This is a genomic window from Streptomyces odontomachi, assembly GCF_024435355.1.
In the GTDB taxonomy this organism is placed as follows: Bacteria; Actinomycetota; Actinomycetes; order Streptomycetales; family Streptomycetaceae; genus Streptomyces; species Streptomyces odontomachi.
Genome location: NZ_JAMJWG010000014.1, coordinates 229,744 through 285,317, shown reverse-complemented (window position 1 = coordinate 285,317; position 55,574 = coordinate 229,744). Strand labels below are relative to the sequence as shown.

Here is a 55,574-nt window from a genome sequence, read left to right as displayed (position 1 = left end):
GCTCCGCGAGCGTCATGAGCCACTGGCCTTTCGCACCGTCGAATCCCCGCGCCGGGCCCTGAACTGCCCGGCTTTCGCATCTGTGTTGTCTCCGCGCACAGTCGGCCGCAAACGGCGTAGTGCGCAAACAGCCCGGGTATCACCAAAACGGGGCAGGGGATGGCACGTCAACTGCCCGGGGTGAGGGAGGAGTTGGGGAGTATGACGTGCTGGTACGAGGGGCCGCTGGTCGCCTTTGACACGGAGACCACGGGCGTGGACGTCGAGACCGATCGGATCGTGTCGGCGGCGGTGGTGGTGCAGGACGCGCCGAGCAGCAGACCACGGGTGACGCGCTGGTTGGTGAACCCGGGGGTGCCGGTCCCGGAAGCGGCCACGGCGGTGCACGGCCTGACTCAGAATCATCTTGAACGGTACGGGCGTTGGCCCGCGCCGGTGATGGACGAGATAGCCAAGGAGCTGGCCGCGCACAGCGCCGCTGACCGCCCCTTGGTGGTGATGAACGCACCGTTCGACTTGACGTTGCTCGACCGGGAGCTGCGCCGCCATCGCGCGGCGTCGCTGAGCCGGTACATGGGTGACGCGCCGCTGTGCGTGCTCGATCCTCGGGTGCTGGACAAGCATCTGGACCGCTACCGCAAGGGCCGCCGCACGCTCGTGGATCTGTGCGCGCAGTACGAGGTGGAGCTGTCGGAGGCGCATGACGCGGCCGCTGACGCGCTCGCCGCGATGGCGGTGGTACGGGCGGTGGGTGCCCGTTTCACGGCCCGCCTTGAGCGCCTGTCGCCTGCGGAGCTGCACACCCTCCAGACGTTGTGGCATGCGGCCCAGGCCCGTGGTCTACAAGCATGGTTCGCCCACAGCGGCTCCCCCGAGGTCGTCGACACCTCCTGGCCCCTGCGCCCCGTCCTCCGCACAGCCGCATGACGCCGAGAAAGGCATCGGCCAAAGACATCAGCCGCAGACCCGACGCCTGCAACGGCCCCCTGCCCGCCCCCCTGCCCACGCATAACGCTCGAACCATCCGAACCCACGCATAGCCCCCGGCCCACCTCACCCACGAATGGGGGGTGCGGGTGGCGAAGCCCCCGCCCAGCGCGGCGAAGCCGCGCAAAAAAGGAAGGGAGTGCATGTCCGCGCTTTCTGCGGACACGCACTCCCAACTCCCGCATGGGCGATACTGGGTTCGAACCAGTGGCCTCTTCGGTGTGAACGAAGCGCTCTCCCACTGAGCTAATCGCCCGGGAACGCAGTGAACAATACAGCTCCGGGCACGGTTGATTCAAACCGCTTCCAGGTGGGTCAGCAGCCCGCGCCGCCCGCTGCGCATCATGAGCGCGTGGTTGAGCAGGAACGCGGAGCGGCCTGGCATCGCGAGGCGGCGCATGAGGGGTTTGGTCACGTCGACTTCCTGCTCGTACAGGGCGCAGGTGCCGGCGCCGTGCGGTGTGGCCCGCACGGTCCAGCGTGCCCATCCGTCGAGGTCTCCGCTCATGCCGATCTCCAGGATCCCGGTTTCCGGTTCGCGCCGTCTCTCGCGGGCGGTGACGACGAGGTCGTAGGGGAGGACTGAGCGGAAGCGGGCGATGACGGTGCGGTCGTCGAGGGGGGTCACGTCGCGGACCTGGCGCCACCAGCGGGGGTATTCCTCGGCGCGTTCCAGCACGGCGTACGCGCTCGCGGCCGGTACCGGTAGATCCCATACGCTGCGGAAGCGGAAGTGGCACCAGTCCATGGACCCAGTGTGCCGGGCGCCGGGCAGGGGCGGGTACGGATTCGGCAGCGGTGTCCGGGCCGAGTCCGGCACGGATCTGAGTACGGCGTGAGTACGCGTACTCATGCCGGCTTCGCCGAAGGTCAGCATGCTCCACGGGCATGGCACACATCCCGCCACCGGCCGAGGAACTGCGGATCGTCGACCACGAGTTGCAGCAGTTGGAGTCGCGCAGGGCCGTGTTGCTGGCCCGCCGGGCGTGGCTGGTCCACGTCCTGGGCGGGGCAGCCCGGCCCGCCGGCCACGGCCCCGTGACACCCCCGGGTCCGGCGGCAGGAGCGCAGGTGTGGCCGCCGGGTCAGGCGGCCACGGTGCCGACCGTGCCGGCGAGTACCGCTGCGAACCCGCCGACCGCCGCGTACACGCATCCGGGGCTGTTCCCGCCTCCTGCCGTGCCGCCCACCGTGCTCGCCCCTCCCCCGGCGTTCGCGCCCGGCGGTCGTGCGGGACGCCCTGACGCGTCGCCGCCGAAGGTGCAGAACGTGTTGTTGGTGCTCGGCGGCGTGCTGCTGGTCATCGCGGCGATCGCGTTCACCGTGGTCAGCTGGGGACGGCTGGGCATCGTGGGGCGTTCCGTGGTGCTCGGCGCGGTGACGGCGGCGGCGCTGGGCGCTGCGGCACCGTTGCTGGGCCGGGGGCTGCGTTCGACTGCGGAGGCGGTGGCGGGGCTCGGCCTGGCGTTGACGGTGCTCGACGCCTACGCCCTGCACGAGGCCGCGTTCGCCGACGTGGACGGCGTCGGTTGGACGGCGGGGGCGGCGGCGGTACTGGCCGCGGGCTGGGCGGGGTACGGGTCCGGTTTCCGGGTGCTGCGGCTGCCGCCGGCCGCAGCGGTGGCCGCGGCCCAACTGCCGTTGCTGTGCTGGGCCGATGCGGCGGGCGCGGGGGTCCGTACGGTCACGGCGGTGTTGTTGGTGACTGCGGGGGGTGACGTCGCGCTGGCGCTACGCCGCGGAATGCCGCCGTCGCCTCGCCGGGAGCGGGAGCGGCTGGTACGGCTCGTGGCGGCCGTCGCCGCGTGCGCCGCGGGCGGTTGCGCGCTGGTGCTCGCGGCCTGGCTCTCCTGGCAGGCCGCGGCACCGTACGACGCGCTGCGCGCCGGCGCGCTGTTGGCGCTCGGTGCCGTGCTCGTCCTGTCCACCGCCGTGCGCCTGCCGCGCCCCGAGCTGTCCTCTGCTGCCGCACTGGCCGGCGGTGTGCTGGTGGTCGCGGCGGTCGGCGGCCAGCTGCGGGCCCTCCTGCCGGACGCATGGACGGTGCCGGGCTATCTGGCGTGTTCGGTGGCGTTGCCGGTGGTCGTGCGGGCCTACGGAGCGGGTGTGGCGGAGCCGGTGCGGCGCGGGCTCACCCGGGCCGGGGTGGCCGTGCAGGGCCTGTGCGTGCTGTGGGCGCTTCCGGTGGCGGTCGCCGCGCTGCTGGGCCCGGTGCATCTGGTGGCCGATGTCTGGGCCGGGGCGCCGGCTGACGCGCGCATCGCCATGACTCCGGATTCCTCCGCCTCGGTCGCCACCTGGCTGGTCCCGCATCCGGCGGTGGCCACGCTGGTGCTGGCCGTGGCCGCCGTGGGTCTTGCGGGGGTGGCGCGCGCGCCGCGGAGCCTCGGCGTCCCGTTGTCCACAGCGGCCTGCTCGGCGCTGGGGCTCGCCTGGGGCGCCGTGCTGTCCCTGCCGTTCGCCTTCGCGCTGCCCTATCACGTGGCGCTGGTGATTCCGCTGCTGGTGACCGCGGCCATGCTCGCGGTGGTCAGCGGTGTGCTGGTCAGCGGCGGAGGCGGTGACCGGGTCCCGCTCGCGGCGGAGCTGTCCGTGGTGCGCACGGCGGCGCTGCTCGCCTTGCTGGCGTCGGTCAGCGTGGCGTGTCTCGCGCTTGCTTCGACGCCGGCCACGCTGGTCGTCCTGTCCGTGTTGACCCTGCTGTTCGCGGCGGTCTGCATGGTGCCGGGGCGCCGGGCCGCGTGGTACGGGGACCCGTCGGCGGCGGGTGCCGCCATGGCGTACGCCACCGCCCTGGTCGTCGCGGCGGGCGCTGCCCTGGAGCTGCCTGCGCACCACACGGCGCTGCTCGTGCTGGTGGTCCCGACGGCCGCGGCACTGCTGGCCGCGGGTCTGGGCCGGCATGTGCTCACGGTCCCCATCGAGTGCGGCGGGCTGGCCGCCGGTCTTGTCGCCCTCGCCCTGGCGCTGGGGGACGGGCCGACGTTGGCGCTGGTGCTGGCGCTCGGCGGGGTGATCGCGGCCGGTACGGCGGTGCGGGAGGAGCGGCGCCGCACGGCGGGAGCCCTGGCGACGGTGCTGTTCGTGCTGGCGACGCTGGTGCGGCTGGCGCTGTGGAAGGTGAACTGGCCCGAGGCGTACTCGCTGCCGGTGACGGTGCCGGCCTTGTGGGTGGGCGCGGTGCGTCGACGGCGCGACGCGACGGCTTCCTCATGGGCCGCCTACGGTCCCGGGCTGGGCGTGACGCTGCTGCCGAGCCTGGTCGCCGCGTGGGCGGATCCGGACTGGGTCCGGCCGCTGCTGCTCGGTGGGGCGGCGCTGCTGCTGACGCTGGCAGGTGCCCGGCTGCGTCTTCAGGCCCCGCTGGTCCTGGGTGCCGCCGTGCTGGCGGTGGACGCCGTGCACGAACTCGCCCCGTTCGTGGTGCAGGTGGCAGGTGCCCTGCCCCGGTGGTTGCCGCCGGCCCTGATCGGCCTGGGGCTGCTCGCCGTGGGCGCCACGTACGAGCGACGACTCAAGGATGTGCGCCGGGCGCGCGAGGCCCTGGGCAGGATGCGCTAGAGGCGCCCTGCTCCCGGGTGTGCCGCAGGGCACGGGACCGCCCGTTCGGGGCGGTGGGGAGAATTCCGCGACAATGCACTGTTAATCACCGCGACCGGTGTCCGGTGAACGGTTCGCGTCGGGTGGCAAAGGCGCCCAGAATGTGCCGCACAGAAACTAAATGCGCTGCGCGGCGAAATCACAGCACGCCACGCCGCGCACGGATTACCCTCCGCTCACCCTCGCCCGCCGTAGTGCCGTCAGATTACGTAGCCCGAACGGCCCCCGCCGCTATACACCAAAAAGCGGAACACTTCCCCCCGGACGAGTGTCACCCCAACGCCACACACATAACCGGTTCCCATCGCACGCCCGTCACTCCTCGTCGCCAAAGGTCATCGCCAGTCAACCGCACAGGCCGGGACACACCAATCCAGAGACCCCGCAGGCCGGCACTCCAATCCAACGGCGCCCACGCCAGGGGGGTGAGGGGGCAAAGCCCCCACAGGGGGTGCGGGTGGCGAAGCCCCCGCCCAGCGCGGCGAAGCCGCGCAAAAAAAGAAGGGAGTGCATGCCCGCGCTTTCTGCGGACACGCACTCCCAACTCCCGCATGGGCGATACTGGGTTCGAACCAGTGGCCTCTTCGGTGTGAACGAAGCGCTCTCCCACTGAGCTAATCGCCCGGGTGCATGGAGAACATTACCCCATGTCAGCGGCTGCTCGTGACCAGCGGGCCGCGGCGGGATCGGGGACGGCTCGCGCGCCGCGGCGGCGTCAGCGCTGGATGCGCCAGGGCGGCTGCCAGCCGAACCTCCACAGGTAGCCGATGATGAGAACGATCACGATGGCCACGCCGATGCTGGTCAGGATGAGGTTCCGCCGGCGGACCCGGGGATCGAGGGCGCGCTGGGCCGCCTCGGCGACCTTGCGTTTGGTCCAGCGGAGCACCAGCTGCGCCCAGACGAACTCGGTGGCCCAGATCGCCAGGCCGGCGAAGATCACCAGCCAGCCGGGGCCGGGCAGGGGCAGCAGGAGCACGCCGAGTCCCACCACGGCGAGCCCGACGAGGAAGACGCCCACCTGCCAGCCGCGGTGCAGGGCCGGGCTGGATTTGATGAACTCCGGCGCCTTCGAGCCGAGGCCCCGATCCCGCGGCTCTTCCGAGACGGTGGCACCGCCGCCCCCGAATCCGTCACTCCCCGTATTCATACGACCAAACTCTACCCGACGGAATCCAGTCACCGGAATGGACGCCACCGGTAAACAAAACTCCGCCGTCCGAGCTACCTAAAGACACCCAAAACCCTCAAGGGGGTTTACAACGGCACCGTAGGTGGCATGTCGATTTCGCCGACGTGCGAATCCCCGAGCGCACACTGAGCGAAAGGCCTTGGCGCTTATGAACACCACGGTCAGCTGCGAGCTGCACCTGCGCCTCGTTGTGTCGAGCGAGTCCTCACTGCCTGTTCCCGCAGGACTGCGGTATGACACGGCCGATCCGTATGCCGTGCACGCCACCTTCCACACCGGAGCCGAGGAGACCGTCGAGTGGGTGTTCGCCCGCGACCTCCTCGCGGAGGGCCTGCACAGGCCCACCGGCACGGGCGACGTCCGTGTCTGGCCGTCCCGCAGCCACGGCCAGGGCGTCGTCTGCATCGCCCTGAGCTCTCCCGAGGGGGAAGCGCTGCTCGAGGCCCCGGCGCGGGCCCTGGAGTCCTTCCTGAAGCGGACGGACGCCGCGGTGCCACCGGGCACCGAGCACCGCCACTTCGACCTCGATACGGAGCTCTCGCACATCCTGGCGGAAAGCTAGGCCGCAGGGAGCGAGAGACCACCACCTGGCGCCGTCCGACTCGGGGAGACGGCGCCCCCGCATCCGATCTGACACGATCTGCCACGATCAGCGACACAGCAACCGCATACGGCACACATCGGCGCCGTCCCGCACCTCACGGGACGGCGCCGTTGACGCGTCCACACGGCAGAGTCCATGCGCCGCTCCCGCGCCCACGGCAGTCTTTGAGCGCCGCCGGCCCACCACCACCCGCGGGCCGCTAGCATCGGCACGCATCGGCGGGTTCAGACCCGGTCTCGACGCCAGGGAGCAAATCGTGCTGATCACCCACGACACCCGGTGCGCCCTCGACGCCGTGGTCGACCTGGTGAACTCCGCACCCGAGGTGAGCGCGGCCGAGGGTCTCCCGGATGTGGCGGCGCTGGGGGGCTTCGTGCGCCAGCACAACCTCAGCGACGTGAGCCGGCTGTCGGAGGACGATCTGGCGGCGGTGCGCGCCCTGCGGACCGGTTTCACCGAGGTCTTCGCTGCGCCCGACGCGTCGTCCGCCGCCGCGCTGATCAACGAACTGGTGGCCGCCGCGGGCACCACGCCCCAGCTCACCGACCATGACGACTTCGGTTGGCATGTGCACTACTTCGCACCAGGCGCCTCCGTCGCCGACCACCTGGCCGCCGACGGCGGGATGGCGCTGGCGTTCTTCGTGGTCACCGGCGAGCGCGAGCGGCTGCGCCGCTGCGAGGCGCCCGACTGCCGGCACGCCTTCGTGGATCTGTCCCGGAACCGTTCGCGCCGGTACTGCGACAGCCGCACCTGCGGCAACCGTCTGCACGTCGCTGCCTACCGTGCCCGCCGCAAGGAGGCCACGGCGGTGACCGGCGCGACGCCGACCGGTTCGGCGCGCGGCGACCAGGTCCCGTCGGAGGGATGAGGACCGCCGCCCACGTTGACGTGCCGAGGTGGACGGCCGGACCGAGTCGGGTGGGCTGGGATCGTGGTGAGTGCCCGGCACGGGCGCTGGTGCCGGCCGGGCGGGGACGTGACGGGGGCGCAGGGCTCAGGCTCGGCGCCAAGGGGTCGAGGGGTCCGGCAGGCGTCTCGGGGACGCTCCGGCGGGTGGGGTCACAGCAGTAACAGGTCGTGCAGCGACGCCATCAGCAAGAGGCAGCCGATCACCGCCAGGAAGATCATCAATGGTGGCTGGGAAAGGGCGAAAAGACAGCCGCGCCGTTCCTCGGTGACCGGGGCAGTGTCGCTTTGTGTGGTGGTGTCGAACATCTCGCCGCGATGATGACGCAGGCCCGGACCCGTTGGCGATCAACACGACCGAAATGCGCAGTAGTTCGCCGGATTCCGTGACGTGTGATTGATCTTGCTGACGGAGCGTGCTGACGCGTATCCGCAACGGGTGCCGCAAGCCGCACCATCCTCGCACGCAAGTTCACGGAGCGTGACGCTCTGGAGGCGACGACGCTGGAAGCCCTCGGCGGCTCAGCTGCCGTCGGGCGTGCCACGGTCGCCGTCTGCCGCTGTCGCCGTCCGCAGATGCCGCGCTTCAGATGCCGCGCTTCGGGTGCCGCGCTTCAGGTGCGGTGCTTCAGATGCCGTGCTTTTTCAGAATGGCCTCGATATCGCTGAAGTCCTCGCCACCGCCCGTGGAGCCGCCCCGGGTGGGCTGCGCCTGGGAGCGGCCGGGACGGCGTGCGGACGGGTCCAGCGAGGGCGCGGAGGAGGTGGGCGCGACGGCCTCGCGCTGTGCCGTCGCGGCGGCCGCCCGGCGTTCCTTGCGGGTGCCGCCCCGGCGACGCTCGACGGTGCGCGTGGTCATGAACAGCAGCCAGGCCACACCGAGGACGCCGAAGCCCGCCCAGGCGACCGGGCTGAACGCCGTGTTGACCGCCCACTTGACGGCGCCGGTCATGACCAGGCCGACGGGCACCAGGGCGTAGGCGGCGATCCGCGCGGCCGCGAGGAAGCGCTTGCGATAGGCGGTGACCGCGGCGATGCCCAGGCCTGCCGCGGACACGGCGGAACAGACGGTCTCGGCAATCATCCGGTCCTCCAGGCATGCACGCAGGAAAGGCGCCGTTCTTCCCCGCCGTCTTCCCTTGAAGATCCTCCGGGAAGCCTCCGCGGACCTCCCTCGGGTTTACTTCCATCCTGCACCGGACGGCACCGTCCAGGCCACGGCCCGGGCGGACCTCAGGGACATCTCGGGGTCGCGGCTCCTCCTTGGGACCAGCCCCCGGTGTGGCTCCGCCGTCCTCGCCGAGGAAGCGCGGGGTGGCACGGGCGGCCGGCCGCGGCCGCGGAAACTGGAAGACTGGGCCCATGAACGACTCCGCGACCTCCCCTTCCACCGACCGTCCCGTCCTGGACGTCTGGTGTGAGCTCCAGTGCCCGGACTGCCGCAGCGCCCTCGACGACCTGCACGCGCTGCGCGAGCGCTACGGGGACCGTCTCGAGCTGCGGCTACGGCACTTCCCCCTGCCGAAGCACAAGCACGCCTTCGCCGCCGCACAGGCCGCCGAGGAGGCCATGGCCCAGGGGCAGGGCTGGCCGTACGTCGAGGCGGTGCTCGGCCGGGTCGCGGAGTTGGACCGCAAGGGCGAGCCCTTCCTCGTGGAGGTGGCGCGCGGGCTCGGGCTCGACGCGGAGGAGCTCGACACCGCCCTGGTCGACGGCCGGCACATCCTGGCCGTCGACGCCGACCAGGCGGAGGGCCAGGCCATCGGCGTGACCGGCACCCCCACCTACGTGATCGGCGGACAGCGGCTGGACGGCGGCAAGAGCCAGGACGGTCTGCGGACCCGCATCGAGGAGATCGCGGACGGGCTGCTCCGCGACGCTTGAACCCCGGCAGCACGCCCGGACCCCGGCAGCACACCCATCGGCCTCGTCCCGGAAACCCGCGCGAGCGCCCGGCTCCAGGTGCCTGAACGCATGACCCGCACCCGCACCCGCAGCCGCCCCTGAACCGCCCCTAAACGAGCGTCTTGGACATGTGGTGGATGATCGGCCGGTAGTCCAGCGACGCGTACAGGCGCAGGGCCGTGGTGTTGCGACTGAACACATGCAGGCCGATGCGGTCCCGACCGGCTTCCTCGGCGTTGCGCTCCGCCAGGTGCATGAGCGTGCGGCCATGCCCTTTGCTGCGGTGCTCCTCGGCCACGTCCACGCTCATCACCCAGGCGTCCGCCTTGCGCAGCCCCAGCCACAGGGTGCCCACCGCCACGTCATCGTGCTCCAGGACATGCAGGACATGGTCCTTGGTGGTGCGCCCCTGGGGCAGGCTGCGGGCGTAGTCGCGGTCCGCCTTGGTGTACGCCTCGGCGGCCGGGACACCGCTCTCGATCCAGCTGCGCGCGTAGTCCTCCCTGCCGACCGCGCGCCAGGACTCGAATTCCGCCTGCGTCATGGGCCTGCTCGCACTGCCCTGCGGCAGGGGCACAAGTGCGCCGATCAACTTGTCCATGGCACGGCTGCGTTCGACGTAGCCGAGCGCCGTGGCGAGCCGGAGCGCGTGGTCCGAGCCGGCCGGCACCGGAGCCTGGAGCCGGGTGCAGCCCCACGCCCGGGCCACCTCCTCCGCGGCGAGCGCCGCGACCGCGCCACGCCCCCGCCCGCGGTCGGCCGGCTCGATGTGCAACTCCTCCACGACGGCCACGGACGGGCCGAAGTCACGGTGGGTGGCAAGGTGCACCGCGCCCACGGGGCGCCCGTTCACACACACCTCGTAACGGCGCGACGAGCCGCCGTCTTCAGAGCGCTGAAGCGGCTCGCTGGGCCGCAGGGTGGTGGTCATCACAGGAGTTCTACCCCGATGCACCCCTCACGTCATCCGGGTTTCGACACGCCGCCGGGCTCACGGGTCGAGGTCGCCCGCCGCCCGCTCCTCGAAGACCCGCATCGCCTTCGCGGTGACCGGCCCGGGCGCACCGGGCAGCGTCCGGCCGTCGACCCGGTGCACGGCCTGGATGTCCCGCAACGAGGACGTCAGGAAGATCTCGTCGGCCCGCTCCAGCACGTCCATCGGCAGGTCCGTCTCCCGCGCGCCGGTCCAGTCGATGGTCAGCGCGCGGGTGATGCCGGCGAGACATCCGGAGGACAGCGGCGGGGTGTGGATCTCCCCGTCGAGGACCACGAACACGTTGGTGCCGGTGCCTTCGCACAGGCGGCTGACCGTGTTGGCGAACACCGCCTCGGTGGCGTCCTGTTCGTGGGCGCGCGCGAGGGCCCTGACGTTCTCCCCGTACGAGGTGGTCTTCAGGCCGGTCAGGGCGCCCCGCTCGTTACGGGTCCAGGGCACGGTGATCACCGCGGTGGAGTCAGGGCGCCGGGTGACGGGCGACGCCGCCACGACGAGGGTGGTGCCCTGGTCCCCGCGCGCCGAGCCGAGCGGCGACGGGCCTCCGGTGAGGGTGATCCGCAGCAGCCCCAGCGGTGCCGGGTTGGCCGCCACGACGGCCAGGCAGGCACGCCGCACCTCGTCCCGGTCCGGCTCGGGCAGTCCGAGGCCGCGTGCCGAGCGGACCAGCCGGTCGATGTGACGGGTCAGGGCGAACGGCCGACCGTCGACGGACTTCACCGTCTCGAAGACGCCGTCACCGACGACCAGCCCATGATCGAACACGGAGATACGGGCGGACTCGGCGTCCCGGAGCGCGCCATCGAGCCAGATCTTCACGGAAAGGTCCCTTCCCTCAGGGCGTGCCCGCCTGCGGTCGCACGCCACCGGTTCCACTGTCCCGCCGTCCACCCCTCCCCTGCCACTGCTGGCACAGGGGCAGTCCTCGGCCGCTCCAGCCGCTCCCCCGCCCTCGTCCGCCCAGAGGTCCGCCCAGAGCTCTGCACTTCCGCGGTCAGTGAGCGTGCCGGCTTGCGTCCCCTGGACCACATCGACCGTACACAGGCGCGATGACCCCCTGCGGACGCGTACGGACCGTAGCCACATCCGCACAGGAGAGACGCACAGGAGAGACGCACAAGAGGGACCGCGTGGGCCCTCTGCCGACCGCCACCGGCCCTGGGGCGCCCGCGCCGCGAAGCCGTCCGGTCGGGCGACTCCGAGGCGAGGACGACGCCCGGTCGCGAGTCCGGTAACGGGCGGTGGAACGGCCCTGAACGCGCCGCGGGCCGGGCGCAACGCAGCACGCTGCGTAAACGTGTTTTTGTGCTGGCCGGGGAATCCGCTAGAGTTCACCACGTCGCCGGGACGCGCAAGCGGACCGAAACGGCATGCGGACGTAGCTCAGTTGGTAGAGCGCAACCTTGCCAAGGTTGAGGTCGCGAGTTCGAGCCTCGTCGTCCGCTCGGAGGGTGAAGCGGTCCTGCGGGACTGTGACATCCCTGGTGGAGTGGCCGAGAGGCGAGGCAACGGCCTGCAAAGCCGTCTACACGGGTTCAAATCCCGTCTCCACCTCCAAGGACGATTAGCTCAGCGGGAGAGCGCTTCCCTGACACGGAAGAGGCCACTGGTTCAATCCCAGTATCGTCCACTGGAGCCACTGATCCTCAGGGGTTCCCTGCGCGCGATTAGCTCAGCGGGAGAGCGCTTCCCTGACACGGAAGAGGTCACTGGTTCAATCCCAGTATCGCGCACACGACCGGGGCGGCTTCCATGTGACCGCGGTTTGCCTGGACGATTAGCTCAGCGGGAGAGCGCTTCCCTGACACGGAAGAGGCCACTGGTTCAATCCCAGTATCGTCCACGAGGGCGAGGGCGGGTGTGTCCGCGGAAAGCGCGGACACACCCGCCCTCGTCGTTTTTGCTCGGCTTTGCCTCGCGTGGCGGGGGCTTCGCCACCCGCACCCCCTTCCCCGGCGGCGGCCACACCGATCACCGTGCGGAAGTCGGGCATGGAACAGGCATGGACATGGCAGCGATCGTCCGTTGCACTGGAACGCGCACGGGCCCCGGCAGCCAGTTCCTGCCGGGGCCCGTGTGCGTGCGGATGCTCAGGACGAGAAGAGCAGGCGGCCCAGGCCCCTGTTGTGGTGACCGTGATGGCCATGGTGGCCGTGGTGCCCCCACGCCGGCGCCGGTGCCGCCGGATAGGCCTGGGGCGGCGGGGCCGGGGCCCACTGCGACTCCAGGCGGGTCAGGGCCTCCAGCTCGCCGTAGTCCAGGAAGATGCCGCGGCATCCACTGCACTGCTCGATCTGGACGCCGTTGCGGTTGTACGTGTTCATCGGTGCGTGGCACTTGGGACAGTGCATGCCCGGCTCAACTCCTCGCGATATGGCTTGGTTTCACCGGACCGCCGCCCGGCTTTGGTCGATTGAACCCTACTTGGCGGAGCCCCGCCCTCCTTCCCCAGGAAGCGCCGCCGAACGCGCCGGCACGGGCATCTCCGGCGCCCGGCCCGCAGCCGGCTCGTCCCCCGCGACGGGGACGTCCGCCATGCGGTCGCAAGCATCGACGAGGGCCTGTTCCGCCTCGTCCAGGGACCGTCGTGCGGCCACCGCCTTGGCGATCGACAGGGCCGCCACCTGCACGCACAGCGCGCGGGCCGGCACGTCGAGCGCCGCCCAGCAGTCGCCCTCCGCCGGGACCGCGGGGCCGCCCGCCGCGCGGTAGGCCGCCAGGAACCGGCCCCACTCCTCGGGCCCCAGCTCACCACACGCGAACAATGCGGCGGGCCTGGCCAGATCCCAAGCCGGCACGCCGATCCCCAGGTCGTCCACGTCGATGAGCCGCCACGACGCCCCGCTGTCGGCACAGCGCACCAGCTGGCCCAGATGGAGATCACCGTGGCAGAGCATGCCCCCCGGTGGCATGGCGGCCTCCGCACGCGCCCAGCCGGGCAGCGCCGCCCAGGCCCGCAGCACCGGGACCGCACCAGGGTGCTCGCCAGCGGCCCGTAGCCGGGCGATCGCCCGGGCGGCCTTGATCGGGCCGCGCATCGGCGGGAGAGGACCCGGCAGCACGGCCGTGTCCACCCGGTGCAGGAGGGCGAGGAGCGTTCCGGCGGCCTCCCAAGGCGCCTCCTCGGGTGCTGCGCCGGGATCCAGCGGCACACCGTACGGCCAGAGCGTGACCGGCCGGTCGAGCGCGGCGGAGGCGTCCCGGCTCGGCGACACCAACGGCGCCAACAGGATGCCCGCCAGCACCGGGTGGGCGGCAACCGCGACCCTTAGGGCGAGCTGCGCACGGTCCGTGCCGACGGTATGCGCCTTGGCCACCACGTCGCCGTGGCGGACGACGACCGCGTCACCGCGGTCGGCGAGCACCGTGCCGGCTTCCGGGCATGCGCAAGGTGCGTCAGCGGAAGCGAGGGGGTGCGCGGCGACGCGGGCCTGCGCCCTCAGCGCAGGCAATGGATCGGTGGTCACCAGTCCCCCTGTCGGTCGTGCGACGAAGCCACGCGCGGTGAGCGTACGTGGCGGCGAGCGGCCCCGACGTGCGAGCCGTCGGCGGAGCCGGCGGTCACCACGGCGTACGTCCCTGGCTGGCCCGCTGACAGGGCCGGCTTCCCGGCGTCATGGGATCCCCGGGGCGGCATTGGACACCCGCCACCGTCGGATCCTCGGCAAAGCACCCCCGAACGGCCCGATCGCGTCCGTGGACAAGGCTGCCCGCGCAGCTCCCCAGCTGCGCGGGCAGTTGTGCCGTCCGCCGCACCCCCGTCCCCACGGGGTTCAAGGCCGGATGTCCCCGCCCGGACCGCTCTCCCGGGCCTGGAGCGCCGATCAACGCCCCAGCATCTCGCCCACGGACGACGCCTGTAGGACCACTGCGTCCCAGCCGCCGAAGGCGACCACGAGCAGGGCCGCCAGGGGAAGCACCATGACCGTCGCCACCAGCGGGTGACGCCTGCCGGACGGGCCGGCGCCGGACGCGGATGTGGCACCGCGCCCCCGCGCGCGGATCATGGTCCGCGCCGCCGTGTCCGCCATGGTCGCTCTCCTGGCCGTGTTCTTGTACGGATCTTCCTCGGTCGTTCGGCAGCCCGTGCCCTGCGGCGCGGACGGCTGGTTGTCGTGGCGGCGGATGCTGACCTCGGGGGACGAGTACTGCACCCGCCGCTTGGCGTTAAATCTAGGTCTGCGGCGGCCCCGGGACGTCATGCCCTCGTACCGCTTGCCTGGCCTCCCGGAGGAGGATCGAACACGATTCGCGTACTCCCCTGGGTGGAGACCAAGACCTCCGTCTCCGGGTCTTCCCTGAAGGGATGTCACCGAGGGCCAGGGCAGGACGTCGCGGGCCCGCTGACGGTCGCCGGGCGTGGTCCGGTAGCTGGTCCAGAGGTGATGTCGATCACCGTGGATGGCGTCGAACACGCCCCGGAACGGCCCGACGCCGTCCACGCCAGGACCCCGCACGCCCGCGCACGGGGGTGTCGTACACCTGCACGCGCCAGCGGCGAGCCTCCAACGTGTGTTCCGTTCACGCCGGTTGGAGCAGGGGCGTGAGGGGCGCGTCGGAGGGCGCACAATTGGGAATGGCGCGTGGGCGGTGGCAATCGGTGTTGTGGGGAGGGCGCGGCCTCTGCGCGCACCCGGTGGTGGAATCGTAAGCTGTGGCACGTCAGACGGACCGGCAGCGGGGATGAAGATGGCGATGATGCGGCTCCGGCGCGAGGACCCGCGAGTCGTCGGCTCGTTCAGGCTCCATCGGCGGCTGGGCGCGGGCGGGATGGGCGTGGTCTATCTGGGCTCCGACCGCCGTGGGCAGCGGGTCGCACTGAAGGTGATCCGGCCGGACCTGGCCGAGGACCAGGAGTTCCGATCACGCTTCGCCCGCGAGGTGTCGGCGGCCCGGCGCATCCGCGGCGGCTGCACGGCCCGCCTGGTGGCCGCTGACCTGGACGCCGACCGGCCGTGGTTCGCGACGCAGTACGTGCCCGGGCCCTCGTTGCACGACAAGGTCGCCGAAGACGGCCCGTTGGCGGCCGCCGACGTGGCCGCGGTGGGCGCGGCACTCTCGGAGGGCCTCGTCGCGGTGCACGAGGCCGGCGTCGTGCACCGGGACCTGAAGCCGTCGAACATCCTGCTGTCCCCGAAGGGGCCACGGATCATCGACTTCGGCATCGCCTGGGCGACCGGCGCCAGCACGCTCACCCACGTCGGCACCGCGGTCGGCTCGCCCGGCTTCCTCGCCCCCGAACAGGTACGCGGCGCCGCCGTCACGCCCGCCACGGACGTCTTCGCGCTGGGCGCCACGCTCGCCTACGCCGCCACCGCCGACTCGCCGTTCGGGCAGGGCAGTTCGGAGGTGATGCTCTACCGGGTCGTGCACGAGGAGCCACAGTTGCACGGCGTACCGGACGCGCTGGCCCCGTTGATCAGCGCATGCCTCGCCAAGGACCCCGAGGCGCGGCCGAGCACGCTGCAACTCTCGCTGCGGCTCAAGGAGATCGCCGCCCGGGAGACGCAGGGTTTCCCCGCCATCCGGCCGCAGCCGCGCGGGGCGGCCGACCGCCCCACCGGACGGCTCGCCGAGGAGTACGCCGAGCAACGCACCCAGCGCCGCCAGCGCCCGCCGGCACAGGGCACCCCGCCGCGTGGCGGCCACCCGCGCCCCACCACCGGCCGCCCCGCCGCCGGCCGCCCCACCACCGGCCGCCCCGCCGCCGGCCGCCCCGCCGCCGGGCGTCCGAGCTCCGCGCGCCCCGCGGCGCGCCCCCAGCCGGGCCGTGACACCCCACGGCCGAGCGGCCGTCCCGCCGCGCGTAACGGCGCCGCCCGGCCCGCACCCGCCCGGCCGACCGGGTCGGGGCGCCGCCCGGCCAACCCGCGGTTGCTGCGCCAGCGGCTGTTCGTGTTCGTGGTGGTGACCCTGCTGGTGGCACTCGGCATCGCCGCAGCGCAGGGCTGCCAGGGACCGAGCCGCGGCCTCGGAGGCGTGCCCTGGCGGGTGACGGAGCAGGTACGGCAGCTCACCGACCAGCCTCCGGGACACGGAACGGCCGGCAGGTGATCGTTCTCGCTGCGGCGGCTGGATGCGGTGCGCGAGTGCGGCGTGACGGGTGCGGGGCGCGGGCGCCGGGCAGCCCGGGTGCTCAGTCCCGCTCGTCCTGCGGGCGCCCGGTGCCCGCCACCGCGTAGAAGGCGACCGCCGCCGCGGCACCGACGTTCAGGGAGTCGACGCCATGCGCCATGGGGATGCGGACCCAGGTGTCGGCGGCGGCGAGCGCCCGCTTGGACAGGCCCTGGCCCTCGGCGCCGAGCATCAGGGCGACCCGGGCCCGTCGCTGTGGCGCCGCCTCGTCGAGGGTGATCGCCTGCTCGTGCGGGGTGAGCGCCAGCAGGTCGAAGCCGGCCTCGCCGAGGGTCCGAAGGTCATGCGGCCAACGGTCCAGGCGGGCGTACGGAACGGAGAACACCGCGCCCATGGAGACCTTCACGGAACGCCGGTAGAGCGGATCGGCGCAGTCCGGTGACAGCAACACCGCATCCATGCCCAGCGCGGCCGCCGACCGGAAGATCGCGCCGATGTTCGTGTGGTCGTTGACCGCTTCCATGACCGCGACCCGGCGCGCCGTGCCCAGCAGGTCACGGGCCTCCGGCAGCGGCTTGCGCTGCATGGCCGCCAGGGCGCCGCGGTGCACGTGGTAGCCGGTGACCCGCTCGGCCAGCTCGGGTGTGACCGCGTACACCGGTGCCGTGGTCGCGTCGATGACGTCGCGCATCACGTCGAACCACTTGGCCGACAGCAGCATGGAGCGCATCGCGTAGCCGGCCCGCAGGGCACGCCGGATGACCTTCTCGCCCTCGGCGATGAAGAGGCCTTCGGCGGGCTCGCGGGTGCGGCGCAGCTCCACGTCGGTCAGCCCGGTGTAGTCCCCCAGGCGGGGATCGTCGGGGTCGTCGACGGTGAGGAGACCGGCCACCGGGTGGTACCGCCTTCTGTGTGTTCGTGGGCGTTGCCCGTGCTGCCGTACGCGTGGGCGTTGCCGTGTGTCGTGGTGTGCGCCGCGTGTTCCGGGCTGCGGCGTGCGCCTCGTGGGCTTCGTCGCCCCGCGGCGCCGGGGAGCGTGGGCCTCAGGTCGTGAGTGGGCCGCTGTCGGCGCCGACCTGCACCACGGCGCCGATGACGATCACCGCTGGCGGCCTGACCTCCTCGGCGCGTACGGCCTCTGCGACGGTGTCCAGGGTCGCGTCGACCCTGCGCTGGGTCGCGGTGGTGCCTTCCTGGATGACGGCGACCGGGGTGTTTGCAGCCCGGCCGTGGGCGACCAGCGTCCGTGCGATGCTGCCGATCTTGTCGACGCCCATCAGCACGACCAGGGTGCCGCGCAGTGCGGCGAGCGCCTTCCAGTCGACGAGTGAACGTGCGTCGTCGGGCGCGACATGACCGCTCACCACCGTGAAGTCATGTGCCACCCCGCGGTGCGTCACGGGGATACCCGCGGCGCCGGGCACGGAGATGGTGCTGGAGATGCCGGGCACGACCGTGCACGCGATGCCCGCGTCGGCCAGCGCCTGGACCTCCTCCATGCCGCGGCCGAAGACGAACGGATCGCCGCCCTTGAGCCGGACGACGGCCCGACCCGCCTTGGCGTGCTCGACGAGCGCGTTGTTGATGGCCTCCTGCGGCATGAACCTGCCGTACGGGATCTTCGCCGCGTCGATCACTTCGACGTGCGGGGGCAGTTCGTCGAGCAGGTCGCGCGGGCCGAGCCGGTCGGCGATGACGACGTCGGCCTCGGCGAGCAGTCGCCGGCCGCGCACGGTGATCAGCTCGGGGTCCCCGGGGCCACCGCCGACCAGGGCGACTCTCGGCGCTCGTGCCGCTCGGGCGGGCCCGGGGGCGTCAGCGGAGGTGCGCGGGGTGCGGGCCACCACGGTTCCGTTGCGCAGGCCCTCGATGATCGCGTCGCGGACGGCGGCCGTACGGCGCGGGTCACGATCGTGCAGGTCGGCGCTGAGCACGGCCACGGAGACACCGGCGCCGCGCCCGGTGGCCGGGGTCAGCGCGCTCGCCGCCTCGGCGTCGTCGGCGCGCACGCACCACACCCGCTCCCGCTCGCCCTCCGCGGACGCGGCCGCGTTGGCTTCGGGGTCGCTGGTGGCGATCAGGGCGTACCAGGCGTCCGCGAGGTCGCCGTCGGCGTACCGGCGCCGTTCCCAGCGCAGTTCACCGCGCTCGGCCATCGCCTCGACGGACGTGGTGGCGGACGGCGAGACCAGCAGGACGTCGGCACCGGCGGCGATCAGGGCCGGAAGGCGGCGCTGGGCCACCTGACCGCCGCCCAGGACGACGGTGCGGCGGCCGGAGAGGCGGAGTCCTACGGGATAGGCAGGATGGTGGGGCATATCGGTACGGGACTCCTCCGGAATGGTTTTCGGCAGGTCAACGATACGGCTCGGGGCGGGCGGGGCCCCATGGCCCCGATGTCCCGGGGGCGCAGGGCCCCATGTCCTCGGGTTCGCGGGCCGGCGGCAGGGGATGCGCGCCCACCCGGGCGTCTGGACGTGTGGACGTGGGCCGCCCCGCCTTGGCTCGTCCGGCCACGACAGAGCCCCTCGGGTCGTCACCGGCCCTAGGGGCTGTTTTTCTGTCGCGCGCGGGCCAGCAGCCCCGGGGGGAACCGTCCTGACGGGCAGGCGTTCCCTCCCGCAGGCCCCGTACCGCTGTCAGGGACAGGGGTGCCGGTCTCTGCCTGGCCGCAGGTCCGGAGGGCTCCCTCGGCCTCCGACCGGAGGGCTCCCTCGGCCTCCGATGCCGTCAGGACCGGTGGGGGGCCGGCCCTGGCCCGCCGCGGGGCGGGCACGCCGGGGCCGGGGTGGCCGCCGCTGGGGCGCCCACCGGGTCATTTCTCCGTCACTCCTGCCGAGTCGAAGGTGGCCACCTCGTGCATGGCGCGGGCGGTGCTCTGGATGAGGGGGAGGGCCAGGAGGGCGCCGGTGCCCTCGCCGAGCCGGAGGTCGAGGTCGATCAGCGGGCGCAGGCCGAGCTTCGTGAGCGCGACCTGGTGACCGGGTTCGGCGCTGCGGTGGCCCGCGATGCAGGCGGCCAGCACCTCGGGCGCGATGGCCCGGGCCACGAGAGCCGAGGCGCCCGCGCTGACACCGTCCAGGACGACCGGAGTCCGCAGCGAGGCACCGCCGAGCAGCAGGCCGGCCATCGCCGCGTGCTCGAGGCCGCCGACGGCCGCAAGCACCCCTATCGGGTCGGTGGGGTCCGGCTGGTGCAGTTCGAGCGCCCGGCGCACCACGTCAGTCTTGAGGCTGAGCGTCTCGTCGTTGACGCCGGTGCCGCGGCCGGTCACCTCTGCCGGGTCGGCACCGGTGAAGACGGCGATCAGGGCGGCCGAGACGGTGGTGTTGGCGATGCCCATCTCACCGGTGAGCAGGGCCTTGTTGCCCGCCGCCACAAGATCGCGGGCGGTCTCGATGCCCACCTCGATGGCGGCCTTCACCTCCTCGCGGGTGAGGGCGGGACCGGCCGTCATGTCCGCCGTGCCCGCGCGCACCTTGCGCGGCAGCAGCCCGGGCGTCGCCGGCAGGTCGGAGGCGACGCCCACGTCGATGACGCAGACCTCGGCGCCCACCTGGCTCGCGAACGCGTTGCACACCGCTCCCCCGCCCAGGAAGTTGGCCACCATCTGGCCGGTGACCTCCTGGGGCCAGGGCGTGACGCCCTGGGCGTGCACCCCGTGGTCGCCCGCGAAGATCGCGACCGCGGCCGGCTCCGGGATCGGCGGGGGGCACATCCGCGACAGGCCGGAGAGCTGGGCCGAGATGATCTCCAGGATGCCCAGCGCCCCGGACGGCTTCGTCATCCGCTTCTGGCGTTCCCAGGCCTCGCCGAGCGCCTTGGCGTCCAGCGGGCGGATGCCGGCGATGGTCTCGGCGAGCAGATCGTGCGGCTCGGCGCCGGGCAGGGCGCGACGGCCGTACGACTCCTCGTGCACCGCCCACGCCAGCGGGCGGCGCTGGGACCAGCCGGCCTGCATCAGCTCGGGCTCGTCCGGGAACTCGTCGACGTAGCCCACGCACAGGTAGGCGACCACGTCGAGGTGCTCGGGCAGGCCCAGCGTGCGGACCATCTCCCGCTCGTCGAAGAAGCTGACCCAGCCGACGCCCAGGCCCTCGGCGCGCGCGGCCAACCACAGGTTCTCGACGGCCAGCGCGGCGGAGTACGGCGCCATCTGGGGCTGCGTGTGACGTCCCAGGGTGTGCCGGCCGCCGCGGGTCGGGTCGGCGGTGACCACGATGTTCACGGGCGTTTCGAGGATGGCCTCGACCTTGAGCGCCTTGAACTTCTTGGCGCGGCCCTTGGGCAGCGACTTGGCGTATGCGTCGCGCTGGCGCATGGCCAGCTCATGCATGGTGTGCCGGGTCTCCGCGCTGCGGATCACCACGAAGTCCCAGGGCTGGGAGTGGCCGACGCTGGGCGCGGCGTGGGCCGCCTCCAGCACGCGCAGCAGCACGTCGGGCGGGATGGGATCGCTGCGGAAGCCGTTGCGGATGTCGCGGCGCTCGCGCATCACGCGGAGCACGGCCTCCCGCTCGGCCTCGGCATACCCGGGTGCGGGCGCTGCTTCGGATCCGGTGACGCTGTCGACGTCCGCGGCGGCTTCGAAGCCGACCGCGCCACCGGCCTCGGCTACCGGGGCCGGGTCCGCGCCGTCCACCGCGACGAGGTCGTTCGCGTCCTGCGCCCTGCCGGGCTCGGCGGTCGTACCGGCTTCGGGCGCTGCTAGGGCGTCCGGAAGCTCTCCGGGTACGGCGGCGGTGTCCTGGGCCAACGGGCCCTGCGGGGACTCAGCGGGCGCATCGATGCCCGTGGCCTGCGGTGCGAGCGGTACGTCTTCGTGGACCGCCTCGGCCGGCATCGCCTCAGCGGGCCCGCCGTGCTGCCGTGTCGGCTCGTGGCGCCGCCCGTCGCGTGGTGCGGGCACGGTGGGGCCGCCGTCGCCGTGGCCGACCCAGGCGTTCCCCGCGCCGGGCTCCTGGAAAGCGTCGTTCGGGAGCGCGTCCGCCGGGTCCAGGCCCTCCTCCGGTCCGATCTCCGTGCCGGCGGCGTCGGCTCCGGTACCGGGGGCCGGAACGTCGACCGCGGCCTCCGGCTCCATCGGGCCGCCGACGGATCCGCCGAACGCGTCGCCAGCGGGACCGGGGGCGCCGTCGCCCGCGGGAGCGGTGCCGGGCCCCGCCACTCCGTCGAGCGAGATCATCACATCGGGGGTCGGCTCGGCGGCGGGCGCGGAGGCGGCCTCATCCGGCGTGATCGCGCCGCTTTCCCGGCCCTCGGCTCCGTCCCCGTTGCTCATGTCGACACCGCTCGGGACGCCGGAGCCAACGCCGTTCATCTGCGCGGCGGGGTCCGAACCCGGCTCGCCGTGTCCTGCGAGGTGTGCAACGTCCGGAAGCGGCTGGGGGATCCGGAGCGCGTGCGGGGGCGTGGGGGCAAGGTGGGGCGTGGTCGGCACCGAGCCCTCCACCGGTACGAAGTGCCCCATCGGCTGCTGTGCGTCGGCGCTGTGCGACGCCGCCAACCCGGCGGATTCGTCCGGAAGTCCGTGCGACAGGCCGCTCGACGCGTCCGCGAAGTCGCCCGGATACGGATGGTCGGACTCCGGCGTGGCCGGCCCGGTGGCACCGGGGAGGATCGGCACCACGGGCGACACCACCATGACGTCCGCCGACTGCTGCCCCGCCAATGCCATCGCCTGGGCCTGGGCCGGCATGGCCGGATCCGCGGGGTAGGCAAGGGGTGCGCCGTCGGCTGCTGCGTACGCCTCCGCGCCGGTCATGGCACCGTCTGCCGGCGCATGCGCGAACTCCGCTGCGCCCGGGTCCCCGTGTGCGTACTCCGGTGCGCCCGGGTCCTGGGGATAGGCCGGGTCGGCCGGATACGTGACGCTCTGCGGTCCGCCGAGTGCCTCGGCGCCGAGCCCCGTGTCCATCGGCTGCGGGACCGCAGGGTCCGTCTGGAAGTGGCCGGCGTCGACGCCGGCCGGGTAGGCCCCGTCCCCGTGCGCCACGGCTCCGCCGTCGCCGGCGTATCCGGCGCCCCCCGGGAACTCGGCGCCCGGGCCGCCGGAACCGGAGTCATACGCGAGTCCGCCGTCGTGGAGGGCCTCCTGCGTCCCGTGGAACGGATGCCCGTCCGCAATGCCCGAGGGCACCTGCGTCCCGTCCGTCGGGTAGGAACCCAGGGATCCGGCCTCGGCCGGCGCTGCCTGCGCAGCCGCGGCCGAGCCGTCGTAGCCCGCCGGCTGGTAGCCGCCGTCCGGCTGGCCGGATGCGGACCAGGGCTCGCCCTCGTACGGCGGGAGGGCGCCGAGCTGGGGCCCGGCCAGGGTCGGGTCGTCGAGCGGCGCCGGTGCGGGCATGGCGTCGACGCCGTGCGCCCCCATGGCCTCGACTGGCTCGACCACGGTCGAAGGCTGTCCCCCGTCGAGGGACTCACCCCCGTCGAGGGGCTGACCCGAAGCCGGCGGCTCGGCGGTGGCGTGCGCCTCGGTGAAGCCCGCAGCAACCGCGGTGGGCGTCTCTGCGGTCGCCGGGACGCCGGCAGCCGGCGTCTCCGGAGCGTCGGGCGCGGTGGCCTGCCGGAGCCGTACGGGGCGCCGCTGGGGTCGCGGGGCGGACGTGCTGGCCGGGCCGCGGTCGGAGAGCGGGCGGACCAGGCTGGCGGAGGGATCGGGCACGGGCGGACCGAGGTGCAGGGGACGCCGTACGGGTGTCTGCTGCCTGGCCTGGGTGCGGACCTCACTCACGTCGACGGAGCCCGAGTCACGGCCGCCGGCCTCGTGCGCGCCAGGTTCGTCCGGCGCACCGGCTGTGCCGGGCGTCTCGCCTTCCGGCTGCGCGCCGGCCGTCGTCGGTGCCACCGCCTCGTCGTGCCCCGCCTGCGCGTCCTGCGCCATCGGCTCGCCGGGGGTCTCCGGCAGCAGCTGGGCGCCCTGGGGACCCTGGGGAGCCACGAGACCTTGAGAGTCCGAAAGGTTCTGAATGTTCTGGATGTTCTGAATGCCCTGGATGTTCTGGGCGTCCTGGAGGCCTGGATCGCTCTGGGCGTCCGGGAGGGCAGGGACGTTCTGACCGTTCTGGCCCTCCGGGAGGCCCTGGGCCGCGGTGCCGTGCACGGGCATTCCCGAGTGCTCCGGATGCTCCGGGTGCGCCCGCTCTCCGGCCGGCGCGGCCGGCGCCTGGCCGTCGTGCCAGGCGTTCTGGGCATCCGGCAGGAGGAGGACATCGTCGGCGGTGCGAAGGGGCGCGGAGGTTTCCACGTGGTGGGGGTGTGCGCCCGGCGCATGCGCGCCCGCGTGCGCTTCTGGGCCCTGGGCGGGTCCGGAAGCAACCCCGCTGCCCACGTCCTCCGGCAGCCCCTCGGCCGGGATCCGGCCGGTGTCGGTCATGCGTACCCCTCGCCCATTGGATCAGTGCTCTCTCAGCTCTCGGCGGGCCTGCGCCGCGACCGGGGTGGTGTGCCCGCGGTGGCGCTCCGACCGCTCGCCATCAAGAACGAGCGTGCCCGCCACGCGGCACGAACCCCGGAGCGACGCCAGGCCGGACGGTGACCCGGCCGCGCCCCCGCCATGGACTGCGCCGTCGGACACGCCTCCTTGCGCATGCCCGACTCCGGCGTCGGGTCGCGCCCCGTTGCGCGGCCCGCGCTGCGCCGTACCACATGCGTTCCCAAAGCGGTTTGGTTTTCCGGACATTGAGCGACGCATCGCAGAACACCCGAATGCAGTACAACGGTCGGCCAGCCTACCTCGCGCGGGCCGGCCAGGGGATCACGGGGCGGGCGGGTTTTCGCCGTCCTGGGTCACTCGTCCGGCGGGGCGCACGGACGGTTCGTCAGCGGCCTTGTCAGCGCCGGGACTCGCGCCGTTCCACTTGGATTCCGCAGATCAGGAAGGCGACGTGGCGTTCGGACTCGGTCCAGGACCGGGTGTCGAGCGCGACGGACTGGAGCAGGGCGCACTCGACCTCGTAGCCGTGCTCCATGAGGTTCCGGCCGATGAGTTCGGCCTCGTCGCGGGTCGCCGCGTGGGTGACGATGCGTTCCGGGCGGCGATCCGCGACCGCGCTGACCACCGCGGCACCCCCGCCCCCGACCCGTACGATGTCCGGCTCGGGGAGCCGCTCCAGGACCTGCGGGGCGGCGCCGTGCACCACATGGAGTTGGACGCCGAACCGGCGGGCCGTCGCGGTGGTGTGCGCGCAGGCGTCGGCATCCTGGTCGACGGCGATGACGGCCGCGCCGAGCCGCCCGGCCTCGCAGCTCAGGGCGCCGGAGCCGGAGCCGATGTCCCACAGCAGGTCACCCACCCGGGGACCGAGCCGGGCGAGTTGGGCGGCCCGCAGCGACGCACTGTCGCCTTCGTGGGCAGGGCCGCCGTAAACGGCGTCGGGCAGCGCCCAGCCGCGTACGCCGGACGGTTCGCGCCCCGCGATCCAGCCGCTCTCCCCCGCTCTTGCCTGCTGCCGTGACGGCGCGGCGGCTGCCCCTGGGCCGCCCTCGGCCGAGGCCCCCGGGCCGGCCGTCTGCGCGGGTCCCCAGCGCGCCGTCTCGTCGCCCACGGCGGGCCCGCCGATGGCGATGACGACGTTCGGGTCGCGCCAGGTGTGGTCGGCGGCCTTGTCGGAGGTGACGACGGTGACGCGTTCGCGTTCGGTGCCCAGTTCCTCGCAGATCACGAAGGTGCGGTGGACACCGTCGAGCATCAGGCCGAGTTCGGCGGGGCCGGCGCCCGGCGAGGTGAGCACGGCGACCTTGGCATGGGCCCGGCAGACGTTCACCGCGCGGCGCAGGGTGCGCGGGTGGGCGACGACGATCTGCGCGTCGTCCCAGGGCATGCCGGCCCGTGCGAAGGCGGCGGCGACGGAGGACACGGCGGGCACGACCTCCACCTCGAGGCCGAACTCGGGAGCCCGCAGGGTGCGTACCACACCGAAGAAGCCGGGGTCGCCGTCGGCGAAGACGACGGCGGTGCCGCGGTGTGCGGCGACACGACGGGCGGCGAGTGCGACGCTGCCGAGCCGGATGCGTTCGGCTGCCCCGGGAACCTCCGGAAGCGCCAGGTGGTGGGCGGCACCGGCCACCAGGGTGGCGGCTGACAGTGCCGAGCGTGCCGCATCGGTCAGCGGCGAGCCGTCCCAGCCGATCACCGTGACCCGGTCGGCCATTCTCGTCAGTCTCCTGAGGGTTCTCGCAGATCGTTCAGGGATGCGCTGGGTGGTCCGTGCGGGACGGTGCGCTGGGTGGCCCCGGGCTTTCGTCTCGAGGCCGGGCACTGTGAGCGTACCTGGTGGGCGGCGCAGGACGCGTCACCGGCCACCCCTTGCCGGGAGCCGGGGCGGAGGCGACCGGAGCTGGCCGGAGCCGTGGCCGGCGTCAGTTCCAGTCGGAGTAGACGGTGAAGCCGCCGTGGTCGGCGAGGTGTTCGGAGACGCCTTCCAGGTCCTCGGGCAGCAGGCTCCAGACGATGAGGTCGGTACGCATGTCCGCCCAGCCGCCGTCCTCGGTTCTGCTGCGGGCTATCCAGGCTCCGCGCAGCACGCCCTCGCTGATACAGCCGATCTTCTGGGCGACCTGCTGGGCCGCGGTGTTGTCCGCGGCGGTGCGCATCTCCAGGCGTTCGAACTTCTGATCGTGGAAGAGCCACTGTGCCAGTGCGAGGACCGCTTCGGAGGCGTAGCCCTCGCCGCGCGCCCAGGGGGCGATGGCGTAGGAGAGCTCTCCGGAGCGCACCCGCCAGTCGGTGTGGTGCAGGTAGAGAATGCCGACCAGGCGCTGGGTGAGGAATTCGGTCACGGCCAGCACCAGGCCACGGCCGGCGGTGCGCCGGGCGGGTGCGTCACGGCCGATCCAGGCGCGGGCGTGTTTCTCGGTGTACGGCGTGGGGACCGGGGTCCAGGCGGCGATCAGCTCGTCGTTCATCATCTCGGTCAGTGCCTGGATGTCCGTTTCGTCAAGCGAGCGCAGCGTCAGCCGATCCGTGCTGATGGAGATGTCGGGGAACCCCGGGATGGCTGGTGTCATGCGCCGCTCCGTAACCCTCAGGACCTACAGGCCCGCCGAATGCCCCAGCATGCAGCATGACGGCCCGGAACCGCACCAGGGGGTCGGCGTCCCGGGCCCGTCGCCCCCCTGTCGCTGGCCGGCCGGGGTCGGGGACGGGGGACCCCCGACAGCGTAATAAGGTCGCGGCATGTTTGACCCTCTGACGGTCGTGACCGGAGTGGCCGCACTGGCGCTGGCCCTCTGGTGCGGCTTCGCCACCTACCGTGACCAGCCGACCAAGGACTGGCACTTCATCGGCATGGCCGTAGTCGCCCTGCTGGCCACGGTGCAGCTGGTCGTCGGTGTGGTGCAGCTGGCCCGTGGCCGGCACCCGGAGCAGGGCAACGTGATCTTCGTGGCCTATCTGCTGGCCGCCTTCGCCTGCGTTCCCGCGGCGGGCCTGATGTCGCTGGCGGAACGCACCCGGTGGGGTTCGGCGACCGTCGCGGCCGGGGGCGTGGTGCTGGCCGTGCTGGAGCTACGGCTGAACGACATCTGGGGAGGCTGAGGTGGCGGTGACCGATTCGAAGCGGCAAGGTGCCCGCCGGACCCGGCTGACCGGCGGCCCGGGCATGCTGCTGCTGTGGTTGTACGGGGTGATGGTGGTCGGTGCGGTGTCGCGCTCCGTCGTGCAGATCAGCACCGAGTTCGACCGCGCCCCGCTCGCCTACTCGCTCTCGGCCGTCGCGGGCGTGGTGTACGGCTTCATCACGTACTCGCTGGTGCGCGGCGGTGAGTCGGCGCGCCGGGTGGCTCAGGTGTGCTGTGCCGCCGAGCTGGCCGGGGTGCTGATCGTCGGGACCTGGACGCTGGTGGAGCCGTCCGCGTTCCCGGACTCCACGGTCTGGTCGTACTACGGCAGGGACTATCTCCTCATCCCCGTGATCCTGCCGGTGACCGCGCTGTACTGGCTGCGCCGGGCGCGCGGCGGCACGGAGACGTCCCAGGACTAGCGGTTCGCCGGTCGGGGCCAGTCCGGGGGACCCGTGGGTCCGGGAGGCCCGGCGGCGAGTGGTCCGGCGGCGGGGACACGGATGAACGAGTGGTCCGTTGAACGAGTGATCCGTTCATCCGTGTCCCCGCCTGCCGGCCGGGGCGTGCGGGGCCTGTCAGGCCACGGCAGCCGGTGCCTGGGCGTCCTTGGCCAGGGTGATCAGGGTCAACGCGTCGTCGACGCGCCGGGTGGCGACCGGCTCGTAGCCGTTCCTGCGATACAGCCGCAGGTTGTGCTCGCTCCGGTGGCCGGTGAAGAGCTCGAAGCGCCGGACGTCGCCCTGCGCACGCAGCCGCTCCTCGACTGCACCCAGCAGGCGGCCGCCGAGGCCGTGCCGCCGCATCCGCGGGTGCACGATGAGTTTGCCGATGTTCGCCACACCGTCGTCGTCGACGCTGCCGCGTACCGAGGCCACCACCTCGGAACCGAGCCGCGCCACCAGTACGCAGCCGCCGGCGAGCTCGGCCTTGAGCGCGTCCAGCGACTGGGTGAGCGGCTCGATGGTGTAATCGCCGTACAGCTCGGCCTCGCTCTGGTAGCACAGATACTGCAACTTGAGGATCTGCTCGGCGTCCTGCTCGTTCGCCGCAGAGATGGTCACGCTCATGCCCATGTGTGCATGCCTCTCGCTCACCTGCTCCGCCGGTTGTCCATCAGTGCTTTCCCCGCGGACCTGGAACTGCAACCTCCGCGGTGAGCATTCTGCGCAGACATCCCAGGCATCGGGAACGCGCTGGCCCCAGACTCCCCTGTGAGATACCCAACTCTCCTGCGATTTCTCGGTACGTGGGGTCATGGGGCGACAGAAGTGCCGTGACGAGTCGGGGGCAGCGGCCGGGCAGTCTGCGTACCGCGGCACGCAGGCTACGGCCGTGCAGCGTGGCAAGGACCTGGGGTTCGGGGCCGCGCCAGGCGTCATCGGCGGGCTCGGGGGCGTAGCGGCCCTCGCGGCGTGCGGTGCGGCGGCAGCGGCGTGCCTCGGCCCGTACCGCACGGCGCAGCCAGCCGGCCGGATCGTGCGGCGGGTCGGCCGCGTGCAGGCGTTCCAACAGCCGTAACCACACGGCCTGCTCCAGGTCCGCCGGCTCGGCGCCCGCCGCCCGGGCCTCAGCGGCGGCCTCGGCGGCGAGCAGCGGGCGCAGTGCGGCGATCAGCTCGCCGGCCGTGGCGGTGGCACCGGCGGTGCGCTCGGCCTGGCATGCGCCCGTGCGGTGTTCCGGGGCGCCCGGTGTGATCGTGTTCATGCCGGGCGTGACGCGGCGGCCCCGGTGCCGGTTGCCCGGGGCCGCCATTCTCACCCGTCAGGGGGTCCGAAGGGGTCAGCCGTTGACGAAGTCCTCGCGGGCCAGCAGGGCAGTATCGGCGTTGTCCGTGAAGACACCGTCGATCCCTGTTGCGAAGTAGCTGCGGAAGGCGCCGAACGCGTCGCCGTAGGCGTTGGGGTCGGTGCCCTTGCGAAAGTCGGCGGGCAGGAAGGTGTTCTCGTTGCGCATCGTGTACGGGTGCAGGATCAGGCCGGCGGCATGCGCGTCACGGACCAGGGTGGTCGGGGTGGTGAGCCGACCGGCGGCGTCCCTGGGGATGATCAGGTTCAGCGTGGGCCCGATGCCCCGGGCGAACGAGGCGATCCACGCCAGGCCCTCGGGCTTCACCAGGTCGTCGACGGTGCGCGGGTCTCCGGCCTCGACGAAGTCCCAGGGGCGGGTGCCCGCGGCGTCCAGCAGCACGATGCCGGGCGTGTCCACGAGCCGGCTCAGCTTGTGGATGCTGCTGGGCTCGAAGGACTGGAGGATCTGCGGCGCGTCGGCGTGGTCACGGTCGTGCCGGCGCAGCGACGGCACCAGCAGCTCCTCCAGGTCGTAGCCGAGCGTGCGGAAGTAGCTGGGGTGCTTGGTCTCCACGTACAGCCAGACGGGCCGGCCACGCTTCTTACCCTCCCGGTCGGCCCATTGGAGGACCTCTTCGTAGGCGGGCACCTCCCAGCGGCCGTTGTAGAGGGTGTTGTGCGGGCGGTTCTGCGGGATGCGTTCCTGGGCGCGCAGGGTCTTCAGCTCGGCGAGCGTGAAGTCCTCGGTGAACCATCCGGTGATCGCTTTGCCGTCCACCGTCTTGGTCGTGCGGCGCCCCGCGAACTCGGGGTGGTCGGCGACGTCGGTGGTGACGGAGATGTCGTTCTCGTGACGGCATACGAGGTGGCCGTCCTTGGTGGGCACGACGTCCTGCTCGATGATGTGCGCCCCGAGCTCGAGCGCCAGCCGGTAGGAGCCGAGGGTGTGCTCGGGGCGGTAGCCCGCGGTGCCGCGGTGGCCGATGACCGTGGGCACCGGAAGGCTTCCGAACCCGCCCCGGTCCGCTGCCGCGGGCCTGTCGGCGGCGCACGCGGCACCGGGCGCTGCGGTGACGACCCCGCCCGCACCGAGCACCGCGGCGCCGAGAACGGCCCGCCGTCCCGGCCGCTCGGACGTGCCCGTTCCCTGGGCCGGCCCCGGCCGTCCCTCGTTCGACCTCTGCATCGCCATGGGCACTCCTCCCGTGCACTGCCCTGCCCGTACCGCTTCGTTCGTGCTCCGCACATGTCAAAGCGCTGCGATCGTAGGGGTACCCGGGTGACGGGTGGGGGACCTGTGGCGGAACACGTGGGTGTCGGCCGGTGAGCGACGGGTCGCAGGCCCGCCCGGCGGTGGACGCCCAGCGCCCCGGTCGTTCGTCGACGTCCGGCACGTGCACCTCACGCAAGGGCCAACCGGAGGATCCACGTCACACCGCCGAACGGGCCCCGCCGCCCCGCGCACGGTCCCGGGTCGCGCGACCACCCGCGGTCGCGCTGTGCTCCGGAGATGACGGCTGTGCCGCGGATTTCCCGAAATCCCGGATTCTCCGTCACGGCTGCGTATCCGGCGTATGACCGATGTGCAATCGCCGCGGCCTGACGAGTATCGTCCTCACCTGCGGAGACTTCCGCGGATGTGCATGAGGCGCAGCCATCGATTCGCTTGACCCCGGAGGGTCCGTTGTCCCGTTTCGCCTTCTTGAAGGCAGTGCTCCAGCCGATCCTGCGCTTGATGTTCCGCCCGCGGGTGGAAGGCGCCGAGCACATCCCCGCCTCCGGTCCGGTGATCCTGGCCGGGAACCACCTCACCTTCATCGACTCGATCATCCTGCCGATCGTCTGCCGCCGTCAGGTCGTCTTCATCGGCAAGGACGAGTACGTCACCGGCAAGGGCATCAAGGGCCGGCTCATGGCCTGGTTCTTCACCGGCGTCGGCATGATCCCGGTGGACCGGGACGGCGCGAACGGCGGCGTGGCCGCGCTGATGACCGGTCGCCGGGTACTGGAAGAGGGCAGGATCTTCGGCATCTACCCCGAGGGCACCCGCTCCCCCGACGGGCGCCTCTACCGGGGTCGCACCGGCATCGCCCGGCTGACGCTGATGACCGGCGCGCCGGTGGTGCCGTTCGCCATGATCGGCACGGACAAGCTCCAGCCGGGCGGCTCGGGCATGCCGCGCCCGGGTCGGGTGACGGTCCGCTTCGGCATGCCGATGGAGTTCTCCCGCTACGACGGCATGGACCGCGACCGCTATGTGCTGCGCGCCGTGACGGACTCGGTGATGGCGGAGGTCATGGAGCTGTCCGGGCAGGAGTACGTGGACATGTACGCGACCAAGGCGAAGGCGGCCTGAACGGGAGCCGGTCGGGGGTGCCGCCCGCTCAGGGGGCGGCCTACGCCCCCTGAGGTGTGGGGTGAGCGGGTGTGCAGGCGGCCGCAAGCGGCCTATCAAGGGGTGCGGGGAATCGCGCGACCAGCCCGCCATCGGCCGGTGGCTCACGGCGACAGAAACAGCCCCCTCGGGACGGTGACGGACCAACGGTCTCGTCAGGGCCGGTCGCGCAGTTCCCCGCGCCCCTAGGTGGGCCGAGGACACCCCGCCCCAAAGTGGCGCCGCAGCCGCCCCACGGGGACACGCAACCCGATTGGCGCCGCAGACGCCCCATAAGGGGCGCGGGGAACTGCGCGAGCAACCCGCCACCCGCCGGCGGGTCACAAGCGACAGAAACAGCCCCCTCCGGACAGTGACGAACCAACGGTCTCGTCAAGGCCGGTCGCGCAGTTCCCCGCGCCCCTGGGTGGGACGGGGGCACCCCGCAAAAATTGGCGCCGCACGCGCCCTGCGTGCTACGCGTTGCGGGCCGTGGCCCAGGTGCGCTGGAGGGTCAGGTCGTGCTTCACCTCGGCCAGTTGTGCCGTCACCGCCGCGGGTGCCGTGCCGCCGCGGCCGTCGCGGGAGGCGAGGGCGCCGGGGACGTTCAGGACCGTGCGGACCTCGGGGGTGAGGTGGGCCGAGATCTTCGCGAACTGGTCGTCGGTCAGCTCGTCGAGTTCCTTGCCCTCGGCCTCCGCCGCCTTCACGCACTCGCCGGCCACCTCGTGCGCCACCCGGAACGGCACACCCTGCTTGACGAGCCACTCCGCGATGTCCGTGGCCAGGGAGAAGCCTGCCGGGGCCAGCTCCTCCATGCGCTCGCGGTGCACCGTGAGGGTGGCCATCATGCCGGTGAAGGCGGGCAGCAGGACCTCCAGCTGGTCGCAGGAGTCGAAGACCGGCTCCTTGTCCTCCTGGAGGTCGCGGTTGTAGGCCAGCGGCAGGGCCTTCAACGTCGCCAGCAAGCCCGTGAGGTTGCCGATCAGCCGGCCGGACTTGCCGCGGGCCAGCTCGGCGATGTCCGGGTTCTTCTTCTGCGGCATGATCGACGAGCCGGTCGAGAACGCGTCGTGGAGGGTGACGAAGGAGAACTCCTTCGTGTTCCAGATGATGACCTCCTCGGCGATACGGGACAGGTCGATCCCGATCATCGCCGTGACGAAGGCGAACTCGGCGACGAAGTCCCGCGCGGCCGTGCCGTCGATGGAGTTGGCGGCCGAGCCGCGCTCGAAGCCGAGGTCGGCGGCGACCGCCTCCGGGTCCAGGCCCAGGGAGGAGCCGGCCAGGGCGCCCGAGCCGTACGGCGAGACGGCGGTGCGCTCGTCCCACTGCCGCAGCCGCTCCGCGTCCCGGGACAGGGCCTGAACGTGGGCCAGGACGTGGTGCGCGAAGAGCACCGGCTGGGCGTGCTGGAGATGCGTACGGCCCGGCATGGCGACGTCCGGGTGGGCCTCGGCGAGGCCGACCAGCGCCTCCTGAAGATCGGTGATCAGGCCGCCGATGATGCGGGCGTGGTCGCGCAGGTACATCCGGAAGAGGGTGGCGACCTGGTCGTTGCGGGAGCGTCCGGCGCGCAGCTTGCCGCCGAGGTCGGTGCCGAGGCGTTCCAGCAGGCCGCGCTCCAGGGCGGTGTGCACGTCCTCGTCGGCGATGGTGCCGGTGAAGGAGCCGTCGGCGACGTCGGCCGCGAGCCGGTCGAGTCCGGCGAGCATCCGCTCCAGCTCGTCCTCGGTCAGCAGCCCCGCCTTGTGCAGGACGCGGGCGTGGGCGCGGGAGCCGGCGATGTCGTACGGGGCGAGCCGCCAGTCGAAGTGTACGGAGGCCGAGAGCCGGGCCAGGGCCTCGGCGGGGCCGTCGGCGAACCGGCCGCCCCAGAGCCGTACGTCACCGTTGCTGCTGCTCACTGCACTGCTCCTTGCATCCGGGAGTCCCCGCAGGACCGGCCGGCCCGGCGCAGGGGTTGAGATACGAACCGCCTCCCCGTAGAGGAGACGGGGAGGCGGTTGCCAGGCTATGACGTCCGGGGCTTCCGGGCGCCTATGGGTGACCTCGGCCGGGTCGGTGGCTTCAGGCCAGGTCGCGCTGGGCGGCGATCTTCTGCGAGAGCCCGAAGATCTCGATGAAGCCCTGCGCCTTGGACTGGTCGAAGGTGTCACCCGTGTCGTAGGTGGCCAGGTTGAAGTCGTAGAGGGAGGCGTCGGAGCGCCGGCCGGTGACGACGGCGCGGCCGCCGTGCATGGTCATCCGGATGTCGCCGGTGACGTGCTGGTTGGCCTCGTTGATGAAGCCGTCCAGGGCGCGCTTGAGCGGGGAGAACCACAGGCCGTCGTAGACCAGCTCGCCCCAGCGCTGCTCGACCTGCCGCTTGTAGCGGGCCAGCTCGCGCTCGACGGTGACGTTCTCCAGCTCCTGGTGGGCGGTGATCAGGGCGATCGCGCCGGGCGCCTCGTAGACCTCACGGGACTTGATGCCGACGAGACGGTCCTCGACCATGTCGATCCGGCCGATGCCCTGGGCGCCGGCCCGCTCGTTCAGCAGCTGGACGGCCTGGAGCGGGGTGACGGGCTTGCCGTCGATCGCGACCGGGACGCCCTCCTTGAAGGAGATGACGACCTCGTCGGGCTCCCGCGGGACGGACGGGTCCTGGGTGTACTCGTAGATGTCCTCGATCGGGGAGTTCCAGATGTCCTCCAGGAAGCCGGTCTCGATGGCGCGTCCGAAGACGTTCTGGTCGATCGAGTACGGGGACTTCTTGGAGGTCGCGATCGGCAGGCCCTTCTCCTCGCAGAAGGCGATCGCCTTGTCCCGGGTCATCGCGTAGTCGCGGACCGGGGCGATGCACTTGAGGTCGGGGGCGAGGGCGACGATGCCGGCCTCGAAGCGGACCTGGTCGTTGCCCTTGCCGGTGCAGCCGTGCGCGACCGTGCCGGCGCCGTGCTTCTGGGCGGCCGCGACGAGGTGCTTGACGATGGCGGGCCGGGACAGCGCGGAGACCAGCGGGTAGCGGTCCATGTACAGGGCGTTGGCCTTGATCGCCGGAACGCAGTACTGGTCGGCGAACTCGTCCTTAGCGTCGGCGACCTCGGCTTCGACGGCACCGCAGGCGAGCGCGCGCTTGCGGATGACGTCCAGGTCCTCGCCGCCCTGGCCGACGTCCACGGCGACGGCGATGACCTCGGCGCCCGTCTCCTCGGCGATCCAGCCGATGGCGACGGAGGTGTCCAGGCCGCCCGAATAGGCGAGTACGACGCGCTCGGTCACGGGTGTCTCCCTCACAGTGCATTCGCTGACATGCATGAGTATGCACTGCTCTGCATGGTTCGTCAATCTGGGTATGAAGATGCAGGTCGGTGGCGTGTCGGGCAGGTCCCCGGGCGCGCGAGAGGCCTCCGGGGAGGGGGAAGGGATGCTCGACGAGCGGGTACGGAGTGGGCGCCCGGGGGGCCGGTCGGTGGGCTCAGCCGCCGTCGGTCAGCTCGTCCAGGAGCACCTGGACATGGCTGTGCGGAACATCCTTCGTGGCGGTGAGCAGGGTCAGCGGGCCCGCGGCCGCCATGTCCCGCAGCTGGTCGAGCGCCTCGGCGCGCTCCGGCTCGGCGAGCTCCGCCTGGTACCGCGCACGGAACTCGTCGTACCGGTCGGGATCGTGCCGGTACCACGTGCGCAGGTCGTTGGACGGAGCCACCTGCTTCAGCCAGTTGTCGAGCGGCGCCTCGGCCTTGGCCAGGCCGCGCGGCCACAGCCGGTCGACGAGCACCCGCGCCCCGTCGGCCGGCTCCGCGGAGTCGTAGATGCGGCGGGCGTGGACCTGGCGCGCGGGGCCGTGGGTGCCCCGTCCCGCCTGGCCCGCCTGTCGCTGGGTGCCGCTCTTGTGCGTCGCGCTGTGCTCTCCTCGGCTCGCCATGCGTCCATGGTCGCGCGGCCGACACGTCCCGCCAGTCGAGACACTCCACATACTCCACCGATATCCTTAGACAGCCGAACGAACGGCGCGAATAATCGGGGCCATGGGAAAGACGTATGAGCGCATCGAGGGGCGGCTTCGCTCGTTCATCGAGGAGCAGCCGGTCTTCTTCACCGCCACCGCCCCGCTGACCGGGGACGGCACGGTCAATCTCTCCCCCAAGGGGGTCAAGGGCTCTCTCGCGGTGCTCGACGAGCACCGGCTGGCGTATCTGGACTTCGCCGGCAGCAACGCGGAGACCATTGCCCACCTGCGCGAGAACGGCCGCATCACCCTCATGTGGTGTGCGTTCCAGGGCCCGCCGAACATCGTGCGGGTGCATGGCAGCGGCGAGCCGGTGTTCCGGGACGATCCCCGCTTCCCGGAGCTGCTGGCCTGCTTCCCCGACGTGGACAGCACCAGTCACGGGCTGCGCGCGATCATCGTGGTGACGGCCGGGCTGATCCGGGACACCTGCGGGTACGCGGTGCCCTTCATGGCCTACGAGCGTGAACGTGATCTGCACGCCAAGCGTTTCGCACGCGAGGACGACGCGTCCCTGGACGCCTACTTCCACAAGAAGGACCACGTGGAGACCAGTATCGACGGTCTCCCCGGACTGCCGCTGCCGCTACCGCCGAGCCCGATGTGACGGTGGCCCGCGGGGCGCGCGACCACATGCGGGGCACCCGCCCACATACCGAGACGTGGTTGCATGTAGCCGCCACGGAAGCGTTGCATCGCCGCCGTGCACACTGAGCCCGAACACCCCGAACCCGCATCGCCCGCCACCCCGACGGAGCCGCGGCCGGACCCCGCCACCACGCGCGCCGACGACCGGGCGGCCCGCCGTGCCGTCACCGTCTTCCCCCTGCTGGTCCTCGCCGCGGGCGCGGCGGGCATGATCGCACCGGGCACGTTCAGCGGGTGGGGCACCGATGTGCCGTACCTGCTGGGCGTCGTCATGTTCTGCATGGGCCTGACGATGACGCCGCTGGACTTCAGGGGCGTGGCGAAGCGGCCGTGGGCCGTCGGGCTCGGGCTGGTCGCACACTACGTGATCATGCCGGGGCTCGGCTGGCTGATCGCCCATGCGCTGGGGCTCTCGCCGCAGCTTGCCGCCGGTGTCATCCTGGTCGGCTGCGCGCCCAGCGGCACCGCCTCGAACGTGGTGACGTACCTGGCCCGCGGCGACGTGGCGCTCTCGGTTTCCGTGGCCACCGTCTCGACCGTCCTGGCACCGCTGCTCACCCCGCCGCTGACGCTGCTGCTCGCGGGCGAGTTCCTGCCGGTGGACGCCTCGGCGATGGTCACCGACATCCTCAAGACGGTGCTGCTGCCGGTGCTCGGCGGCCTGGTCATCCGGTTCCTCTTCGGCCGGTACCTGGGCCGGGTGCTCGGTGTGCTGCCGTGGCTGTCCGCGTTGACCGTGTCGGTCATCGTGGCCGTGGTGGTGGCCGGCAGCGCGGAGGCCATCAAGTCGGCGGCCGCGCTGGTGCTGCTCGCGGTGGTGCTGCACAACGGTCTGGGGCTCGCGCTCGGATACGGTGCCGGGGCGCTGGCCCGGCTCGGCAAGCCATCCGCGCGAGCCATGGCCTTCGAGGTCGGCATGCAGAACTCCGGCCTCGCCGCGTCGCTGGCCACGGCCCACTTCAGCCCGCTTGCGGCGTTGCCGTCGGCGATCTTCTCCGTCTGGCACAACGTCTCCGGGGCCGTGGTCGCGGCGTGGATGGCACGCCGGCGACCCTAGGGGTGGCTCCTGGCGGGTCCGCCCCCGGTGTCCCCTCCCGGTGGGGCGCGGGGGGCTGTGCCCTCGGCCACGACGAGACCCGTCAGGTCGTCACCGTTCCGGTGGGGCGGTTTCTGTCGTGTCCGGACCATCGGCCGGTGGGGGTTGCTCGCGCAGTTCCCCGCGCCCCTTTTCAGGCGCCTTCGGCGCCACCTACGGCTCGCGCCCACGCGGCGAAGCCGCACACCAAACACAGCCCCGCGCCCCTTTTCAGGCGCCTCCAGCGCCACCTACAGCTCGCGCCCACGCGGCGAAGCCGCACACCAAACACAGCCCCGCGCCCCGTTTTCAGGCGCACGCAGCCGCAGCCCCGCCCCCTCAGGGGCGCCGGCCGTCGCCGTTCAGCCTTGGGCCAGCTGGAGGAGGTGGTCGGCGAGTGCCTGGCCGCCGGTTGGGTGGCGGCTGATGAGGAGCAGGGTGTCGTCGCCGGCGATGGTGCCGAGGATGTCGTGCAGTTCGGCCTGGTCGATGGCCGAGGCCAGGAACTGGGCGGCGCCGGGCGGGGTGCGCAGCACCACCAGGTTCGCGGAGGCCTCCGCGGAGATCAGCAGCTCCGCGGAGAGCCGCCGCATGCGCTCCTCCTTGGCGGACTCGCCCAGCGGGGCGCGCGGCGTGCGGAAGCCGCCCTCGCTGGGCACCGCGTAAATGAGATCGCCGTCCACGTTGCGCAGCTTCACCGCGTTCAGCTCGTCCAGGTCACGGGAGAGCGTGGCCTGGGTGACGCTGAGCCCGTCGTCCGCCAGGAGCTTCGCCAACTGGCTCTGGGAGCGCACCGGTTGCCGGTTGAGAATGTCCACGATGCGGCGGTGGCGGGCGGTACGGGTCTGCGGAACGGCAGGCCCGTTCTCGTGTTCCTGGTGCTGCGCGTGGTTCATCGTCGTCTCATTCTCCGGTTCACTCCCGGGCTCGGCCCTTCTCCTGCGCCCTGTCCAGGACGCCGGGCAGCGCCTGGAGGAACGCGTCCACCTCGTCGTCGCTGAGCGTGAGCGGTGGCATGAGCCGGACGACATCGGGGGCGGGCGCGTTGACCAGGAAGCCGGCGTCCTGAGCCGCCTGTTGCACGTGGCGCGCGAGCGGCTCGGTGAGCACGATACCCAGCAGCAGCCCGGCGCCCCTGACATGCCCGACCAGCGGATGCCGCCCGGCGGTGGCACCGGTGCCCTCGATGCCGTCGCGCAGCCGCTGTTCGGCCCGCTTGACGTTGGCGAGCAACCCTTCGTTCTCGATGGTGTCCAGCACCGCGAGGCCGGCCGCGCAGGCCACCGGGTTGCCGCCGAAGGTGGTGCCGTGCTGGCCGGGGCCGAGCAGGTCGGCGGCGGCACCGAAGGCGACCGTGGCACCGAGCGGCAGGCCGCCGCCGAGGCCCTTGGCGAGCGTGACGATGTCGGGGTCGATGCCGTCGTGCGCCTGGTAGGAGAACCAGTGCCCGGTCCTTCCCAGGCCGGTCTGCACCTCGTCGAGGACCAGCAGGGTGCCGGTCGCCCGGGTGATCTCACGGGCCGCCTTGAGGTACCCGGCGGGCGGTACCACCACGCCGTTCTCGCCCTGGATGGGCTCGATCACGACGAGCGCGGTCTGTTCGGTGACCGCGGCGCGCAGCGCGGCCACGTCCCCGTACGGCACGTGGGTGACATCGCCCGGCAGCGGCACGAAGGGCTGCTGCTTGGCGGGCTGTCCGGTCAGGGCCAGCGCGCCCATGGTGCGGCCGTGGAAGCCGCCCTGCGTGGCGACCATGTGCTGGCGGCCGGTCAACCGGCCGATCTTGAAGGCGCCCTCGACGGCCTCGGCGCCCGAGTTGCAGAAGTACACCCGTCCTTCCCGGCCGAAGAGCTGGAGCAGCCGCTCGGCGAGCGTCACCGGCGGTTCCGCGACGTAGAGGTTGGAGACATGGCCCAGGGCCGCGATCTGCCGGCTGACGGCCTCGACGACGGCCGGATGGGCGTGGCCGAGGGCGTTGACCGCGATCCCCCCGACGAAGTCGAGGTAGGTGGCGCCGTCGGCGTCCTCGAGCCGGGCGCCCTCGCCGCGCACCAGGGCCAGCGGCGGGGTGCCGTAGTTGTTCATGAGGGCGCCCTGCCAGCGCTGCGCGAGCGCGGCGTTGCCGCCCGGGTGGGCCCCGGCGGGGTTCTGGGTCTCTTCGGTGCCGGTCATGCTGTCTCCCCTTGTGCCACGTGCGGTGTGGTCTCGTCGTCCGGCACGACCATCGTGCCGATGCCTTCGTCCGTGAAGATCTCCAGCAGGATCGAGTGCTGGACGCGGCCGTCGATGACACGTGCGGTGGTGACGCCGCCGCGCACCGCGTGCAGGCAGCCCTCCATCTTCGGCACCATGCCGCTGCTCAGCTCGGGCAGCAGCTTCTCCAGCTCGCTGGCGGTGAGCCGGCTGATCACGTCGTCGCTGTTCGGCCAGTCCTCGTAGAGGCCCTCGACGTCGGTGAGCACCATCAGCGTCTCGGCCTTCAGGGCGGCGGCGAGCGCGGCGGCCGCGGTGTCGGCGTTGACGTTGTAGACGTGTCCGTCGTCGGCGGAGCGTGCGATGGAGGACACCACCGGGATGCGGCCGTCGGCGAGCAGCGCCTCGATGGCGCCGGTGTCTATCTCGGTGATCTCACCGACGCGGCCGATGTCCACCAGCTCGCCGTCGATCCGGGGCCGGTGCCGGGTGGCGGTGATGGTGTGGGCGTCCTCGCCGGTGAGCCCGACGGCCAGCGGGCCGTGCCGGTTGAGCAGCCCGACGAGTTCGCGCTGCACCTGGCCGGCGAGGACCATCCGGACCACGTCCATGGCCTCCGGCGTGGTCACCCGCAGGCCCGCCTTGAACTCGGAGACGAGCCCGTGCCGGTCCAGCTGGGCGCTGATCTGCGGTCCGCCGCCGTGCACGACGACGGGCTTGAGGCCGGCGTGTCGCAGGAAGACGACGTCCTGCGCGAAGGCGGCCTTCAGCTGCTCGTCCACCATGGCGTTGCCACCGAACTTGATGACGACGGTCTTGCCGTGGTGCCGGGTCAGCCAGGGCAGCGCCTCGATGAGGATCTGTGCCTTGGGCAGTGCGGTGTGCTGACGTGTGCTCATGCGGGTTCGACAATCCTCTGGGGAGGCTCGGGGGCGCGGGCGCGGTCCACCGGCGCGGTCAGGAGGAGTACGCGCTGTTCTCGTGGACGTAGTCGGCGGTCAGGTCGTTGGTCCAGATCGTCGCGCCGGCGGACCCGGCGGCGAGGTCGGCGGTGACGGTGACCTCCCGGTAGCGCATGTCGACCAGCTCGCGGTCCTCGCCGACAGAACCGTTCTTGCAGACCCAGACGCCGTTGATGGCGACGTTCAGCCGGTCCGGTTCGAAGGTGGCGGAGGTGGTGCCGATGGCGGACAGCACCCGGCCCCAGTTGGGGTCCTCACCGTGGATGGCGCACTTCAGCAGGTTGTTGCGCGCGATGGTGCGCCCCACCTGCACGGCTTCGTCCTCGGTTGCGGCGCCGATCACGTCGATCCTGATGTCCTTGCTCGCGCCCTCGGCGTCGGCGACCATCTGCCGGCCGAGGTCGTCGCAGACCGCCCGCACCGCCTCGGCGAACTCCGCGTAGTCCGGGGTGACGCCGGAGGCTCCGGAGGCGAGCAGCAGCACGGTGTCGTTGGTGGACATGCAGCCGTCGGAGTCGATGCGGTCGAAGGTGGTGCGGGTGGCGTCCCGCAGCGCCTTGTCCAGGGTCGCGGGGTCCAGGTCGGCGTCGGTGGTGAGGACGACGAGCATGGTGGCGAGGCCGGGGGCGAGCATGCCCGCGCCCTTGGCCATGCCACCGACGGCCCAGCCGGCCCCGGACGCGGCACCACCGTCCCCGGCGGCGCCCCCGGAGGTGTTCCCGCCTCGGACGACGGCCGTCTTGTGCACGGTGTCGGTCGTCTTGATGGCGATCGCGGCCTTCTCGCCACCGTCCTCGGAGAGCGCGGCGGCGGCCTGGTCCACACCGGGAAGCAGCTTGTCCATCGGCAGCAGGGTGCCGATCAGGCCGGTCGAGGCGACGGCGACCTCGCCCGCGCTGTGTCCTTCGAGGGCCTCGGCGACCCGTTCGGCGGTGGCGTGGGTGTCCTGGAAGCCCTTCGATCCGGTGCAGGCGTTGGCGCCCCCGGAGTTGAGCACCACAGCGGAGACCGTCCCGCCCTTGATCACCTGCTCCGACCAGAGCACCGGGGCGGCCTTCACGCGGTTGGAGGTGAAGACACCGGCGGCAGCGTGGCGGGGGCCGGTGTTGACGACGAGGGCCAGGTCGGGTGCGCCGCTCTCCTTGATTCCCGCGGTGATGCCCGCGGCCTTGAAGCCCTTGGCGGCCGTGACGCTCACGACAGTGTCTCCTTCTTCCTCGCCCTGCCGTCCGAGCGGCCGAGGTGGTCCCTCGCCGTGCCGGCCGGGCGGCTGATGTCGGTGGGGCCGGCGGGGTGCGCCGGCGTGGCCCCGGTGGTGGTGTGCGCCCCGGCGGGTGGCTGCGCTCCGCCGGCTGCCTCCCCCGGTGCCAGGGGTGCCCCGGGGAGGGGCCTCCTGATCACGGTGCGATGCCGACGGTCGGCAGGCCCGTCTCCTCGGCGAGGCCGAGCGCGAGGTTCATGCTCTGCACGGCGCCGCCCGCGGTGCCCTTGGTGAGGTTGTCGATGGCGCTGACGGCGATCACGCGGCCGGCCGCCGCGTCGAGCGCGACCTGGACCTGGACGGTGTTCGAGGCGTAGACGGCGGCGGTGCTGGGCCAGCGACCGGCGGGCAGCAGATGCACGAACGGCTCGTCGGCCAGTGCCTTCTCGTACGCGGTGCGCAGGGCCTCGTCGCTCACCCCGTCCTTGGCGCGGGCCGAGCAGGTGGCGAGGATGCCGCGCGGCGTAGGTGCCAGCACCGGCGTGAAGGAGACGGTGACCGGCTCGCCCGCGGCCGCGCCGAGGTTCTGGATGATCTCGGGAGTGTGCCGGTGCACGCCGCCGACGCCGTACGGCGAGAGCGAGCCCATGACCTCGCTGCCCAGCAGGTGCGGCTTCGGCGCCTTGCCCGCGCCCGAGGTGCCGGATGCGGCCATGATCACGGCCTCCGGCTCGACGAGGGAGGCCGCGTACGCCGGGAAGAGCGCGAGGGTGACGGCGGTGGGGTAGCAGCCCGGCACCGCGATGCGCTTGGTCCCCTCGAGCGCCGCGCGGCAGCCCGGCAGCTCCGGTAGACCGTAGGGCCAGGTCCCGGCGTGCTCGGAGCCGTAGAACCGCTGCCACTGGGCCGGGTCCTTCAGACGGAAGTCGGCGCCCATGTCGATCACGAGCACATCCGGGCCGAGCTGCTCGGCGACGGCGGCGGACTCGCCGTGCGGCAGTGCGAGGAAGACCACGTCGTGGCCGGCGAGCGCCTCCGGCGTGGTCGGCTCCAGGACGCGGTCGGCGAGCGGGAGCAGATGGGGTTGCAGGGCGCCGAGCCGCTGCCCCGCGTTGCTGTTGCCGGTGAGCGCGCCTATCTCGACCTCGGGGTGCCCCAGGAGCAGCCGAAGCGCCTCACCCCCCGCGTACCCGCTGGCCCCGGCCACTGCCACCCGCACCGTCATGGAAACCTCCTCTGGAGAGCATGACTATACGCAGCACAGCACATTTATGCAATGGTGAGAATGCGGCAGGACGGTCGGTATATGGCCCACCTCATATGCAAATGGGGATGAGTGGGTGAATGGACGAGTAAAGACGAGTAAACGGAGAGGGGCGAGTCCCCTCGGCGGAGGGTGACTCGCCCCGCTGGACCGTCCCACCGGGCCCGCGTGCCCCGTCCCACCGGGCCCGGCGCGCCCCGTCCGTCCCGGTCAGGCGCCGACGTAGGTCGCGAGGTGCTCGCCGGTGAGGGTGGAGCGGGCGGCGACGAGGTCGGCGGGGGTGCCTTCGAAGACGACCCGGCCGCCGTCGTGGCCGGCGCCGGGGCCGAGGTCGATGATCCAGTCGGCGTGCGCCATGACCGCCTGGTGGTGCTCGACGACGATGATCGACTTACCGGAGTCGACGAGCCGGTCGAGCAGGCCGAGCAGCTGCTCGACGTCGGCGAGGTGCAGGCCGGCGGTCGGCTCGTCGAGCACGAAGATGCCGCCCTTCTCGGCCATGTGCGTGGCCAACTTGAGCCGCTGCCGCTCGCCGCCGGAGAGCGTGGTGAGCGGCTGCCCGAGCGTGAGGTAGCCGAGCCCGACGTCCGCGAGGCGGCCGAGGATGCGGTGCGCTGCCGGTGTGCGGGCGTCGCCGGCGCCGAAGAACTCCTCGGCCTCGGTCACCGACATGGCCAGCACCTCGCTGATGTCCCGGCCGCCGAGGCGGTGGTCGAGCACCGCCGCCGCGAACCGCTTGCCCTCGCAGTCCTCGCAGGGGATGGCGGTGCCGGCCATCATGGCCAGGTCGGTGTAGATGACGCCGGAGCCCTTGCAGGTGGGGCACGCGCCCTCGGAGTTGGCGCTGAACAGCGCCGGCTTGACCCCGTTGGCCTTCGCGAACGCCTTGCGGATCGGGTCGAGCAGTCCGGTGTAGGTCGCCGGGTTGCTCCGCCGTGAGCCGCGGATCGGGGTCTGGTCGACCGACACCACGTCGGCGCCGGCGGCGCCCGCCTGCCCCGGCAGCGACCCGTGCACGAGTGAACTCTTGCCGGAGCCGGCGACGCCGGTGACGACGGCCAGCACCCCGAGCGGGATGTCGACGTCCACGTCGCGCAGGTTGTGCGCCGTCGCGCCACGGACCTCCAGCCGGCCGGTGGGCGTGCGTACCGTCTTCTTGAGGGCGGCCCGGTCGTCGAAGTGGCGGCCGGTGACCGTGTCACCGGCCCGCAGCCCCTCGACGCTGCCCTCGAAGCAGACGCTGCCGCCGGCCGTACCGGCGCCGGGGCCGAGGTCGACTATGTGGTCGGCGATCGCGATCACCTCCGGCTTGTGCTCCACGACGAGCACCGTGTTGCCCTTGTCCCGCAGCCGCAGCAGCAGGTCGTTCATCCGCTGGATGTCGTGCGGGTGCAGGCCGGTGGTGGGCTCGTCGAAGACGTAGGTGACGTCGGTGAGGGAGGAGCCGAGATGGCGGATCATCTTGACGCGCTGTGCCTCGCCGCCCGACAGCGTGCCCGCCGGCCGGTCCAGCGAGAGGTAGCCGAGGCCGATCTCCACGAACGAGTCGAGGGTCTGTTGCAGCGCGGTGAGCAGCGGCGCCACCATGAGGTATCCGCTGCTCGAAGAGCGTGACGAGGGCTCCCTGAGGCCGCCGACCCAGGCGGCCAGGTCGCTGATCTGCATCGCGCAGGCGTCGGCGATGTTGAGGTCCCTGATCCTGGACGACCTGGCGCCCTCGCTGAGCCGGGTGCCGTCGCACTCCGGGCAGGTGGTGAAGGTGACCGCCCGGTCCACGAAGTCCCGGATGTGCGGCTGCATCGCCTCCCTGTCCTTGGCGAGCATCGACTTCTGGATGCGCGGGATGAGCCCCTCGTAGGTCATGTTGATGCCCGCGATCTTCATCCTGGTCGGCTCGCGGTGCAGGAGGTCGTGCAGTTCCTTCTCGGTGTACTTGCGGATCGGCTTCTCCGGATCGAAGAAGCCCGACTCGGTGTAGAGCCGGTAGTTCCAACCGCCGGACGTGTAGCCGGGGATGGTGAACGCGCCCTCGGCGAGCGACTTGGCGTCGTCGTAGAGCTGGGCGAGGTCGAGATCGGTGACCGAGCCCCGGCCCTCGCAGCGCACGCACATGCCGCCGGCGCGGGTGAAGCTCACCTTCTCGGCCTTCTTGGCACCGCGCTCGACCGTGATCGCGCCGCTCGCCCGGACCGAGGGGACGTTGAAGGAGAACGCGTTGGGCGGGCCGATGTGCGGCTCCCCGAGCCGGCTGAACAGGATGCGCAGCATCGCGTTGGCGTCGGTGGCGGTGCCGACCGTGGAGCGCGGGTCGGCACCCATCCGCTGCTGGTCGACGGAGATCACGGTGGTCAGCCCGTCGAGCACGTCGACTTCGGGCCGTGCCAGCGTCGGCATGAAGCCCTGTACGAAGGCGCTGTACGTCTCGTTGATCAACCGCTGCGACTCCGCGGCGATCGTGTTGAACACCAGGGAGCTCTTGCCGGAACCGGAGACCCCGGTGAACACCGTCAGCCGGCGCTTCGGGATCTCGACCGTGACGTCCTTGAGGTTGTTCTCGCGTGCGCCGTGCACGCGGATCAGATCGTGGCTGTCGGCAGCGTGCAGCGCAGGCGACTGCGAATCCGTCCTCGTGGCCATGCCCATCGTCTCTCCATCTGTGCGGCGGGGCCGCCGTCGCGGTCCTGCCCGTCGTCGCCCGGCCTGCCCTCACCAGCCGCAGGCACTTTGTCCGGTTCTTCTGCGTCCCGGCATGTTCGCCGGTAACGCTACTGTCCTACCTGAGGGGTGGCCTGCCGCCTATCGCTTGCGGGGCTGGTTGAAGCGGAGCATGTTGCCGGCCGGGTCGCGGAAGGCGCAGTCGCGGACCCCGTACGGCTGGTCGATCGGCTCCTGCAACACTTCGGCGCCGGCTGCCCGGATGCGTTCGAACGTGGCGTCGCAGTCGTCGGTGCTGAAGATCACGGCCCGCAGCATGCCCTTGGCCAGCAGTTCCGCCATCGCCTGCTTGTCGGCCGGGGAAGCGTTGGGGTTGGCGAGCGGCGGTTCGAGGACGATCTCCACATCGGGTTGTGCGGGTGAGCCGACGGTCACCCAGCGCATCCCCTCGAAGGCGACGTCGTTGCGTACCTCCAGGCCGAGGACGTCGCGGTAGAAGCCGAGCGCCTTGTCGTGGTCGTCGACGGCGATGAAGCACGTGGAAAGCTTGATGTTCATGCCCCCGACGCTACGAGGCGCCGGCGGATCGCGCTTCTCAGATCCTGACCGGTCGTGTGAGGATCTTGGCGACGCACGCCGGGATCGCGGCACCGTCGTCGTGCGGGCGGGCCCGGTAGGCGCTGGGGCTCTCGCCGACCAGCTCGCTGAAGCGCGAGCTGAACGAGCCGAGCGAGGTGCAGCCCACCGCGAAGCAGACGTCCGTCACGCTCATGTCGCCACGTCGCAGCAGCGCCTTCGCCCGCTCGATGCGGCGGGTCATCAGATAGCTGTAGGGCGTCTCGCCGAAGGCGGCGCGGAAGCTGCGGGAGAAGTGCCCGGGCGACATGAGGGCGATGTTCGCCAGCGCCGGGACGTCCAGCGGTCGCGCGTAGTCGCGGTCCATCGCGTCACGGGCGCGGCGCAGCCGCACGAGGTCGTCCAGGTTCATGCCCACAGCATCGCACGGTGCCGCTGATCTGCCGCACCACCGAACCCGCCGCCTACCACCGCACCCGCGCTGCCGCCTCCCGTATCACGTCCGCCAGGGCGGCCGGGGCCATGAGGTGGGCGAAGTGGCCCTGCCGGGGCAACGTGACGACCCGGACGTCGGGGAGGACGGCCGCCAGGTCGGCACGGAGCACCCGCACGACCTGGTCCCAGGCGGTGGCGTCCCCGCCGCCGGGAGGTACCACCAGCAGCGCGGATCCGTCGCCCTCGTCGAGCGCGGTGATCTCGGTGCCGTCGGCGGAAGGTGCACGAAGCTCAGCCATGGAAGGAGGATGCAACCGCCGCCTGCTTCCCAACCGCACCGGCAGCACCTTGACATGAAACCGGCATGAGAACGGCGCCCCCGCCCGGCGGCCCTCAGTCGACGATCAGCCGATGGCCACGCAACCCCGCCTCCGTACCGCCCTCGCGCTGCCGGCGCACCACGTACCTGCCCGGCGCGATACCGCTGCCGCCGTGCTCGGGGTGGACGAGATGGACGACCGCCGTGTTCTCCACGACGGCGAGCGCCAGGCCCTCCGGGTCCTCCACCGTCCGGGTCCACCGGCAGGTGCCGGCGTCGGCGACCAGCGTGTGCGGGTTACCGCCGGCAGCGCCGCGCAGCAGCACCACGCCGGCCGCGGGGACCTCCTGCCATCGCGCCGTCGACGGCACGGTGACGTCCGCCAGGAGCTGCCACGGCACCACGATCAGATCGCCCTGCGCCTGGAGCCCAGCGATCACCGGGACGGCCACCTCGCGCTCGATGTGAGCGAGGACGTCGAGGCCGGTGCGGGCGGTGAGATCGGCGAGGGTGGTCGGGGTCGACGTGGCCATGAGTGATCACCTCTGGCTGGTGGTGTGGACGGATGGGCGGCCGAGTGGGGCGGATGAATGTGGGGTGCGTGGGCGTGCGTGGAAAGCGTGGGGAAGGGTGACGTCGCGTCAGGTACGGCGGGCCAGGCCTGCGTACTGTTCGCGGCTGAGTCCGTAGGACCAGCCCGCCGCGGCGACCGGGTCGTCGATGTTCAGCGGGACGTGGAGTCCGTAGCGCCTGCGGTGTCCGTCGGGTTCCACGGTGCCGTTGACGACGAGCAACACGCGTCCGAGCTCGCCCAGCACCCGCCACGGCAGGTGGTAGAGCCGCAGCTCGGCACCGGGGTTGCCGGGGTCGTCGGCCGTGGCCGTCAGGTCGAGTCCGGCCCGCTCGACGTAGGTGTCCCAGCCGAGGTGCTCGATGGCGCAGCGGCGCACTTCGACGTTGGGCTCCGCGTGGATGCGCCGGACGGTGGGCCCGGTGACGGCCCATTCCGGTACCGGGGTGCCGTGCAGGACGTACAACCGGGTGCCGTCGGCGAATCGCACCGCGGGACCGCTCGAGCAGTGCGGCCGTACCTGGCCGTGCACGCCGTGCGGCGACGGTTCGGTGTGTACCTCGACAGGGCGTTCGGCCATCACGCACAACCCGTCGTGCGGCCACCACCAACCCGCCGACCGCGCCAGCGTCGCCCACCGGCCGAGCCTGCGCCAGTCGTCGCGCGGGTAGCTGGCCAGGCCCGTACCCGCGCACAGCTGGTAATGCGCGATCCAGTGCACGTCCTGCTGGCCGTACCAGGTCAGTCCGGGTGCGCTGCCGGGCTCCGCAGAGAGCAGGGCGGTGCGCAACGGGGCCCGGAGGCCGTCGAACAGGGAAGTCTCCAGCGAATCGTGGAGCATGGCCCCCAGCACGTCCTTCGAACCGCAGCCCCACTCCAGGGCGTCTTCGGGCGCCAGGGTGCGGGCGGCGCGCCCGTAGACGCTGTGCCGGCTGACCCGGCGGCCGATGCGCTGGTCCAGGCGGTCGCGCAGGTCGGCGAGGGAGGCGGCGATACGGGCGGCGACCGGCCAGTGCGCGGTCCGCGCGGGCGCCGTGGCGGCCCGTAACCGCATCGGCCGATAGGGGCGCACTTTGTCGAGGACCGCGTCCGCCGCGGCGGCCGGCGAGTCCACCCAGCAGAAACGCGGCGGAGCCGCGCCGACCTCCGCGTAGAGGGCCGTGACCACGGCCTCGGCCCGGTCCCGATCGGCGGGACGGGTGGACAGGCCGTGCCGCAACCATGCGTCACGCAGGGCACGGGCGTGGTCGAGTGCTGCGTCGGTGCCGACAGGGGGTGCGTCACCCGGTCGGTACGCGGCATCCCAGGCATCCCGAGCGTCCCAGGCATCCGGGGAGGGGTCTTGGGAGAGGGGCGCGTGCGGTGCGCTGGCGCGGGATCTGGAGCGGGGTACGGGCCGGTGGGCGGTGCTGCGAGGTCCTGCCCCGCGCTGCTGTGCCACGGCGCTCACCGGAGGGGGGCGGCGGCCGCCTTTCCGTTCGTCATGCGCTGATCGTGGCAGCCACCCTCCGGACTCCGCAAGGGATTTGCTGCGTCCCCGGCCCGCTGCCCGGGCCCGCTCGCCCCGCCCTCAGCCCCACCTCCCGGTCTCGCCGATCCGGGGTGCACGCCGGCGCGTACGATTCCGGGATGAGCTCGTGCGGCGAAGGTGCGGCCATAGGTGGCCGGGCTGCGGAACCGGACCGGGTGATGCCTCCCGTCCCGGTCCCTGATGTCCTCGCCTACCTGGCCGGCGCGTGGCGCGTCGAGCGCACCGTGCGTGACCTGGCGAGCGGCGCGGAGGGCAGGTTCACGGGGACGACGGTCTTCGCACCGCTGGCCGCGGACGGCACCTCCGGGCCGGACGGCGACACGGGCGCCGGCCACGGACGGCACGGCGCCACGGGCAAGGGTGCGCACGCCGGCGCGGGCGACGCGGCGGAGCGCGGCGGGTTGCTGCACCACGAGTCCGGCACGTTCGTATGGCAGGGCACTGCGCGACCGGCCGAGCGGACGCTGCGGTACCTGCCCGGTATCACGGCGGGTACGGCCCGCGTCGAGTTCTCCGACGGACGGCCCTTCCACGACCTCGACCTGCGCGGCGGCTCGTACGTGGCACACCATCCGTGCGCCGCAGATCTGTACCGGGGCGACTTCACGGTCACCGGCCCGGACCGGTGGCGGACCAGCTGGCGGGTCACCGGCCCGGCGAAGGACCTGCTCCTGGTCACCGACTACACACGGGCCGCGCGACCCTCCTGACGCGGGCCGGCGACGCGAGCCAGCGGCGCGGGCGGCCCGAAGCGGTACCGCGGCGTTGCCAGCGCCTCCCCACGCTCCCCCGCTGCCCGGCCGCCCGGCCGCCCCCGAACCCAGCCCTTCACCTGCCCGGCTCCACCACCTCGTCCCAGGCCCGGCGCAGCCGCCGTGCCCCCTCCGTGATCTCCGCGCTGCCCGCCGTGCCCGCGAAGCTGACGCGGACGAACGGTGCCGGGGGCTCGGCGCAGTAGTAGGGGCGGCCGGGGGCGACGGCCACTCCGGCGCGTAGCGCGCCTGTCGCGAAGGCGGTCTCGTCGGTGCCGTCCGGGAGCCGCAGCCACAGGTGGAAGCCGCCGGCCGGGACGTACGGCAGGGCAAGCCCCGGGAGCCGGGTGCGCAGCTCGCCCACCATGGCCTCCCGGCGGGCTCGTAGCTCGCCCGCCACGGCCCGCAGCCGCCGTGGCCACGCGGGCGCGCCGACCAGTTCCAGCGCCGCTTCCTGGAGTGGGCGCGGCACGAAGAAGTTGTCCACCACCTGGATGGCGCGCAGCCGCTCGAACACCGGGCCGCGTGCGGCCACGGCGCACACCCGGAAGCTGGGCGAGGTGGCCTTGGTGAGCGAGCAGACGTGCACCACCACACCGTCCTCGTCGTCGGTCGCCAGCGGCCTGGGCAGGGGCCCCGCGTCGGCGTGACCGAGCCGGCGCACATAGTCGTCCTCGACGACGAAGGCGCCCGCGTCGCGCGCGATGCGGAGCACTTCGGCGCGCCGGCCGGGCGCGAGCACCGCCCCGGTCGGGTTCTGGAAGAGCGGCTGGCAGACGAACAGGCGCGCACCGGTCGCCCGGAAGGCGTCCGCGAGCAGCTGCGGCCGCACCCCGTCGGTGTCCACCGGGACGGGTACGGGGCGCAGGCCGCCGGCGCGGGCGGTGGCGAGCATGCCGGGATAGGTGGGGGACTCCACGAGCACCGGGGCACCGGGCGGGGCGAGCGCCCGCAGCACCGTGGTCAGCGCGGACTGGCCGCCGGAGGTGATGAGCACGTCGGCGGCGGTGACGGCGCCGCCGATGCCGCGTGCGAACCACTCGCGCAGCTCCGGCAGGCCCTCCATGGGAGGACGGCTCCAGGCGCCGGGGCGCCGGGCCGCCCGGGCCAGCGCGTCGGACATGGCGCGCTCGGGCCGCAGGGACCTGTGCAGGTAGCCGTTGCTGAACTCGATCACGTCGCTGGGCTGGGCGGCCAGGGTGGCGAGGACACCGGAGGCGTCGACGCTGCGGGACACCGCTTCGGGGCCCGTGTCCGCGCTGAGCGTGACCTCCTGCCAGGACGTGTCACCGGCGCGGACGGCCGTGGGCCGCTGTTCGGCACGGAAGGCTCCCGCGCCGGGCCGGGTCACGACGAGGCCCTCCGCGACCAGTTGGGCCAGCGCCCGGGAGACGGTCACCGGGCTCACCCGGAAACGCTCGACCAGGGCCCGGCTGGACGGGAGCTTTCCTCCAAGTGAGTAGCGCTCGACTTCACCACGCAGGGTATCGGCCAGCTCGGCGACACTGCTACGCTCATTCATGAGAGCTGAGGATAGCGCTACCGTTCCCACCCCGATAGCGGCGGGCTCCTCCCCCGCCGGTCCGGCCTTCCCCACCGCGCCGGCCATCCGGGTCACCCCCTCCGCCCAGCACACCGACCACCCCGCCCCACCTCCCGCACCCAGCGGCGGACCCGGTACGCCCGCACACCCCGCCGACCGCGGCGGCGCGGATCCGCACCGGGGTGATCGGCGCGACGGGAGCACCGGGCAGGGCTCCGCGGCCCGGCTGGGCACCCTTCAGGCCGCCCTCGGAGTGATCGCCTTTTCCCTCACCTTCCCGGCCACCGCCTGGGGCCTGGAGGGCTTCGGCCCCTGGACGCTGGTGACGGTGCGCATCGTCCTCGCGGCGCTGATCGCGGGCGGTTGCCTCCTGGCGCGCCGCGTGCCCCCGCCCGCGCGTCGCCACTGGGGCCCGCTGGCGGTGGTCGCGTTCGGCGTGGTGGTCGGCTTCCCTGCGCTGACGACGCTCGCCCTCCAGACGTCCAGCACCGCGCATGCCGCGGTGGTCGTGGGACTGCTGCCGCTCACCACGGCGCTCTGCTCCGCCCTGCGGACCGGGGCGCGCCCCTCCCGCACGTTCTGGTGCGCCTCACTCGCCGGAGCCGCGGTGGTGGTGGGCTTCGCGGTGCAGCAGAGCGGCGGCGCCCCGAACCGGGCCGACCTGTATCTCTTCGGGGCGCTCCTGGTGTGCGCGGCCGGCTACACGGAGGGCGGACGGCTGGCCCGGGTGATGCCGGGCTGGCAGGTGATCGGCTGGGCACTTCAGTTGAGCCTGCCGTTCGCCCTGGTAGGGGTCGTGGTCGCCGCCACCCATGAGCCGCTGGTGCTCACCGCACACGGCGTCATGGGGGTGCTGTGGGTGGCGGCCGGATCGCAGTTCCTCGGTCTGGTCGTCTGGTACCGGGGCATGGCGACGATCGGCATCCCACGGGCCAGCCAGCTCCAGCTGGCGCAGCCCCTGCTCACCCTCGTCTGGTCGGTGCTGCTGCTCGGCGAGCACCTGACCGTGGCCGCCCCGCTGACCGCGCTGGCCGTGTTGGCGTGCATCGCGGTGACACAGCGCTCGCGCGGGTAGGGCGAGTAGTGGGGGCGGAGGCGAGCGGACGGCAAGAGACGGAATAGGTGGACGCGCCATCCAGAAGGCCGGCCGTAAACTGACAGCCACGGGCAGACCACGGACATTCGGCCCCCGGAGGGGCGCCGCACCGGGCCCACCGGGCGGCTCCCGGCCGGGCGTGAGGAGGTCACTCCGATGCAGGCAAGCAAGGGCGACCAGCTCTTGGTCCACGGCAGGGTCGTCGGCCAGGAAGACAAGGTCGCACAGATCGTCGAGGTCCTCGGCCACGACGGCAACCCACCCTTCCGCGTGCGCTTCGAGGACGGGCACGAGGCCGTGATGTCACCGGGTCCCGACTCGGTCGTACGGCACGAGAAGTCGGGCCGGTAACCCGGCGCCCCGTTCACCCGTACCCGCTCAGGACCGGACCCGTCGCCCACCCATCCCGGTCACGTCGCTGCACCGCTCCGGCCGGGTCGGCCATGCCCGACCCGGCCGGTCGTGCGCCCGAGCTTTCGGAGTACCGTGCAGGCTCGAAGGTGAGCGCCGCAGCCGCTCGGCGCCGCCCCCGAATAGACCGTGACGAAAGGGACGATGTGACGGACACCCTGACCGACATTGCACGCGTCGGCGTGGTGGGCTGTGGCCAGATGGGGGCGGGCATCGCCGAGGTGTGCGCCCGCTCCGGTCTTGAGGTCATGGTCGCCGAGACCACCGGCGAAGCCCTGGAGATCGGTCGCACCCGGCTGCTGAACTCGCTCACCAAGGCGGCCGAACGCGGCAAGATCACCGAGGACGAGCGGGAGGCCGCCCGGCAGCGGCTCACCTTCACCACCGACCTCGGCGAGTTCTCCGACCGCGATCTGGTCATCGAAGCCGTCGTGGAGAACGAGCAGGTCAAGACCGAGATCTTCGAGGTGCTCGACCAGGTGGTGACCCGGCCGGACGCCGTCCTGGCCTCCAACACCTCATCGGTCCCGCTGGTCAGGCTTGCCGTCGCGACGTCCCGTCCGGACCACGTCATCGGGATGCACTTCTTCAACCCGGCACCCGTACAGCGGCTCGTCGAGCTGATCCCGGCCCTGACCACCTCCGAGGGCACCATCAGCCGGACCCAGCTGCTCGCCGAGAAGGTGCTGGGCAAGCAGACCATCCGGGCCCAGGACCGCTCGGGCTTCATCGTCAACGCCCTGCTCAACCCCTATCTGCTCGCCGCCGTGCGGATGTTCGAGTCAGGCATCGCGAGCCGTGAGGACATCGACAACGGCATGGTCATGGGGTGCGCCCACCCGATGGGCCCACTGCGGCTGGCCGACCTGATCGGTCTCGACACCGTCGTCTCCATCGCCGACTCGATGTACGCCGAGTACAAAGAGCCGCTCTACGCCCCTCCCCCGCTGCTGCTGCGCATGGTCGACGCCGGCCGGCTAGGCCGGAAGTCCGGCTCGGGCTTCTACGAGTACCCCTGACGCCCCGGGGCCGGACGAAACGTCACCCTCAGCAGCCATCGCCCTCGAAGCGACCCACCCGACGATCATCACGCTCCGTCACCATCGCGCGCCCGGCGCCTCCCATGGCGCCGGGCACATCTCCTTCACACGCCGTGTGCGCGCCCCGCACACACCCACCATCCGCACACTCTTTCGCCGCGCCTACCAGGCCGATTCACTTTCTCTAGGCACACAAACGGACGAAAGTACTTCGGAAAGGAGCGGATCGGTGACCCCCGACCCCGAGCAGCCTGCCGTGCAGGAAGAACTCGCAGAGTTACGCAGACAGCTCGATGTGGGCTTGGCCCGCATGGACGGCCGTCTGGCACTGCTCACCCAGCGCGACGAACTGAGCGCCAAGGAACAGGACGACCTCCATGCGCGGGTGACCGCCCTGGAGCACACCCGCTGGCCGTTGCCGGCCATCACTGCACTGACGGCAGTGGGTGTGCTCGTTGTGGCGCTCTGGCAGCTCCTCGGCCCCTGACCGGGGACCGGGTCGAGCACACAGATCCAGGCGGTAGCCCCGGTAGCCCCCCAACGGCCCCTGTCCGACGCGGATCAGGCAGGGGCGGTAAGGGCCACCGCAGATGTCGGTGGGCTCAGGAGGGATGCGGTAACACGTCCTGCCCCAGCCTGAGATGGTGGAGCATGAGCAGGGCAGCGGCCATGTTGGCGGCCGGAACCTCACCACGGGCCACCATGTCGGGGACGAGCTTGAGCGGCACCCACTCCCTGCGGTCCGACTCGAAGTCGTCCACCGGGTACCCGGTGCAGACCCCGTCGTCGGACCAGAAGATGTGGTGCTTGGCGTCGCTGAGCCCGTTGGAGGGCTCCACGGTCATCAGGTGGTGCAGCGGTCCCGGTCGCCAGCCGGTCTCTTCCTCCAGCTCGCGCGCCGCGGCACACGCGATGTCCTCGCCGTCCTCGACGACTCCCGCAGGCAGTTCCCAGCCCCAGCTGTCCGTGATGAAGCGGTGCCGCCAGAGCAGCAGCACCTCGTTGGCTTCGTTGACGACCGTGGCGACCGCGACGGGCCGCAACCGGATCAGGAAGTGGTCGAGGTGCTGGCCGTCCGGCAGCTCCACATCGGCGAGATTGACGTGGAACCAGCGGTTTGCGTAAACGGTCTGTTCGCTTTGTTTTCTCCACTGCACGGCTTTGCCACCTTCCGGTCAAGTAGATGGCAATATCGCAGCAGCCCAAAGCTTACAAAGGTACGCGCAACGCCCCGTCAATCAGCTCGGCGGCCTCCTGGGTTCCCGCGCCACCGCTGCGCACCAGATGCTCCCGCACCGTGCGTAGCCGGTCGCGTAGCCGCTGGGACTCCATGCCGCGCGCCTGCTCCGCCATCTGCACGGCGGTGACCACCGCACGGTCGGCGTTGCCCTGGCGCAGCTCGACCTGGCTGAGGATGGCCAGCCGGTGCACCCTGCCCCGGTCGTGTGCCGGCGTGTCCACTGCGGCGGCGGCGTGCTCCTGGGCGGCGCTGATGTCACCGAGGCTCAGCAGGGCCTCCGCCACCTGAACGTTGACCAGACCGGGTTGCACGTAACCGGTCTCGTCCGGCTCGTGGCCACGTCTGATGCGCTCGGCGGCCGCCTCCGCACGGCGAATGCAGGACAGCGCGCTGCTGCCGTCGCCGAACCGGGCGTACGCCTTGGCCTGCATCGCATACAGGTCGGAGGCGAGCGCGGGTGTGATGTGCCGCCCGGCGGCCCGCAGCGCGGCCTCGGCGAACGCGACGGCCTGCCGGTACTCGCACATGAACAGCGACTGGTTGACCAGCAGGGCGATCACATAGGCGCCCAGACCCCGGTCCCCGCTGGCCTTGGCCAGCCGGAGCGCCTGGTGGAAGTAGCGCTGGGCGAGACCGTGCGCGTCGGAGTCGTAGGCGCATATGCCGGCGACGGCGACCAGGCCGCCCGTGGCGCGGTGCAGCTGGCGGCCGGTGGCGTCGGTGTAGCTGCCGCGCAGCAGCGGCGCGGCCTCCGCGTTGAGGAATCCGACGATACGGGTGCGCGTCGCCACGCCCCCGGCCTTGCGGTACATCTGCTCGTAGTGGCTGCGGGCGGCGCGCAGCATGGTGATGTCGCACATGCTCACCGCGTGCCGTCCGCCGCGCGAGACATCGGTGTCCTCCGGCGGGTTCTCCCACTCCCATACGGGCATCACGGCGGGCGTGCCGGTGACGGTGGGTGCGCCGAGGGTGTGGGCGCGCTGCTGCTCGTCGGAGCGCCACAGGGCGGTGGCGCGCTCGACGAAGCCGTTCAACGTGACCGCGTGCGGCGGAGCGGGTCTCCCGGGCACCCCGAGCCCGA

At 72.3% G+C, this 55,574-nt stretch carries 51 protein-coding genes and 7 tRNA genes (2 of these 58 only partly in view); 21 read left to right on the top strand and 37 right to left on the bottom strand.

Features of this window, described 5'->3' with window-relative positions; all coding sequences use genetic code 11:
- Positions 1 to 16: the 5' portion of a DUF4365 domain-containing protein gene (locus NQO67_RS27315; RefSeq protein WP_255952920.1), read on the bottom strand. 575 nt of this gene lie to the left of the window's left edge; 16 of the gene's 591 nt are visible here — the first part of the coding sequence; the start codon lies at positions 14 to 16; the stop codon falls past the left edge of the window.
- Between the two features lie 185 nt (positions 17 to 201).
- Here NQO67_RS27315 and NQO67_RS27310 point away from each other — a divergent pair, with 185 nt between their 5' ends.
- Entirely contained in the window at positions 202 to 927 is a 726-nt protein-coding gene (locus NQO67_RS27310) for an exonuclease domain-containing protein (RefSeq protein WP_255952919.1), read from the top strand.
- 244 nt (positions 928 to 1,171) lie between these two features.
- Here NQO67_RS27310 and NQO67_RS27305 read toward each other — a convergent pair.
- Together NQO67_RS27305 and NQO67_RS27300 are read right to left on the bottom strand one after the other, a co-directional pair.
- Positions 1,172 to 1,243 (bottom strand) — tRNA-Val (locus tag NQO67_RS27305).
- Between the two features lie 39 nt (positions 1,244 to 1,282).
- Complete coding sequence (locus NQO67_RS27300; protein ID WP_255952918.1) at positions 1,283 to 1,735, bottom strand: SRPBCC family protein; 453 nt, start codon at positions 1,733 to 1,735, stop codon at positions 1,283 to 1,285.
- A 140-nt stretch (positions 1,736 to 1,875) separates the two neighbouring features.
- Between NQO67_RS27300 and NQO67_RS27295 the strand changes: the two genes are divergently transcribed.
- Entirely contained in the window at positions 1,876 to 4,548 is a 2,673-nt protein-coding gene (locus tag NQO67_RS27295) for an SCO7613 C-terminal domain-containing membrane protein (protein ID WP_255952917.1), read from the top strand.
- A 591-nt stretch (positions 4,549 to 5,139) separates the two neighbouring features.
- Here the strand turns inward: NQO67_RS27295 and NQO67_RS27290 are convergent.
- Both NQO67_RS27290 and NQO67_RS27285 read right to left on the bottom strand, forming a co-directional pair.
- Positions 5,140 to 5,211, bottom strand: a tRNA-Val gene (locus tag NQO67_RS27290).
- 91 nt (positions 5,212 to 5,302) lie between these two features.
- Positions 5,303 to 5,737 (bottom strand): TIGR02611 family protein, encoded by a 435-nt coding sequence (locus NQO67_RS27285; protein WP_255952916.1) that lies wholly within the window; start codon positions 5,735 to 5,737, stop codon positions 5,303 to 5,305.
- 190 nt (positions 5,738 to 5,927) lie between these two features.
- On the opposite strand from NQO67_RS27285, the gene NQO67_RS27280 reads away from it, so the two are divergent.
- Positions 5,928 to 6,341 carry an SsgA family sporulation/cell division regulator gene (locus NQO67_RS27280; RefSeq protein WP_003959770.1) on the top strand — a complete coding sequence of 138 codons (414 nt, stop codon included), beginning with the start codon at positions 5,928 to 5,930 and terminating at the stop codon, positions 6,339 to 6,341.
- 298 nt (positions 6,342 to 6,639) lie between these two features.
- Complete coding sequence (locus NQO67_RS27275; protein ID WP_255952915.1) at positions 6,640 to 7,254, top strand: CGNR zinc finger domain-containing protein; 615 nt, start codon at positions 6,640 to 6,642, stop codon at positions 7,252 to 7,254.
- Positions 7,255 to 7,445: 191 nt separating this feature from the next.
- On the opposite strand, the gene NQO67_RS27270 is transcribed toward NQO67_RS27275, so the two are convergent.
- Together NQO67_RS27270 and NQO67_RS27265 are read right to left on the bottom strand one after the other, a co-directional pair.
- Positions 7,446 to 7,601, bottom strand: a complete 156-nt coding sequence (locus NQO67_RS27270) for a hypothetical protein (protein ID WP_255952914.1) — start codon at positions 7,599 to 7,601, stop codon at positions 7,446 to 7,448.
- 319 nt (positions 7,602 to 7,920) lie between these two features.
- Positions 7,921 to 8,376 (bottom strand): hypothetical protein, encoded by a 456-nt coding sequence (locus NQO67_RS27265; RefSeq protein ID WP_255952913.1) that lies wholly within the window; start codon positions 8,374 to 8,376, stop codon positions 7,921 to 7,923.
- Positions 8,377 to 8,654: 278 nt separating this feature from the next.
- Here NQO67_RS27265 and NQO67_RS27260 point away from each other — a divergent pair, with 278 nt between their 5' ends.
- Positions 8,655 to 9,176, top strand: coding sequence for a DsbA family protein (locus NQO67_RS27260; protein ID WP_255952912.1), 522 nt, complete (start codon positions 8,655 to 8,657; stop codon positions 9,174 to 9,176).
- Positions 9,177 to 9,306: 130 nt separating this feature from the next.
- Here the strand turns inward: NQO67_RS27260 and NQO67_RS27255 are convergent, their stop codons facing one another.
- Both NQO67_RS27255 and NQO67_RS27250 read right to left on the bottom strand, forming a co-directional pair.
- On the bottom strand, positions 9,307 to 10,128 hold the full coding sequence (locus NQO67_RS27255) for a GNAT family N-acetyltransferase (RefSeq protein WP_255952911.1): 822 nt from the start codon (positions 10,126 to 10,128) through the stop codon (positions 9,307 to 9,309).
- Positions 10,129 to 10,188: 60 nt separating this feature from the next.
- On the bottom strand, positions 10,189 to 11,010 hold the full coding sequence (locus tag NQO67_RS27250; protein WP_255952910.1) for an aminotransferase class IV: 822 nt from the start codon (positions 11,008 to 11,010) through the stop codon (positions 10,189 to 10,191).
- Between the two features lie 553 nt (positions 11,011 to 11,563).
- Here NQO67_RS27250 and NQO67_RS27245 point away from each other — a divergent pair.
- The 5 genes from NQO67_RS27245 (at position 11,564) to NQO67_RS27225 (ending at position 12,034) form a co-directional block, all read left to right on the top strand.
- Positions 11,564 to 11,636 (top strand) — tRNA-Gly (locus tag NQO67_RS27245).
- A 38-nt stretch (positions 11,637 to 11,674) separates the two neighbouring features.
- Positions 11,675 to 11,748, top strand: a tRNA-Cys gene (locus NQO67_RS27240).
- 1 nt (position 11,749) lies between these two features.
- Positions 11,750 to 11,821, top strand: a tRNA-Val gene (locus NQO67_RS27235).
- Positions 11,822 to 11,852: 31 nt separating this feature from the next.
- A tRNA-Val gene (locus NQO67_RS27230) sits at positions 11,853 to 11,924 on the top strand.
- A gap of 38 nt (positions 11,925 to 11,962) precedes the next feature.
- Positions 11,963 to 12,034, top strand: a tRNA-Val gene (locus NQO67_RS27225).
- A 247-nt stretch (positions 12,035 to 12,281) separates the two neighbouring features.
- On the opposite strand, the gene NQO67_RS27220 is transcribed toward NQO67_RS27225, so the two are convergent.
- From NQO67_RS27220 to NQO67_RS27210, 3 genes are all read right to left on the bottom strand, one after another.
- A complete protein-coding gene (locus NQO67_RS27220; RefSeq protein WP_255952909.1) occupies positions 12,282 to 12,542 on the bottom strand; it encodes a TFIIB-type zinc ribbon-containing protein in 261 nt (86 codons plus the stop codon).
- A 69-nt stretch (positions 12,543 to 12,611) separates the two neighbouring features.
- The gene (locus NQO67_RS27215; protein WP_255952908.1) at positions 12,612 to 13,658 is read right to left on the bottom strand and encodes a phosphotransferase; all 1,047 of its coding nucleotides are present in this window, start codon (positions 13,656 to 13,658) and stop codon (positions 12,612 to 12,614) included.
- A 357-nt stretch (positions 13,659 to 14,015) separates the two neighbouring features.
- Positions 14,016 to 14,222, bottom strand: a complete 207-nt coding sequence (locus NQO67_RS27210; protein WP_255952953.1) for a hypothetical protein — start codon at positions 14,220 to 14,222, stop codon at positions 14,016 to 14,018.
- Between the two features lie 652 nt (positions 14,223 to 14,874).
- On the opposite strand from NQO67_RS27210, the gene NQO67_RS27205 reads away from it, so the two are divergent.
- Positions 14,875 to 16,245, top strand: a complete 1,371-nt coding sequence (locus NQO67_RS27205; RefSeq protein ID WP_255952907.1) for a serine/threonine-protein kinase — start codon at positions 14,875 to 14,877, stop codon at positions 16,243 to 16,245.
- An 82-nt stretch (positions 16,246 to 16,327) separates the two neighbouring features.
- Here NQO67_RS27205 and NQO67_RS27200 read toward each other — a convergent pair whose 3' ends face one another.
- The 5 genes from NQO67_RS27200 to NQO67_RS27180 form a co-directional block, all read right to left on the bottom strand.
- Positions 16,328 to 17,158, bottom strand: coding sequence for a TrmH family RNA methyltransferase (locus NQO67_RS27200; protein ID WP_255952906.1), 831 nt, complete (start codon positions 17,156 to 17,158; stop codon positions 16,328 to 16,330).
- A gap of 151 nt (positions 17,159 to 17,309) precedes the next feature.
- Complete coding sequence (cobA, locus tag NQO67_RS27195) at positions 17,310 to 18,584, bottom strand: uroporphyrinogen-III C-methyltransferase (protein ID WP_255952905.1); 1,275 nt, start codon at positions 18,582 to 18,584, stop codon at positions 17,310 to 17,312.
- 497 nt (positions 18,585 to 19,081) lie between these two features.
- Positions 19,082 to 23,641: a nicotinate-nucleotide--dimethylbenzimidazole phosphoribosyltransferase gene (gene cobT, locus NQO67_RS27190; protein ID WP_255952904.1), complete on the bottom strand. Its 4,560-nt coding sequence runs from the start codon at positions 23,639 to 23,641 to the stop codon at positions 19,082 to 19,084.
- A gap of 457 nt (positions 23,642 to 24,098) precedes the next feature.
- Positions 24,099 to 25,418 (bottom strand): precorrin-6y C5,15-methyltransferase (decarboxylating) subunit CbiE, encoded by a 1,320-nt coding sequence (cbiE, locus tag NQO67_RS27185; protein WP_255952903.1) that lies wholly within the window; start codon positions 25,416 to 25,418, stop codon positions 24,099 to 24,101.
- A gap of 208 nt (positions 25,419 to 25,626) precedes the next feature.
- On the bottom strand, positions 25,627 to 26,274 hold the full coding sequence (locus NQO67_RS27180) for a GNAT family N-acetyltransferase (RefSeq protein WP_255952902.1): 648 nt from the start codon (positions 26,272 to 26,274) through the stop codon (positions 25,627 to 25,629).
- Positions 26,275 to 26,443: 169 nt separating this feature from the next.
- Here NQO67_RS27180 and NQO67_RS27175 point away from each other — a divergent pair, with 169 nt between their 5' ends.
- On the top strand, positions 26,444 to 26,803 hold the full coding sequence (locus NQO67_RS27175; RefSeq protein ID WP_255952901.1) for a hypothetical protein: 360 nt from the start codon (positions 26,444 to 26,446) through the stop codon (positions 26,801 to 26,803).
- A gap of 1 nt (position 26,804) precedes the next feature.
- Entirely contained in the window at positions 26,805 to 27,248 is a 444-nt protein-coding gene (locus tag NQO67_RS27170; protein WP_374119153.1) for a hypothetical protein, read from the top strand.
- 156 nt (positions 27,249 to 27,404) lie between these two features.
- Here NQO67_RS27170 and NQO67_RS27165 read toward each other — a convergent pair whose 3' ends face one another.
- From NQO67_RS27165 to NQO67_RS27155, 3 genes are all read right to left on the bottom strand, one after another.
- Positions 27,405 to 27,902 carry a GNAT family N-acetyltransferase gene (locus NQO67_RS27165; protein WP_255952951.1) on the bottom strand — a complete coding sequence of 166 codons (498 nt, stop codon included), beginning with the start codon at positions 27,900 to 27,902 and terminating at the stop codon, positions 27,405 to 27,407.
- Between the two features lie 40 nt (positions 27,903 to 27,942).
- Entirely contained in the window at positions 27,943 to 28,533 is a 591-nt protein-coding gene (locus NQO67_RS27160) for an RNA polymerase sigma factor (protein ID WP_255952900.1), read from the bottom strand.
- Positions 28,534 to 28,608: 75 nt separating this feature from the next.
- Positions 28,609 to 29,808: a glycerophosphodiester phosphodiesterase gene (locus tag NQO67_RS27155; RefSeq protein WP_374119151.1), complete on the bottom strand. Its 1,200-nt coding sequence runs from the start codon at positions 29,806 to 29,808 to the stop codon at positions 28,609 to 28,611.
- 492 nt (positions 29,809 to 30,300) lie between these two features.
- On the opposite strand from NQO67_RS27155, the gene NQO67_RS27150 reads away from it, so the two are divergent.
- Positions 30,301 to 30,972 carry a lysophospholipid acyltransferase family protein gene (locus NQO67_RS27150; protein WP_255952899.1) on the top strand — a complete coding sequence of 224 codons (672 nt, stop codon included), beginning with the start codon at positions 30,301 to 30,303 and terminating at the stop codon, positions 30,970 to 30,972.
- A gap of 494 nt (positions 30,973 to 31,466) precedes the next feature.
- On the opposite strand, the gene argH is transcribed toward NQO67_RS27150, so the two are convergent.
- The 3 genes from argH to NQO67_RS27135 all read right to left on the bottom strand — a co-directional run bounded on the left by argH (position 31,467) and on the right by NQO67_RS27135 (position 34,897).
- Complete coding sequence (gene argH / locus NQO67_RS27145; RefSeq protein WP_255952898.1) at positions 31,467 to 32,897, bottom strand: argininosuccinate lyase; 1,431 nt, start codon at positions 32,895 to 32,897, stop codon at positions 31,467 to 31,469.
- A 163-nt stretch (positions 32,898 to 33,060) separates the two neighbouring features.
- Positions 33,061 to 34,254 (bottom strand): argininosuccinate synthase, encoded by a 1,194-nt coding sequence (locus NQO67_RS27140; RefSeq protein ID WP_255952897.1) that lies wholly within the window; start codon positions 34,252 to 34,254, stop codon positions 33,061 to 33,063.
- A gap of 196 nt (positions 34,255 to 34,450) precedes the next feature.
- A complete protein-coding gene (locus NQO67_RS27135; protein ID WP_305126302.1) occupies positions 34,451 to 34,897 on the bottom strand; it encodes a DUF488 domain-containing protein in 447 nt (148 codons plus the stop codon).
- A gap of 103 nt (positions 34,898 to 35,000) precedes the next feature.
- Here NQO67_RS27135 and NQO67_RS27130 point away from each other — a divergent pair, with 103 nt between their 5' ends.
- Positions 35,001 to 35,588, top strand: a complete 588-nt coding sequence (locus tag NQO67_RS27130) for a pyridoxamine 5'-phosphate oxidase family protein (protein ID WP_255952896.1) — start codon at positions 35,001 to 35,003, stop codon at positions 35,586 to 35,588.
- Positions 35,589 to 35,684: 96 nt separating this feature from the next.
- Positions 35,685 to 36,686, top strand: a complete 1,002-nt coding sequence (locus NQO67_RS27125) for a bile acid:sodium symporter family protein (RefSeq protein WP_255952895.1) — start codon at positions 35,685 to 35,687, stop codon at positions 36,684 to 36,686.
- 380 nt (positions 36,687 to 37,066) lie between these two features.
- Here the strand turns inward: NQO67_RS27125 and NQO67_RS27120 are convergent, their stop codons facing one another.
- The 11 genes from NQO67_RS27120 to NQO67_RS27070 form a co-directional block, all read right to left on the bottom strand.
- Positions 37,067 to 37,600 carry an arginine repressor gene (locus NQO67_RS27120; protein WP_255952894.1) on the bottom strand — a complete coding sequence of 178 codons (534 nt, stop codon included), beginning with the start codon at positions 37,598 to 37,600 and terminating at the stop codon, positions 37,067 to 37,069.
- A 19-nt stretch (positions 37,601 to 37,619) separates the two neighbouring features.
- On the bottom strand, positions 37,620 to 38,876 hold the full coding sequence (locus tag NQO67_RS27115; RefSeq protein WP_305126301.1) for an acetylornithine transaminase: 1,257 nt from the start codon (positions 38,874 to 38,876) through the stop codon (positions 37,620 to 37,622).
- The gene (gene argB / locus NQO67_RS27110; protein ID WP_255952893.1) at positions 38,873 to 39,796 is read right to left on the bottom strand and encodes an acetylglutamate kinase; all 924 of its coding nucleotides are present in this window, start codon (positions 39,794 to 39,796) and stop codon (positions 38,873 to 38,875) included. Before argB ends, NQO67_RS27115 begins: the two co-directional genes overlap by 4 nt.
- Positions 39,797 to 39,854: 58 nt before the next feature.
- Positions 39,855 to 41,057, bottom strand: coding sequence for a bifunctional glutamate N-acetyltransferase/amino-acid acetyltransferase ArgJ (gene argJ, locus NQO67_RS27105; protein WP_255952892.1), 1,203 nt, complete (start codon positions 41,055 to 41,057; stop codon positions 39,855 to 39,857).
- Positions 41,058 to 41,256: 199 nt separating this feature from the next.
- The gene (gene argC / locus NQO67_RS27100; RefSeq protein WP_255952891.1) at positions 41,257 to 42,285 is read right to left on the bottom strand and encodes an N-acetyl-gamma-glutamyl-phosphate reductase; all 1,029 of its coding nucleotides are present in this window, start codon (positions 42,283 to 42,285) and stop codon (positions 41,257 to 41,259) included.
- 249 nt (positions 42,286 to 42,534) lie between these two features.
- Positions 42,535 to 44,967 (bottom strand): ATP-binding cassette domain-containing protein, encoded by a 2,433-nt coding sequence (locus NQO67_RS27095; protein ID WP_255952890.1) that lies wholly within the window; start codon positions 44,965 to 44,967, stop codon positions 42,535 to 42,537.
- Between the two features lie 153 nt (positions 44,968 to 45,120).
- On the bottom strand, positions 45,121 to 45,537 hold the full coding sequence (locus NQO67_RS27090) for a VOC family protein (protein ID WP_255952889.1): 417 nt from the start codon (positions 45,535 to 45,537) through the stop codon (positions 45,121 to 45,123).
- Positions 45,538 to 45,574: 37 nt separating this feature from the next.
- Positions 45,575 to 45,967 (bottom strand): helix-turn-helix transcriptional regulator, encoded by a 393-nt coding sequence (locus NQO67_RS27085; RefSeq protein ID WP_255952888.1) that lies wholly within the window; start codon positions 45,965 to 45,967, stop codon positions 45,575 to 45,577.
- Positions 45,968 to 46,019: 52 nt separating this feature from the next.
- Positions 46,020 to 46,289, bottom strand: a complete 270-nt coding sequence (locus NQO67_RS27080; protein WP_255952887.1) for an alpha/beta fold hydrolase — start codon at positions 46,287 to 46,289, stop codon at positions 46,020 to 46,022.
- A 94-nt stretch (positions 46,290 to 46,383) separates the two neighbouring features.
- The gene (locus NQO67_RS27075) at positions 46,384 to 46,842 is read right to left on the bottom strand and encodes a DUF8820 family protein (RefSeq protein WP_255952886.1); all 459 of its coding nucleotides are present in this window, start codon (positions 46,840 to 46,842) and stop codon (positions 46,384 to 46,386) included.
- A 108-nt stretch (positions 46,843 to 46,950) separates the two neighbouring features.
- Positions 46,951 to 48,321: a DUF6745 domain-containing protein gene (locus NQO67_RS27070; RefSeq protein ID WP_255952885.1), complete on the bottom strand. Its 1,371-nt coding sequence runs from the start codon at positions 48,319 to 48,321 to the stop codon at positions 46,951 to 46,953.
- A gap of 248 nt (positions 48,322 to 48,569) precedes the next feature.
- Between NQO67_RS27070 and NQO67_RS27065 the strand changes: the two genes are divergently transcribed.
- Positions 48,570 to 49,121, top strand: a complete 552-nt coding sequence (locus NQO67_RS27065; protein ID WP_255952947.1) for a DUF6314 family protein — start codon at positions 48,570 to 48,572, stop codon at positions 49,119 to 49,121.
- A gap of 118 nt (positions 49,122 to 49,239) precedes the next feature.
- Here NQO67_RS27065 and NQO67_RS27060 read toward each other — a convergent pair whose 3' ends face one another.
- On the bottom strand, positions 49,240 to 50,685 hold the full coding sequence (locus NQO67_RS27060; protein ID WP_255952884.1) for an aminotransferase-like domain-containing protein: 1,446 nt from the start codon (positions 50,683 to 50,685) through the stop codon (positions 49,240 to 49,242).
- Here NQO67_RS27060 and NQO67_RS27055 point away from each other — a divergent pair.
- The 4 genes from NQO67_RS27055 to NQO67_RS27040 all read left to right on the top strand — a co-directional run bounded on the left by NQO67_RS27055 (position 50,684) and on the right by NQO67_RS27040 (position 53,740).
- Entirely contained in the window at positions 50,684 to 51,781 is a 1,098-nt protein-coding gene (locus NQO67_RS27055) for a DMT family transporter (RefSeq protein ID WP_255952883.1), read from the top strand. The two genes, NQO67_RS27060 and NQO67_RS27055, sit on opposite strands and share 2 nt — an antisense overlap.
- 177 nt (positions 51,782 to 51,958) lie before the next feature.
- Positions 51,959 to 52,153: a DUF1918 domain-containing protein gene (locus tag NQO67_RS27050; protein WP_255952882.1), complete on the top strand. Its 195-nt coding sequence runs from the start codon at positions 51,959 to 51,961 to the stop codon at positions 52,151 to 52,153.
- A gap of 218 nt (positions 52,154 to 52,371) precedes the next feature.
- A complete protein-coding gene (locus NQO67_RS27045; RefSeq protein ID WP_255952946.1) occupies positions 52,372 to 53,232 on the top strand; it encodes a 3-hydroxybutyryl-CoA dehydrogenase in 861 nt (286 codons plus the stop codon).
- 250 nt (positions 53,233 to 53,482) lie between these two features.
- Positions 53,483 to 53,740 carry a hypothetical protein gene (locus tag NQO67_RS27040; protein WP_255952881.1) on the top strand — a complete coding sequence of 86 codons (258 nt, stop codon included), beginning with the start codon at positions 53,483 to 53,485 and terminating at the stop codon, positions 53,738 to 53,740.
- A 115-nt stretch (positions 53,741 to 53,855) separates the two neighbouring features.
- Here NQO67_RS27040 and NQO67_RS27035 read toward each other — a convergent pair whose 3' ends face one another.
- Positions 53,856 to 54,410: an NUDIX hydrolase gene (locus NQO67_RS27035; protein WP_255952880.1), complete on the bottom strand. Its 555-nt coding sequence runs from the start codon at positions 54,408 to 54,410 to the stop codon at positions 53,856 to 53,858.
- A gap of 52 nt (positions 54,411 to 54,462) precedes the next feature.
- Positions 54,463 to 55,574, bottom strand: the 3' portion of a protein-coding gene (locus tag NQO67_RS27030; RefSeq protein ID WP_255952879.1) for an NsdA family TPR-like regulatory protein. Its footprint extends 229 nt past the window's final position; the window shows 1,112 of its 1,341 coding nt (coding positions 230-1,341); its start codon lies off the right edge, out of view — the gene reads right to left on this strand; the stop codon is at positions 54,463 to 54,465.

Coding starts and splice junctions, on each gene's coding strand:
- NQO67_RS27130 (WP_255952896.1), top strand. CDS start 35,001: ATGGGAAAGACGTATGAGCGCATCGAGGGGCGGCTTCGCTCGTTCATC.
- NQO67_RS27120 (WP_255952894.1), bottom strand. CDS start 37,600: ATGAACCACGCGCAGCACCAGGAACACGAGAACGGGCCTGCCGTTCCG.
- argC (WP_255952891.1), bottom strand. CDS start 42,285: ATGACGGTGCGGGTGGCAGTGGCCGGGGCCAGCGGGTACGCGGGGGGT.
- NQO67_RS27295 (WP_255952917.1), top strand. CDS start 1,876: ATGGCACACATCCCGCCACCGGCCGAGGAACTGCGGATCGTCGACCAC.
- NQO67_RS27075 (WP_255952886.1), bottom strand. CDS start 46,842: ATGGCCACGTCGACCCCGACCACCCTCGCCGATCTCACCGCCCGCACC.
- NQO67_RS27265 (WP_255952913.1), bottom strand. CDS start 8,376: ATGATTGCCGAGACCGTCTGTTCCGCCGTGTCCGCGGCAGGCCTGGGC.
- NQO67_RS27180 (WP_255952902.1), bottom strand. CDS start 26,274: ATGACACCAGCCATCCCGGGGTTCCCCGACATCTCCATCAGCACGGAT.
- NQO67_RS27060 (WP_255952884.1), bottom strand. CDS start 50,685: ATGAATGAGCGTAGCAGTGTCGCCGAGCTGGCCGATACCCTGCGTGGT.
- NQO67_RS27310 (WP_255952919.1), top strand. CDS start 202: ATGACGTGCTGGTACGAGGGGCCGCTGGTCGCCTTTGACACGGAGACC.
- cbiE (WP_255952903.1), bottom strand. CDS start 25,418: ATGGCCGACCGGGTCACGGTGATCGGCTGGGACGGCTCGCCGCTGACC.
- NQO67_RS27175 (WP_255952901.1), top strand. CDS start 26,444: ATGTTTGACCCTCTGACGGTCGTGACCGGAGTGGCCGCACTGGCGCTG.
- NQO67_RS27160 (WP_255952900.1), bottom strand. CDS start 28,533: ATGAACACGATCACACCGGGCGCCCCGGAACACCGCACGGGCGCATGC.
- NQO67_RS27135 (WP_305126302.1), bottom strand. CDS start 34,897: ATGGCGAGCCGAGGAGAGCACAGCGCGACGCACAAGAGCGGCACCCAG.
- NQO67_RS27115 (WP_305126301.1), bottom strand. CDS start 38,876: ATGACCGGCACCGAAGAGACCCAGAACCCCGCCGGGGCCCACCCGGGC.
- NQO67_RS27055 (WP_255952883.1), top strand. CDS start 50,684: ATGAGAGCTGAGGATAGCGCTACCGTTCCCACCCCGATAGCGGCGGGC.
- NQO67_RS27165 (WP_255952951.1), bottom strand. CDS start 27,902: ATGGGCATGAGCGTGACCATCTCTGCGGCGAACGAGCAGGACGCCGAG.
- NQO67_RS27095 (WP_255952890.1), bottom strand. CDS start 44,967: ATGGGCATGGCCACGAGGACGGATTCGCAGTCGCCTGCGCTGCACGCT.
- NQO67_RS27155 (WP_374119151.1), bottom strand. CDS start 29,808: ATGGCGATGCAGAGGTCGAACGAGGGACGGCCGGGGCCGGCCCAGGGA.
- NQO67_RS27205 (WP_255952907.1), top strand. CDS start 14,875: ATGAAGATGGCGATGATGCGGCTCCGGCGCGAGGACCCGCGAGTCGTC.
- NQO67_RS27085 (WP_255952888.1), bottom strand. CDS start 45,967: ATGAACCTGGACGACCTCGTGCGGCTGCGCCGCGCCCGTGACGCGATG.
- cobT (WP_255952904.1), bottom strand. CDS start 23,641: ATGACCGACACCGGCCGGATCCCGGCCGAGGGGCTGCCGGAGGACGTG.
- NQO67_RS27220 (WP_255952909.1), bottom strand. CDS start 12,542: ATGCACTGTCCCAAGTGCCACGCACCGATGAACACGTACAACCGCAAC.
- argB (WP_255952893.1), bottom strand. CDS start 39,796: ATGAGCACACGTCAGCACACCGCACTGCCCAAGGCACAGATCCTCATC.
- NQO67_RS27270 (WP_255952914.1), bottom strand. CDS start 7,601: ATGTTCGACACCACCACACAAAGCGACACTGCCCCGGTCACCGAGGAA.
- NQO67_RS27050 (WP_255952882.1), top strand. CDS start 51,959: ATGCAGGCAAGCAAGGGCGACCAGCTCTTGGTCCACGGCAGGGTCGTC.
- cobA (WP_255952905.1), bottom strand. CDS start 18,584: ATGCCCCACCATCCTGCCTATCCCGTAGGACTCCGCCTCTCCGGCCGC.
- NQO67_RS27065 (WP_255952947.1), top strand. CDS start 48,570: ATGCCTCCCGTCCCGGTCCCTGATGTCCTCGCCTACCTGGCCGGCGCG.
- NQO67_RS27260 (WP_255952912.1), top strand. CDS start 8,655: ATGAACGACTCCGCGACCTCCCCTTCCACCGACCGTCCCGTCCTGGAC.
- NQO67_RS27280 (WP_003959770.1), top strand. CDS start 5,928: ATGAACACCACGGTCAGCTGCGAGCTGCACCTGCGCCTCGTTGTGTCG.
- NQO67_RS27285 (WP_255952916.1), bottom strand. CDS start 5,737: ATGAATACGGGGAGTGACGGATTCGGGGGCGGCGGTGCCACCGTCTCG.
- NQO67_RS27300 (WP_255952918.1), bottom strand. CDS start 1,735: ATGGACTGGTGCCACTTCCGCTTCCGCAGCGTATGGGATCTACCGGTA.
- NQO67_RS27210 (WP_255952953.1), bottom strand. CDS start 14,222: ATGGCGGACACGGCGGCGCGGACCATGATCCGCGCGCGGGGGCGCGGT.
- NQO67_RS27255 (WP_255952911.1), bottom strand. CDS start 10,128: ATGACCACCACCCTGCGGCCCAGCGAGCCGCTTCAGCGCTCTGAAGAC.
- NQO67_RS27080 (WP_255952887.1), bottom strand. CDS start 46,289: ATGGCTGAGCTTCGTGCACCTTCCGCCGACGGCACCGAGATCACCGCG.
- NQO67_RS27090 (WP_255952889.1), bottom strand. CDS start 45,537: ATGAACATCAAGCTTTCCACGTGCTTCATCGCCGTCGACGACCACGAC.